The following is a 57,671-nucleotide window of genomic DNA, read 5'->3' on the forward strand; positions in this document are numbered from 1 at the left end:
GCAATATATTTCTGCAACGCCTCCTGGGTCGAAGGCAGCACCTTCGCCGCCTGAGCAAAGGCCAATTGATTGTCGCTATTGGTGACAAACAGGGCAAACTGCACCGCCGCTTCCGGGCGATCGCTATTCCGAGGGATCACCAAATTCATCACCGCCACATTCTTTTTCCCCGTTTCTCCCGTAATCTGCGGAGCCGCCGCCGACACCTGCGCCACCTCCGGCGCATTGGTTGCGATCGCCCCTAAAAACTGTGCCGATGTAGCCAATACAGCCGTCTCCCCCGCCTGATAGAGATCGATCGCATAGCGATGGCCCTGGGTCAGCACCTCCGGCGGCAACAAGTCCTGCGCATACAAATCCACCCAATATTGAAACGCCGCCCGCCCCGCTGGCGTATCAAACGCCGCCTGGCCCGACTCATCCACCAACGTCACCCCCATCTTCACAAAGGATTCCAGCACTTCCCCCGAATCCTCCGGCACAAAGGTGACAAAAAACGCATATTTTCCCGTCTTCTCCTTCACCGCTTGGGCGACCGTCGCCAACTCTTCATAGGTCGCCGGCGGCTCCTCAATCCCCGCCGCCGCCAAAAGCTCCTGGTTATACACCGTGATTTGCGTCGTCAAATACCACGGCACACCGAAACTTTCCCCCCCCAGCATTCCCGCCTCCCAAATCTTCGGCAAATACGCGCCGCGATCGTCGGGAGTCACCGCCCCATTCAAATCTAACCAAGCATTACGGGTCGCCAACTGCGAGGCAAACTTCGGGTTTAAATTCACCACATCCGGGGCCGTCTGAGCCGACACCGCCGTTAAAATTTTCGTTTCCATCGCGTTCCAGGGCACATCTTCCCAACGCACCGGATTTTCAGGATTGTCCGCCTCAAAGGTTTCGATCACCCCGGTTACATACTCGGTGAATTCAGGTTTGAGTTGCATTGTCCAAAACTCAAGGGCATCCTCTTGGGGGGCCTGAGCACCACAACTCGTCAACCAACTCAAACACAGCCCAATCAAGGCAAAGCAGAGAATCCGAACCGGCGAGGAACGCTGAAGCATAGGGAGTCAAAAGAAAACAGATTTTCGAGATTCCACTATACCCTACCCGCTTCTGGCTTCACCTTAATTCTCTTCGCTGCTGAAAATTCTTTCCAGTCTGAACATCCTGGGTTAAATTTGGGTAGCATCTAAACTAAGTATTAACCTCAGGACTCACCATCCTCTGCCAATCCCCCTGGATAAAAAACCCCCATGTTTGATTCCGTCAAGAACTTATTTGCCAAAAAAGGGCAAGGTATTGGTCTAGAAATTGCGGCTGAGCGGATTAATATCGTTCAACTCCGCAAGCAGGGACAAACCTACAAGTTAACCACCTTTATCACGGAAGAAGTGCCAGAGGGCATCATTGAAGAGGGGCGTATTCTCGACACTCCGGCTTTGGCGGAGTTGATTCGCGAGACCCTCGACAAAAACAATATTAAGGCGAAGAAAATTGCCACGGCTGTACCGATGCGGGAGGCGATTATTCGGTTGATTCCGATTCCCTCAGAACTCGATGACCAGGAACTGAAAGACATGGTGCTCAACCATGAAGCCGGGTTGTATCTGCCCTATCCCCGCGAAGAAGTGGATTTGGATTATCAAAAGCTGGGCTTTTTCGAGGATGAAGATGGGATCGAAAAGGTGCAGGTGTTGTTGGTGGCGACGCGGCGCGAGGTGACGGATATGTATCTGGAGACCTTTGAGCAGGCGGAACTGGAGATTGATGTGTTGGAAATTAACAGTTTTGCCCTGATCCGCACGATTCGGGAGCAGTTGCGGGCGTTTGGCCCCCAAGAGGCGGTGGTCTTGGTGGATATTGAGTTTGAGAGTACGGAGATCGCGATTATTGTGGACGGTGTGCCGCAGTTTTCGCGGACGGTTCCGATTGGGACGTTTCAGTTGCAAAATGCCCTGTCGCGGGCGATGAATTTGCCGACGAAGCGGGATACGGAGATGCTCCAGGGCATGACGATTCCGAATACGCCAGTGGATGGGTTGCGGACGGGGGCGACGGGGATTAATCCGGGGATGGCGGCGTTGTTGCGGGTGTTGGGGGAGTTGACCGATGAGTTGCGGCGATCGATTGATTTTTATTTGAATCAGAGTATGGATTATGAGGTGGCGCAGTTGTTGTTAGCGGGCCCGGGTGGGGGTATTGGTCAGTTGGATGAGTTTTTTACGAATCGGCTCAGTTTGCCGACGGAACAAATTGATCCGGTGGCTGCGTTATCGTTGGAGACGGATGAAGAGTTTTCCGATGCGATGCGGCCGGGGCTGGGCGTTGCGTTGGGCTTAGGGTTACGGGAGGTGTGAAATGTATAGTTTAGACGTTAATTTTCTCGACGATCGCGTCATCGTTTCCGGGGCAAGTGCCGCCGCCCAAGCGAAGAAACCGGCTCACAAATACTCGGCGCAGGAGTTGATGCCGATTTTCATTGGCGGCGGTGTGGCGGTGTTGTTGCTGGCGGTGGCGGGGGGCGGCTATGGCTTCCTCTATTGGCAAACCCAACAGGCCAATGATGAATTGAACTTGATCAACAGTCAGATCCAAGCCCTTCAACAACAAAACCAACGGATTCAAGAGCTTGAGTCTGATATTAATGTTGCCCAGCAGCAAACTAACGGCTTGGCGCAGGTGTTTGCGCGGATTCTGCCCTGGTCGGCGGTGATTGAGGATCTGCGGGCCCGTATTCCGGTGGGGCTGCAAATCCGGTCGTTTACTGTCCTTGATTCTGCGGAGGGGGGTGCTCCGCCGCCCACTCAATCGGCTACGCCGGTGGCGGATGCGGCCGCTGCCGATCTGGCTGATCCGGCGGCGGCGATCGCGCCTGCCTTACCGATGCCAATGGTGGCCCTTGAGGGCTATGCTGATTCCTACGAGGCGGTGAATGTGTTTAGCATTAGTTTGCAGCGATCGGCGTTCTTTGATGGGCCGACGGTGCAGATCATAAGTGCGCAGCTTGTGGCAGACCCGAACTCGGTGGATGTGGCGGCGGAAGGAGAGGGTGGGGGCGTAACGATTGAGTTGCCCCAGGTGGTGCAGTATCGGATTCAGGGCCAACTGCGCGACCTGACGACGCTATCGAGCACTGAATTAATCGCACAGCTCAAAAACAAGAAAAATCTAGGTTCAGTGGTGCGTTTAGAAGCATTGCAAGAGAAGGGAATTATTCAGCCATGACCTTTGTTGATGATTTGATGGACGAACAGGATCAGGGGGAACAGTCTCCCTATCCGTCGGCGTTTGGTGTTGAGTTTACCCCGACGGTGGGCGGGGGGCTGTTGGGGTTTGTGGGGCTGGCTGGGGCGGCGGCGATCGGGTATCTGCTGATTTTTCCAGCTTGGACGAGCTTGCAGGAGTTGCGGGCGAGTGTGGATACCAAGCGCACGGAAAAGTTGGCCCTCGAACAGGCCCAAGCCCGGATTACTGAATTAACGGCGGAACTCCAGGTGGCGCGATCGAATCAGCGGGAGGTGCTGAGTCTTTTTGCGGGGGAGGAGGCGACGGAAACGTTGCTGTACACCGTGAGTCAGCAGGTGGAGAAAAGCCGGGGGCGTTTGTTGGAATTTACGCCGCCGGAAGACGCACCCGCACCGGTCACGGATGGGTCTTGGGGCCCGGCGGTGAATAATCTGCTGAAGTCGCAGAATATTAGCATTAGTTTTGAGGCGGGTTTTAGTGAGACGATGACGATTTTGCGGGATCTTGAACGGCTGCAAACGTTGGTGGCGGTGGATAATATTTCGTCGGAGGTGACGACTCAGGAGGAGCGGTTATTGAGTGGGGGGAATATCACGACGACGGGGGAGGCGCTGTTAACGACGCGGATGGATTTGGAGGTGCTCTATCCCGTGAGTGAGGAGGAGTTGGCGGCATTATTAACACCACCGGTAGACCCGAACGCACCGGTAGACCCCAATGCGCCGGTAGACCCGAATGCGCCGCCGGTCGATCCGAATGCGCCGCCGCCCTAGGGGGAGAACTGGTATAGAGTTGGGTGAAGTGTGGGATGGTGTGGCTGTGGGATTGGATTTGATGTGGGTTACGTTGTTGTTTCTGTCTGTTGATCTTGAGGAGTTTTAAAGTTGTGAGAGCTTATCAAAAGTCACTGAATGTATTGGGGGCGATCGCACTAACGGCGATCGTGTCTCAACCTGCGATCGCAGCGGAGGTGCAGATTGTCGATGTGCGCTTACAGCGGGGTGAGTCGGAGTTTCAATTGGTGTTACGGACGACGACGGGGCGCGATCGCCCCCAGATCTTGACGGTCAACCAAGGCAATCAGTTAATCGCGGAACTCCTCAACACGGAAATCAACATCAACGGCAATCGGGCCGGTTTCCGCACGGAAAACCCGATCCCCGGTATTGCGTCGGTGGAGCTTGTGCCGAGCGGCACGGATGCGGTGCGGGTGATCGTGACGGGAACGACGGACACGCCGATCGGTCAAGTGCTTCAGCGCCAAGCGGATCAGGTGGTGCTGGGCTTCACGACGGCGAGTAATGCTACGTCCCGCGCTGCGGCCCAACGCCCAGCGACAACGCCAACCCTACCGCGCCCGACGACGACGCAACAACCGGACGATGAGGATGCGGTGGATATCCGGGTGCTCCCGCCCCCGACGGCGGCGGCCCCAAATCCGACGACGACGGCGGCTCCGGTGGCGGCTCCCCCCTCCAATGAGCAATCGCCGCTGTTTGAAATTAACCCGAATGTGTTCGCCCAAAGTACGCCGCGCTCGGATGTATTGGTTCCCAATCCTGAAATCACCATCGACGGCGGCCGCCCGGCTCTGCCTGCGTCTCCGGCCCAACCCGTGGCCCCGGCTCCGCCCTTCTTGCCGCGAGCGGTCGCGCCTCCGGTGGGGGATATTGCCGTAGCCAGCATGAGCGTTCAACCCAATTACATCGATCTCGGTACAACGCAACCAATTTCCCTACGGATGGAAGAGGCACAGGCGGATACGGTTTTAAGTTTGTTGGCGCGATCGGCGGGGTTAAACTTGATTTTCACCAACGCATCTGGTGATGGTGCAAATGCAGCTAGCAGTGTTGCAAGTAATACGGTTTCACTAGATCTTGAAGGTGAATCTATCCAAAATGCATTTAACTATGTTTTGCAGGTTGCAGGACTCGAAGCTCAACGACGTGGTCAAACCATCTTTGTTGGATCACGTTTACCTGAAGGTGCAAAAGACTATATCAGCCGAACTTATCGCCTAAACCAAGCAACTGCTGAAGCTGTCGCAAACTACCTTGCTACTCAAGGTGCTGAAGTACAGCTTGTGACACAAACACGGCGCGAAATCCGAGACCCTGAAACAGGACGTTTACTTGAAGTGGTTTTCGACTCTCCTGCTATTTCAAGCATCAGACCAACACTAGATAATACGGCTAGTCTTCCACTGCGAAGAGTAGCTGTATCATCGGATGAACGGATGAACACGATCACGGTTAGTGGATCAGCAGAGAAAGTTGCATTGGCAAGTCAAATCGTTCAGCAACTAGATGCGCGGCTACGGCAAGTTGTCGTTAATGTCAAAATCATTGATGTTAACCTACAGAATATTGGCCGCTTTGGGACAAGCTTTTCCTTTGGTATTGAAGATGCCGGTATTATTAATCAGAACGGAATCGGGATTATTAACTTTGGAACTGATGACTCCAATGTAATCCCTGGATTAGATGGATCGGGTGAAATCGCTCCTGTCGGGACAGATATCACCAGTGATACTGTTGGTTCAACCACGATCGGAACGATAGGATCGCGGAGCTTTAGGGTAGTCAATGAATTTTTGGCACAGTTACAAGCTTCAATTCAGAACAATAACGCCAAAATCCTGACTGATCCAACCCTCGTAATCCAAGAAGGGCAAACAGCAGAAGTGACACTAACACAAGAAGTTGTTACTGATGTTAATGTGGAACGAGATGTTAGTGATGGTTTGGTAACAGTTACAACAACGACAGAAAAGGGAGAAGTGGGTTTAAAACTTGCGGTCAATGTCAGTCGTATTGACGATAATGGCTTTATTTCATTATCCCTAGCTCCGGAAGTAACCTCTATTGGAAATACTCAGAATATTAATACTGCGGAGGGAACGAATCAAATTGCATTGCTAAACACTCGGCAATTAGGTTCGGGTCTAATTCGGATGCGAGATGGTCAAACATTGATTCTCTCCGGGATCATTCAGGATCAGGATCGGGTTAATGCTCAAAAAGTCCCGATTTTAGGGGATTTGCCGATCATTGGTTCTCTATTCCGCAGCACCAGCCGTACCAATGAACGGCGCGAGGTGATTGTATTGGTTACTCCTAATATCATGGATGACTCGATGCAGTCGGTTCCTGCTGGATATAACTACACGCCGAGCCGTGATGTGCGCCAAATGATGGAACCGGGCGTAGATGCGAATCGGAATCGTCTCGACGATCGCCCCCAAAGCAACTAAATCCAAAACGCCGCTAATCAAAAGCCCCCTAACCGTAGGGGGCTTTTTGGGGTTGGGGGTTAGCGATCGCTTAAGGAATCACCGTCACCGTCGTGCCGATTTCCACCTGCTCGAACATCGCCACCACATCATGATTAAACATCCGCACACAGCCATTAGAAGCCGCCTTACCGATAGAATTCACCGTCGGCGTACCGTGGAACCCAATGATGCCATTGGACATCTCTGCAAAGCCAATCCACCGTAACCCCAGCGCCGAATTTGGCCCCGGTGGCGTGACTTGACCCGTCCAGGGATTTTGCCAGACCGGATTTTCCACCCGCTGAAACACCTCAAACGTCCCCGTCGGCGTAGGAGTCGCAGACGTACCGATCGCCACCGGATAACTCGCGATCGTTTCATCGCCCCGCAACACATAAACCCGCCGCTCACCGAGACGCAACTCCAGGCGCGTCACCGCATTTTCCGGGAGATAGCGTTCTGCATTGCCCAGCGGGGGGATTTCCGCAAGGGTCGAAACCGTATCAAGGCGAAAATTTGGCTCCGCTTCGGCCGGAGGAGACGCGATCGCACCCAGCACCGCCACCATGATCACTAAACCCAACGATTGAATCCGCATCGAATCAAAATCCTCTACAACGCCACGCCTTCTATTTTAATGAGGATCAGGGGAGTCTGAAGTCAGTAATGTGACGGGTTGTGAGGTGGCTTGGTACTCCAACGCCGCCGCCTTCGGGTTGAGGTAAAGATTTTCTAACACCACCCCCGCCCCCGCGATCCAGGGCGGCACAATCAACGCCCCGACAATCCCTAACACCTGCGTCCCCCCCAACACCGCCAACAGTTGAAAAATCGGCAACACCCGCACCGAATTCCCCACCAACAGCGGATCGAGAACATAGGTTTCCACATTTTGCACGATCAAAAACAGCAGCAGGACCCAGAGAAAGAGCCAACCGCCTTGGGCGATCGCCACCAACAACGCCGGAATTGCCCCCAACACCGGGCCAAAAAACGGGATTAAATTCGTAAACCCCGCAATCACCCCCAACCCCAAGGACACCTCCGCCAAGCCCATCAACCGTAACGCCACACTAATCGCCACCCCCAAGATCGACGAAACCAGTATCCGCCCTTGGATATAGCTGCCCATCCGGTGACTGACCGGGGAGAATTGGGCGGCGATGCGTTGATCCCACGGAGCGGGGAAGAGGGAAACAAAGCCATCAATCAACTTTTGGGAGCCGGCCAGGAGATAGCCCGACAAGAGCAACGCCAAAATGAGGCTTAACGTGCCGCCGATGAAGCCCCGCGTCAGGCTGTAGGAGCGAATCAGCAATTCTTGGGAGGTGCGGAAACCCCAAGAGGTGACGGCTTGGATGTCAAACAGTTGATTGATTTGCTCCACCACCATCGGATCACTGAGGCCAAGGGTGAGGGCGCGATCGCGTACCAGTGCCTCCAACACATCGAGATAATTCGGCAACTTCCGCACCAAGCGTTCAATTTGTTCGGCCACCGTCGGGCCAATGATTAACCCCGCCAACACCAAGCCGCCAATTAACGCCAAGTAGGTTAAAATCACCGCCAACCAGCGGGGCATCTTCAGCCGTTCAGCGCGGGCAATGGCCGGGGCCAAGGTTGAAGCAATAACGATCGCAATCATCATCACCACCACCAACCAACGCAACTGCCACAACAGCACCAGCGATAAGCCCGCCGCAATGATCGTCAGCAGGGTTGAAACCGAAATCGTGATTTGACGTTCAGACATAGAGCAGTGAGATGGGAATGAGGGCATTTTCTCCCGTTCGATCCCCCTAAATCCCCCTTACCAAGGGGGACTTTTTGGAGTTTCCCCCCTTGGTAAGGGGGACTTTTTGAAGTTTCCCTTTTCAAGGGGGACTTTTTGAAATTTCCCTTTTCAAGGGGGACTTTTTGGAGTTTCCCCCCTTGGTAAGGGGGACTTTTTGAAATTTCCCTTTTCAAGGGGGACTTTTTGAACTTTCCCCCCTTGGTAAGGGGGACTTTTTGAAGTTTCCCTTTTCAAGGGGGACTTTTTGAAATTTCCCCCCTTAGTAAGGGGGGTTAGGGGGGATCGAACGGTTCATAGTTAAGGGGAATCAGAGAGCTAACTCTCGGTATTCAGGCTCGACAAACGCCGCAGATTCAGCACATCGCTCATCTGGCGGATGCGGCTGAAACTGTGATCCAGTTGGGGGCGATCGCAAATTTCTAAGCCCAAATTGATCAACGCCGGTTTAGACACTTGGGTCACGACTTCCGCCTGACAAACGTTGATATTGTGGTCACTCAACTTCGCCAAAATATCCCGCATAATCCCCACCCGATCCAAAACTTCCACTTGGATATTGACGCGGTAGGTGGGGCGACGACTCTGCACCGCAAAAGTATTCCAACTGACGGGAATGATGCGATCGCCCTCCACCCCCTCCACATTCGGGCAACCCTGCCGATGGATCGAAATCCCCCGCGTCCGCGTCACCACACCGATAATCGACTCCCCCGGAATCGGATGACAGCAGCCCGCGATGTGATGCAGTAACCCTTCAACCCCTGCGATCGGCTCTAGCCGTTTCCCTTCCCCAGGCGCGATCGGCGGCCGAGATGACGAAATTTCCACCGTGGTGATCGTCGCCGCTTCCGGTTCGATCGGTTGTTGCGCCTTCACCGCATCGCGAATCCGGTTCACCACCAGATTCAGCGTCACCTCGCCATAGCCCAACGCCGCCAAGAGATCCTCAACACCGTGATAGTTGCAGCGTTCCGCCACGGCCTGCATTGGTTCCGACTTCAGCAACGCATCCAGGCTACTTTTGCCCATTTCTTTTTCGAGTAAATCCCGACCGCGCAGAATATTTTCATCCCGGTGCGATCGCTTATACCATTGGCGAATTCGATTCCGCGCACTAGGGGTCACCACAAAATTTAGCCAATCCAAACTGGGCCGACTATTTTTCGACGTAATAATCTCGACAATATCGCCATTCTGCAACGGCGTATCCAGCACCGACCAGCGGCTATTCACCCGCGCCCCCTTCATGTGGTTGCCCACCTCCGTATGAATCCGATAGGCAAAATCCACCGCCGTCGCCCCCCGTGCCAAGGACACCACATCCCCCTGGGGCGTGAACACATAGACATCATCCTCGAACAAATTCGACTTCAGATTCTCCACATATTCTTGAGCATCATTGAGATCGTTCTGCCATTCGAGCAACTGCCGCAACCAAGTGAATTTTTCATCATCCGACGACAGTTGCGCCGTACTGCCGCCGGATTCCTTATATTTCCAATGGGCCGCGATCCCATATTCCGCAATATGGTGCATTTCGAGCGTCCGAATCTGCACCTCCAACGGTCGCCCCGTCGCCCCCACCACCGAAGTATGCAGCGATTGATAGCGGTTGGGTTTCGGTAAGCCAATGTAGTCTTTAAACCGGCCCGGAATCGGACGATACAGGTCATGCACCACCGAGAGCGCCCGATAACACCCGTCTTTCGTTTCAGTGATAATCCGGACAGCGGCAATGTCATAAATTTCGGTGAACGCTTTATGCTGCCGCTCCATCTTTTTATAGATGCCGTAGAGGTGTTTCGGTCTACCCTGAAGCTCCACGATCGCAATCCCTAACTCGGTTAAGCGTTGGCGCACCCGTTCCACAACATTTTCGATCCGTTCTTCACGATCGATCCGCCGTTCCGCCACCAGGTCTTGAATATTTCGATAGGCATCGGGTTCGAGATATTTAAAACAGAGATCTTCGAGTTCCCATTTCAGCCGCCCAATCCCCAAGCGGTTGGCGAGGGGGGCGAAGATGTCGCGGGTTTCTTGGGCGATGCGCTGCTGTTTTTCGGGTTTGAGATGTTCAAGGGTGCGCATATTATGGAGGCGATCCGCCAGCTTGACGATGATCACCCGAATGTCCTGGGCCATGGCCAGAAACATGCGCCGAAAGTTCTCGGCTTGGCGTTCGGTTTTGCTCGAAAAGTTGAAACTCGAAAGCTTCGTCACGCCTTCAACAAGTTGCCGTACTTCGGCCCCAAATTGCTCTTCAATGATGTCAGGGGTAACCTCGGTATCTTCAACCACATCATGTAAAAAGCCAGCGGCAATCATCGCACTGTCACCACCGAGATCCCGCAGCAAACCGGCGACCGCCACCGGGTGGGCAATGTACGGTTCGCCGGATTTGCGGTATTGTCCCTCGTGGAGGGCGTAGGCGAAATTAAAGGCATGACAGATTAGCGCGGTGTCATCACTGGCTTGATGGCCCTGGGACAGTAAACAAGTACTCAGCCAATCGGGTAGAGTAATATCGGTGGGTAGCTGTCCTGATGATGGCAGTGTGGCTGAATCTCTGGGATGGGCAAGGAGGGGTGGATTCATAACACGGTACACTCGGTAATGGTGAATAGTGCCGGTTGGTTCGATTGGGGTCGATCCAGTCGGTAGGGTTGACGAGGGTAGATGCGGCAAAACGATGCAGCCTATGCGGTGAAAAATAATAACGACGAGACAGGCAATCGGAATAAATGGATGGTTGCTGTCAGGATGAGGGGCGGTACGGGAGATGCCGCCTCATATTGCGTTACAAAATGTCATGGTGTTTAAGGTACTTCTATTATGCCGTCTCCTCTTAATTGTGAACAATATGCAGCGATCGCAAAACCCTTACTAGATTTAAGAAAGTTTTTAACTCTGCCTGAGCAAAGTGTCTCGATGGCACAAAAACGCTTCGTGGTGATCAAACAAGTATACCAGACTACAATTTTGCGCCTCGATCTGGAACGCCTCGACCCTCAATCGCGGTCGATTGTGACGGAACTGCACCGCCTGATCCGGTTATTAGAGACCCAATTGATGTTTTTAAAGTCGGCCCGCACGGAGGCAGCGATCGCCCTCCGTCAACAGCAAACACTAGAACATTTGAATCATTTTATTCAACTCCTGGAACAGTTTGACCCGGCTCGATCCTGAGGGTCAAATTCTCTCAAAATCGCCCCCAGATTAAGGTAAAGTGAAGAACGTATCGACAAATCATTACATTTACTTTTTATTTAGCAATGCCAGAAGCTGTTGGTGTCATTGAAACCCTGGGCTTTCCTGCCATTTTGGCCGCAGCCGATGCCATGGTCAAAGCAGCAAGAGTCACAGTGGTCTGGTGTGATAAAGCCGAAAGTGGTCGATTTGTCGTCGCCATTCGGGGCCCAGTTTCTGAAGTCAAAACCGCTCACCCTGCCGGCATTGAAGCAGCGGAGAATGTCTACGGCGGGGAGGTGCTGACCTATTACATCGTGCCAAACCCGCCGGAAAACGTCGTGTCGATTTTACCCATTGACTATTCTGAAGCAGTCGAACCATTCCGATGAGACAATGGGGCGGCGGTACAGCATTGTGGCCTTGCACTGTTCAGGGTTTTAACCATTTTTCAGTTATCTATAATCACAGGAGTAACGAATGCCAGAGGCAGTTGGATCATTAGAAACAAAGGGGTTTCCAGGGGTATTGGCCGCAGCGGATGCCATGGTGAAAGCCGGACGAGTAACCCTTGTGGGCTATATCCGGGTGGGGAGTGCTCGGTTTACCGTTAATATTCGGGGCGATGTTTCGGAAGTGAAGGCCGCCATGGATGCCGGAATCGCAGCGGTGGAAAATGCCTACGGTGGGGTGTTGGAATCCTGGGTGATTATTCCCCGTCCCCACGAGAATGTTGTGTCGGTGTTGCCGATTGATTTTAATGAGTCCGTCGAATCGTTCCGGGCGGCGGTGAATACACCCCGTGTGTTTAGTACGGGCAGCAACCGTTAAGGTTGGCACGATTTTTTCAACAGTAACCCCAAAGAGGAGCGATCGCCGGGCGATCGCTCCTCTTTGGCTCTGGAGTATCCGGGAAAAATCCCCCCTAAAATGAGTAGCATGCGCCCTCAACAGCCCGAATGAACCCACGGACATTCCGTCACAATCATGCCCTTCAACCGGTGGCACGACTCAACACCCGGATGCGGTGGCTGGGATCGGTGTTGAGTCTTATGCTCTTGGGGGGCTGCTACCATCGACCCCCAGCCGCAGAGCCGGAGTTTGTCGATGTCGCGATCGCCGTGGCAACCGAAAACGGCCGAGCAGCAAGGGAAGACGATCCGCCTCAGTTTGTGCGTTGGGTGGGGGAATTTGGTGAATGGGGCTGGGGGGAGGGCAATTTTCGTAGCCCCAGTGATGTCACCCTGGATAGCCGCGATCGCATTCTCGTCGCCGATACCGCCAATCACCGCGTCTCCATTTTCAATTCAGAGGGTAAATTCCTCAAACACCTCGGCACGAAAGGCGTTGAACCGGGTCAATTTCGCGCCCCTTCCAGCTTGGCAATTGACAGCAAAGGACGGGTGATCGTGGCGGATACGGACAATAATCGCATCCAAGTGTTTAGTCCACAGGATGAACTCTTGCTCGAAATCGGGGCAGCGGGTTTTGGCGATACAGAATTTCTCCATCCGGGCGGGGTGGCGGTGGATGCCGACGATCGCATCTGGGTGATGGATACCGACAACCGCCGCATTCAAGTGTTGAGCGCAAAGGGCAATTATCTCTACACCGTGGGCAGTGGTGGCGTGCGTCCGGGGCGGTTTCTCCAGCTAGACAGCGTTGATTTTGACCCCAAGGGCAATGTTCACGCCACGGACAGCCAAAAAAACACGATTCAAGTGTTTGGCGATCGCGGCACATTCATCGAAACCTGGGGCGAATTTGGTCAAGAGTTGGGGAAATTTTCCTTCCCAGCGGGCCTGTCCCTTGATGAAGACGGGCGGTTTTGGGTCGTGGATAGCCACAATGACCGTATTCAAGTGATGGGGTGCGATCGCCGTCCTCTTTTCAGTTTTGGCAAGGCCGGTTTAAGATCCGGTCGGTTCAATCGTCCCTTGAGTGTCAGCGTCAGTCCCGACGGCCAAGTCCTCGTCGCCGACACCAAAAACCACCGCATCCAACAATTCAAAATCCTTAAGTTACCCCCCTGCTCATCTCCTTCTGAACCAGAATGATCTCGTTTTATAGCGGATTGCGAAAAGATGAGAACGCGACTTCCCCCTTTAAAAGGGGGATTGAGGGGGATCTTTGCACCGCAATTTTATGAAAACCGCTATATCCAAAGTCTTGAAAGACTGTAAATCGGTCATTTTTGTAGCATTGATTGACTAGATTTTGTATACACATGCAGTTGTGAAGTAACAAGTTGTCGTGCATCACTCGGCGGCGACCAAACCTGATCAAATTCACCCCAGGGGGTGGCAATGGGCGGGGCTTGTGGGGGGCCAATTTGGGCGATCGCACAGATCGCCCCTTCTGATTGATTTCTCGACGAACCCAACTGATTTGATTCATTTTCAACAAAAACATGCTGCAAGTGGGGCATCGCTCCCGGTTGATCTCGCAACATCGTCCACAGGGGATATTCCCACACATCCGCCCCCATCCAAAGTCCAATGCGATCGCAGCCTGTTTGGTGTAAATAGGTCGCGGTTTCTTGATAACTCGCGGCATAGGGCAGCATCATAAAATATTGTTCTTGGCGGGGAATCGTGAAAATATTGGCACGCGACGCGATCGGTTTCGTTTCACTCCACAGCAGCCAAAAGCTAGAGGAGGCTAGTAATAAAAAGCAGAGATACAGCGCAATCCGACGTTTAAAATAATCATCCATCACAACACCGACAACGGGAGCAATGGCAATAAACAACGGCAAATGTAAACGACTATGCCACAGTTGCCATTTCAACACCCCGCAAAACAGTAGGAATCCTCCAGCCACTGCACCACCATATAACAGCACAATTTTGTCTTGCGTCCATCTTGGTTGGAGATGGATACATAGTATTAACAAAATAATGATCAGTAGATAAACATGCAAGGGATTCCCTGCCGTGTTTTCAGAGGTTGAAAATACAACATTAAATGATGAATTGTCCCAGGTGAGACGGGGATCATTCGCAGAAATACTGATTTTTTGATGAATGGAGATAATGAAATTTTGAATAGGAATAATGGTTTCGTAAGAAATAGGTAAATGGAGGGCAATATTTTTAATGACATTGGAGAGAATAGCGAGGGGGGTGAAGCTTTGATTAGTGGCAATGTCATCACCCGTAAAAAATACTGATCCAAATGCAGCAAGATTGCGTCCGTAATGCCCCAGATTAATGACAAAGGGAAGGACAAGAAACGCAATTTTTGGGGTGCGAAAAATTCGCCAGTGGCGGATGAAGAGGCTGAGAATGAAGGGGAATGCGAAGAGATAGCCGGTGCTTTTGGTGAAGAAAAGGAATCCGAGGCTGGTACTGAGGCGAAGGAGGAGGGGCAAGGTGAGGCGATCGCGCTCCATCGCCACAAGGGTGAAGTAAATAAAACACACCAACCAAAACCCGCAGAGATAGTCATTTTTGGTGCTGGTGGCTTGCAAGATGCCCATGGGCAGGGTGGCGACGAAAACGAGGCTGTAGACTTGGCCGCGCCGACTCGCGCCGAGGTGCTGGGCAATTAGGGACACGCCGACGAGACAACCGATCGCACTCCACCATTGCACGAGGTTTAAGGCGCGATCGCTCCCCCACAGGGCGTAGAGATGGAGCATGGCATATTCTGCCCCTGGGGGTTGGTAGAGTTGGCGCAGGTTGGCGGTGGGGTAGTGGGCGACGCTCCCCTGCTGGAGCCAATGCATGATCCGGGGCAGGTGATAGGTCATGGAGTCCCAGGTGTTGGGCGGGGCGATCGCCGCCATGATCCCCAACAGCAGCAGAATCAACCCAACCCCACCGAGGAGAACGCGCTCTTCGAGGTCAAAGGGTGCAACCGGTATCGGGCTGAGGGGCTGCCGAGGTCGTCTCGTTCCCCAGAGATAGGCTCCGAAGCCCAAGCTAAAGAGAACCCAACTGAGGGCGATCGCCAAGGGGGTTAACCTCCTAACCAGACTCAGCACCTCCGTGCTGAGGATGACCCACCCAGTCACCAGGAGGGCCAGATCCAGAAAACCCTGCCGCCCAGGGTGCGATCGCGTCCCCATCAACTTCAGCCAGAGTGTCGTGAACAGAGATAACCCCCTCACACAGGCTTAACTCTCGGTGTAGTCTAGGTGATCAAAGTATCTTTAGACTTGTCTTCACCCAAGGGGGGCAGGGGGCGTTTAGCACGTCGCCGTCCTTGTTCATCAAATTCGCCCTCTTCGATGCGGATTTGGATTTGAGGGCCAGAACTCGCAAGGCGAATAATAATGCCATCGGACACCGGAATTTTAGTGATTCGCTTGCCGTCAATATAGGTTCCGTTGGCCCCTAGATTGACAACTTCCCAGCCTGCATCGCTACTGGGGCGAATTTCCACATGATGTCGAGAAACAACAGCACTGTAGAGAATGACTTCATTATCCGTGGATCGACCAATGCGGATCACGGTTTCAGGATCAAATGTCCAACTCTGTACAGGGACAGCCTGAAGAGGATGGAGCAAGGTTAAAATAATGACGGCTGTGGAAAGGTTCACCTCGGCATTCGGGTTATCTTTTAACTCTTCGGGGGCATTGGAGTTCATAGAGCTGGTCCAAGTGCTTAACATCCTAAGTTCCAAGTTTACTCTGCTCACCCCATCTGTGGATAACTTGTGATGCTCATCGAATCATACGCTAATCCGGCTTCACAGACATTGTTCGGATTTCGGGACGAAATGGCTAACGCCAACGATGGCAAGAACAGATTGAGAAGAATAACGGGATTAAAGTTTACCGGTGAAGGATGACTCAGTGGTGAGAATCTAACGTTTAGCAACGGCATCAATGGGTTTAGGATGACACTAAAGTTTGATGGAGTCAAAGCATGGTGTTAGATTACTTCCCCATCTTACTGTGAATTTGTCCGATTCTGATGAGGTGCTACCTCCCCCCACCCACAAAAACCAGAGCACCCCATTCTGGAACGAATGGTGATGCTCTGAGGTGGGCGATCGCACCGCCGAAGGTCAGGCGTTAGAGCACGCCAGCATTGGCCAGGCCGAGGATTAAACCGGCTCCGAGAATATGCCCAAAACTAGCGGTGGCTAAGAGTTCAGGAAACCCAAAGTTATTCCAAAGACCGGGTTTGCTGGTGGGTAGGGAGGGGCCTTGACCCGGATTTTTGATCGCAAAGCGGCCAATCGCGATCGCTAAAACGTTACATAAAATCATCGTCAAGGCAACGTTGGTATTCCAAGTAATGGTGGTGGCCGTCAATAAAATAGGCATCATTTAAATCGTCCGTTTGTAATCGTTGAGACAGCTTGACACTCCCCGCGAAGACAGCGACGGAGATTCTTGGTTCATCGACCGGACTTAACCGAGCCGGATTGCTCCAACCCCGCCAGAGGTCTAATCTCCCCAAGCGTATAACTTCCCGTGTGCCCCACGGTAGTTAGTCCTAGGCGCAGCATACAAACCCGCTTCACTATCGACTCAGCCTGATGCCGATCGCAGACTAACCCTTTCACCTTCAAGTCTTCCTAGGCGACCAAATCGTTAGATTGGATGACGCAGTAGGCAATCCGCCCACTCATTACGCTGCCTGCTTACCCTTAAATGCTTCCAGGCCTGTCGGTTTTTAGCCTTGTGATAGTTCCTGGACGTTTGAAATCCAAGATAATCAGCCTAACACGACTGTCCCAAGGAGGGCGACTTAAGTCGCTCGTGTCGTCTTTCATCCCCGCAATCAATTGACGGGGCTTTCAGACTCCCGCACTATTTTTGTAAACTGTGGAAACTATACGCAGAATCGGTCGCGATCGCTGGATAGGTGCGATCTTTAGTAATAAAATGAAACCCTTGGATACAAATCTTTAACATCAGGGTTGGGGACAAAAATACACCATGGCGAAGCAAATCCGGATTAAAATCTGTGGCATTATGCAGCCTGAACAGGGGGAAGCGATCGCGCATCTAGGAGCCGATGCCCTGGGTTTTATCTGTGTTGCAGCCTCGCCCCGCTACGTCACCCCCGCCCAAATCCAAGCGATCGCCCAGACCATCCCCCCGGACATTGAGCGGATTGGAGTGTTTGTCAATGCTGCCCTAGGGGAGATTGGCCACGGGGTGACGGTGGGCAAGTTAACGGGGGTGCAACTCCACGGGGACGAATCACCGGAATTTTGTCGGCAACTGCGTCAGGTTTACCCCTCGGTGACGATTTGGAAGGCGGTGCGGGTGCGATCGCCGGAAACCTTAACCACCTTATCCGCCTATTTGCCCCGCGTAGATGCCCTGTTACTCGATGCCTATCACCCCCACCTCTACGGCGGCACAGGACACACCCTCGATTGGGGAAGTTTACAAACCTTCGCGCCTCCCTGTCCGTGGTGGTTGGCGGGGGGCTTAACGCCGGAGAATGTGACGACGGCGATCGCGCAACTCCGTCCCGATGGGGTGGATGTGTCGAGTGGGGTGGAGCGATCGCCCGGTGACAAAGACCTCGATCGCGTCCGGCAGTTAATCCAAGCAGTGCGCCACGGGAGCCGCCGGGATGATTCACCCTAGGGCGGTTTGGATTTGGGTTTGGATGGCGATCGCGTCCTCTTCGGATTGGGCGGCGATCGCATAGCCCCACCGTCCCTGATCAACCTGAGCCGTATGGGTCACAATCACCCCGCCACCTGCGTCAGAACGCGGATACAGCCACGGCGTTAACCGTTCCCATAACTGTGGGAGCGATCGCACCGCACCACTGTCCGCCCCCGCCACACTAAGCAGCACCCAAGTTGCCAAATAATTCTCCCCCCACAACCACCGCCCCAGATCATCTAAATGCGTCCCCCCCGTGCGCCGCGCATTCACCTCAAGCAAATACAATTCCCCACTATCGGCCACAATACTGTCGAGATCAAAATGGCCCTGATAGCCCTGGGCTTGGAGGTGGTGGGCAATCTCGAACCCGGCTGCCACCAAGGGGGCGTACCAGGGTTGAGTGTGAGACTGTCGGCTCAACAATTCCCCACAATAGCGACCTGCACCGCGAAACACCTGCTGCCCCACTTGGGTTAAGCGCGGTTGACCCCCGCCCAAGGGAGGAATGACAAATTCAGCAGAGGGGGAAAGGGATTGAGCCGAGGGAATGCAGGCTTCCACAATCCAGGGGAGAGGTGGGGTTTTGGGGCTGTCGGCAAGGTGGGAGAGGATGGCGGCTTGGCCCCGCAGATGGCCAAAGCCGAGGAAACCGGTATTGGGTTTAAGGATCACGTCATGACCTTGGGCGGTGAGGGTGTGGATCGCGGTTTGGGCTTGGGCGGGGGTGGTGCAGGGGATGCCGGGGGGCATTTGGTCGAGGAGATGCGGGCAGTGGGCGGCGAGCCAGGTACGGAGGCCAATTTTTTGTTCAATTTGGTCAGAAAGGGTGCGATCGCGGGGACTTTCAGGCAGAAAAACGGTGAGGGATTGGGCGCGGAGGGCGGCGGCGAACCGCAGCAGGGCGGGGGTGGTGCTGTAGGGGATGAGTTGAACGGGGCGATCGCCAATGTAGGCAAGAACACGCTGAAACAGGTCGGGGGAAGATGCGATCGCATCACAAATCCGCGTCGTTGGGTCGGGCGGGGCGAGGATTTCGGTGTGGTGATAGCCTAAGCGGGCCACCATGGGGGAGGGGGTGATCGGCCGTTCAAGCAGGACAAGTTTGCGATCGCCCCACCACCATAAACACCGTTCCCCCGCCGCCTGCACCCCCGCCACCAACAACGGATCACAGGTGGCCAAAAACTCACCATAGGCTTCACAGGCATTACTAATCACCACCGTCGCCAAAGCATCGGAATTTGGAGCAGGAGTCATCATGGAAGTGGAATCATTCGCAGCGCAATTCATTACAGCACCTTAATCCGAGGACAATTCAGAAGAGCCTGAGGGATCAGATTCCGTCGTTTTGGGGTCAGTATCTACGGGTTGAGCGGCACTATTGCGGCGACGGCTGCGAATTTCCTGCGCTTTCTTTTGGAGGTCTTGAAAAAAGTCAGAGTCAACAATTTCTTTTACCTGTTTATTGCGTTTAACTTCGTCAATTTCGATCTTCAGTTCGGCAACCTGTTCCTTGAGTTTTTCTTCCCGTTTCCGAACCTTACTCACCATCAATTCAAAGACCACCGCCAAGCGGCCAATTTCATCCGGAAAGCGAGCATTATGAAATTGTTTTAAATCGCGATCGTAGTCCCCTTCTCCGATCGCATTACTCACATCCGTTAACGCAATAATCGGCTTCGTGAGAATATCAGACACCCCATAGATCAAAATAAACAACGAGCCATAGGTCACCACAAAGGCAATGACAAAACTATTTTGGATTTGACGTTGCAAACTATACACATAATCCGCTTCAATATCCACCCCCAACACCCCAATAATCGTGCCGTCTTTATCTTTGAGGGGAGCGTAGGCCGAAATCCAACTGCCCCATTCATCGTTGTATAGATCGCGTTCGGTTAAGACTCCTTCTTCAAAGGTGCGCCGGGAAGCCTCCGAAGGGGTGTCAGAATCCAGGAAAAGAAGGGCGCGATCGGGGTTGTATTTCCATAATGAATCCACAAGATAGATGATTTCTAGATCAGTGGCTTCGTCTTTGATTTCACCAATGCGGCGATTGGTCTTAGGGTCACCGAGAATAAAGCTATAGGGATAGACGCGGGGTTCAAGGCGGTGGACGGTCTCAAACCAGTCCATTTGGTTTTGATAGGCGGGGGCATCGGAATAGCCTGTGGAGTTGCGTTTTCCGACTTGATAGAGTTGCAACAATTCCGGCACATCAACGCCCTCGACCGCTCCTTCTGTGGTGTTGCGTAAATCGGCTTTTAAGCGTTCGATGGCGCGGGTGGTGGTGAAGCGATAAAACCAATAATATGATCCTGAAAAAACGAGGGCAAATACGAGGGTAAACCCGACCATGATTTTCCAGCGCAGGCTTAAAAATCGGGGGGTTGCGGATGATGGGATGGCGGTCATGGCTTCACTGCGGCGGTCTACTAAAAGTCAAGTTTGTCGAGGACACTCCGGTTGCGCTGACGGCGTTTGAGTCGCCAATTGAGCATACTGGTGTCGTAGACGTTATTCATTTGTAAGACAGCCCAAAATGCAAGACCTGAGACGGCGATCGCTATTCCAGTATAAAGAAAAGGCAACCCTATTTTCCGTCCGATCAACACCATGCCGCCGGTGATCAAGGCCCCGACGATCGACCCGATCGCAATTAAATAATTGTCCATAAAGAGGCTGACGCGGCCGCGCCGTTCTTCGGGGACGAGGCCTTGGAAGGATTTGCGGGCGGTGTCGTCAATGCCGTATTGGGCGAGTTTTTGGAGGGTGAGGGCGATGGTGCTGGTGGTGAGGGTGGTGAGGGTGGTGAGGAGGGTGAGACCCGCAAGGTTACAGAGGGGCAGGATAAAAAAGATGCGTTTGAGGCTGAGGTGTTTGATGATTTGGGATGTGCCGAGGCCCTGGAGAAGCATGAGGGCAAACATCCGCAGGAAGGCAAACCCGCCGAGAAACATTTGATAGTTGCCGCTGTTTGCGAAAAAGCTTTTGGATTGATCGTAGAAGTTAAATTCCATGACGATTTCACAGAAGCTCATGGCCAAGATGGCGAGGGTGAGATAGCGAAAGGCGGGGACTTCGCGGACAAATTCCCAGCCTTCGTTGAGGGTTTCTTGGAGGGTTTCGGGGTTTTGTCGGGTGCGGCGGATGGTGAAGTGGGAAAATTTGATGATCAGGAGGATGCCGATGTAGAGCAGGACGTTGAGGAGGAGGAGGTCTTCGCTGCGGGCCTGGGTGAGGCGGCTGAGGGTGGGTTGAGCGATCGCCACGCCAATGCCGAGAAAATTCCCGAAAAATCCCCAACTGGCCAGGGTGGAAAAAATGCGTTTGCTCTGGGAAATGTTGAGCACATCGTTGGCGAGGAGCCAAAAGACGGTGGGGAAAAAGAGATATTGCTGTTCTGAGATTAGATAAAACAGGGAGTAGTTTAACCAGGACGGCATCCCGACCCAAAAGGAAATCCGGAGCACGAGAAAGGCCCCGCCCAGGCCAGCGGCGACCCAGGCAATGAGGCGATCGCGATCAAAATTGTCAATGAAAAGTACCTGAAGGGCCGTCAGGGCGATGGAAATGGTGTTACTGAGCACGATTAAGATCAGAAACTGGGGAGCACCCGTCACACTGAGAAAATTACTCAAGGACGTAATTTCTGACATTTTTTGCGCAAAGGCATTGCCCGACAGGATAAACCCTAGGGTGAGCACGAGGCCCAACTCGCCAGCCCGCAAATTCCAAACTCGGTTTAAAAATTGATTCACCATACGTGACTAGACAAGATCATCAAAAAGCCCTGATTGTGATCGTTTACGAGTGTGACGGCCCGATTTCATGACAAAACAGGGATGGTAATGAATTTCTTGGGCGTGGGGTTTGGGGGTGATCAGGCCCTGCTGTACCAAACTGTTGATGAATTGGGTGGTGTCATTGGGGGTCATTTGCATGTGATCCATAACGGCATGGAAGGGGGCCGATCGCTGCCGAATCAACCAACTGAGGAAGGTTCGATGTTGATCCGGCAGTTGAAGGAGATCAAAAAAACTGAGGCGTAGGGGGGTAACGGTGGAGGTGATTGAAAGGGTGCTGATCGCTTGGCTGAGGGTGGTGAGATTTTGATAAATGGGGTGATGGGTGAGGTGGGTGCAGAGGGTTTCATGGGGGCCGAGAGTGGCGATTTCGGCAGTCCAGGGCAGAATGGCGATCGCATCTGGACGATAGATTTGTTGCACTTGGGCGCTGAGGGCGTGAAAGGAAATCGCATGGGGGGCTTGGTTAATCACCAGGAGGATTTGGGGGACTTCCAATTGACGAGCGACATCAACAGCGATCGCCGTTTGTTGAAAATCATGCTCATCAATCCCCGACACAAACAGCACCATATCGCACAGAGCCAAAATCGGCAGGGTCTCTTGATCCAACGGGCTATTCAACTCCACCCACAGATAATCTAGGGGGGACGGCGTTGAATAGCCATTGAGATGTTGACTGAGACGTTCGAGATTCGGCAGCGGGTGCGGTAGCGGATCTAGCAGATGCAAGGTGTCTAGAATTGTCGCATCGGCGGGGAAACGCGCCTGGATCGACTGCTCCGCCGGTTGGTCAATGATCCCCGTATGATAACCATTCTGGGCCATCATCATCGCTAAATTCACCAAGCAGGTCGTTTTGCCGATGCCATGTCGAAACGAGTGAACCGCGATCAGGATAGACATAGGCCGACAGAGCAGAAACGTGGGATCATCGCAATCATAACAAACGAGCCTCCCGGTTTTCGTGAGATATGCCCCGGACAATCTCCCGTAATGCAATGGAGCCGATGCCCGAAGTGGCCGCTACGGCGTAGACACAAACCCATCTCAAGAATGGACATCCTCGCTCGATCCCCCTGCCCCTCTTAAAAAGGAGAAAAACCTGTCTACTTCTTCCCTAACAAGGAGAAAAACCTGTCTACTTCCCCTTTTTTAAGGGGGATTGAGGGGGATCAAACACAGACGAGGTGAACACTGGCACGTTATGTATAAGCCGTAGCTAGGCGGCAGAGAGAGACGCTCCGGAGACAACGCCATGATAATACTGTTGCAACTGTCGGGTTGCCGCTGCCCAGCCCCAACGCTCTGCTTCAGCGCGAGCTTGTGCCCGTAGATGTTCCCGCTCAGTGCTGGCTGCGAGGAGGCGCTGGGTGGCGGTGATTGCTCCGTGGGGATCAGCCGGGTCGAAGAGATAGCCGTTTTCGCCATCGGTGACAATGTCGGGAATGCCGCCGGAATTGGCCGCGACGACGGGGCAGCCTGCCGCCATTGCTTCGAGGAGGACGAGGCCGAGGGTTTCGGTGCGGGAGGGGAAAATAAAGGCATCGGCGGAGGCAAAGGCGGAGGCGAGTTCCATGCCTTGGAGGTAGCCGACGAAGTGGGTGGCGGTTCCGGCGAAATGGGTTTCGAGGGTGGCGCGATGGGGGCCATCGCCGACGATCGCTAAACGCGCAGCGGGAATTGCTTCGAGGACGGGCTTGATGGTTTCGATCTCTTTTTCCGGGGAGACGCGACCGACGTAGAGCAGGAGGGGGCTGTCGGGGTGGCCGCCGGAGAGGCGATCGCGCATTTTCACCGTCGCTAAACTCGGCTGAAACATCTCCGTATCTACGCCCCGCTGCCACAGTTGCACCCGTTCAATGCCGTGGCTGGTGAGTTCGTTCACCATCGCGCTAGAGGTGCAGAGGTTGAGTTGGGCTTGGTTGTGGCCCGCTTTCAGCAGTTCCCAAAAGAGGCCTTCTAAGGCACCAAAGCCGTAGTGATGGAGGTATTGGGGCAGGTGGGTGTGGTAGGAGGCAACGAGGGGAAGATTTAAAAGTTTGGCGTAGTAAATCCCCGCCAAGCCCAGCACAGCGGGATTGACCACATGGATTAGATCCGGTTGAAAGTCTTCGAGGGACTGGCGGATGGTGGGGCGAGGCAGCGCGATTTTCAACTCTGGATACATCGGCAGCGGAAACGCCGAAAGTCCCTCAATTTTTGCCCCTTTATGCTCTTTTAAGCCGCCATCGGGGCAGAAAATCAACACCTCATCACCGGATCGCTGGAGGTGGTCGATCGTGTGGCGCAGACGAGTGACGATCCCATCAATTTTGGGTAAAAAGGTTTCGGTAAAGAGGGCAATGCGCATACAGGGTTCAGAGTCATGGTTTGGATGGCTAGCTGCTATTATTTCATCTTGTTTCGCCCCTGGAACATTTTTTTAGCGGTGCGATCGCACCGTCCCGGCGGCCCTCAGGAAGGGCCGCCGGACTCAACCCCAGACTGTTTAGCAACCGCCCCAGGGTGACAGGACTCTGAGTCATTGCTGACAGGCTTAGGTGGGAGAGGAGGTCAATGATAGAGTGAGGGATGTTCAATGACCCCCACCTGGCATCCGCCGAGGTGGGGGAGTGACCGGAGATAACCCGGTCGTAGCTGCGAATAGGCCACCAAGGTTAGTACGGCAACACTTCCGGTTGCTTCTCTAAATCGGATTATTTGTAAGGCCCTGGAATCTCAGGGAGTGGGTTCAGCCCAGAAACACCGTACTCACTGGCTGAAGAGACCTGTAGTTTTGGAATTATCTTCCATGCAACGCATCCCAGTCCAAAACCCTGATGGTACTCCTGCCATGCCCACTAAGAGTAGTCGCGCTCAACGGTGGGTAGCGCAGGGCAGAGCTACATGGGTGAAAACCAATCTACGGATCAAGGCAGTGCGCCTAAAAGCGGAGCCATCGGGTCGTAATACCCAGCCCATCGTGGTCGGGCTCGATCCCGGCAAACTCTATTCAGGGATTGCCGTTCAATCCGCTCAAGCGACATTATTCCAGTCCCACCTAGAACTCCCCTACCCCAGGGTGCGTGAACGGATGGATCATCGCAGAATGCTACGGCGTTCTCGCCGCAGTCGGCGGATTAATCGAGAGTTACCCTTCCAGCTACGAAATCATCGCCAAAAGCGATTTAACAACCGTAAACAGCAGAAAGTGCCCCCCAGTATCCGAGCCAACCGAGACCTAGAGTTTCGAGTTGTTCAGGAGTTGTCCCAACTATTCCCCATTGCCACCATTGGCTACGAGAAAGTTCGCGCCGACGTGGACTTAACCTCAGGTCGAAAGGGAGCAAAATCTGGGCAAAGTTTCTCTCCGGTCATGGTGGGGCAAGCCTACGCCATTGAGAAAATGGAGCAGATTGCCCCCGTCTACACTCGCTACGGGTGGCAGCAGGATGGCAATGGCACCGCTCAACTTCGCTCTACCCTGGGATTGAAGAAGTCTCAGGACAAAGCAGAACAAATTCCCCAAACCCATGCGGTAGATGGTATCGCTTTAGCCTGTGGATATTTCATCGAGTATCGTCCCTTCCACCGGAAACGCAGTCACGGTTATCTTTGGTTTGGAGAGGTTAAGATTACATCTGCCCCATTTGTGGTGATTAAACGGCCACCCATCAGTCGCAGGCAACTGCACCTCATGGTTCCCCGTAAAAAGGGTCTACGCCGCAAATATGGGGGCACAGTAACCCGCCATGGATTCCGGAAGGGGGATCTAGTGCGGGCTGAGATGGCAGGTCGCGTCTCGGTGGGCTATGTGAGTGGGGATACGACTCGGCAAGTTTCTGTTTCTGAGTTCACTTGGAAGCGTATTGGGCAGTTTAGTGCTGCCAAGGTTGAGCTACTCTATCGCGCCACGGGTATTTTGGTCAGTTGCCCGCAGAGATTGTCAGTCAGTGGGGCATTTAACCCCGCTGCCTGACGCTTGTTTCCTCCCCCACCTGCGGTGCGAGGTGGGGGTTTCCACAAGGAGTTTTTGATGAAGTCAGAAACACTGGGCAAACAAATAAACCATTGTGCAGAAGGTAGAACCAGCGAATGGATGATGTGATTACACAAGCGCAGCAGGGCAGCATTGCCGCGATCATTCAGATTTTGAATGAAGCACTGATCGAACGCGGGGTTAGAACGCGAGCAGTTTTGGCAGATGGCGTTTTGCAAATGCTGTGCGAAGCCGGGACAGATCTTCAGCTTGAACAAGCAACCCTTGTGCCCAAAATTCGCGAAATTCTCGAAGGCATTGAACCGCGCCATATTCGGCGGGTGAATATTTGTAGTCGCATTGCCCAGGAACAGCAATTGATGTGGCTCGAAGACATGGCAAAAAATCCCGACAGCCATCTGCTCTGGTCAGAAGAAATTGTATTGCAGCGTCCGAATTTGTGGCGGCGATTGCAGCGCGGACTCACGCCGTCCTCGCTGCCCCCATCCCCAAAACCCCCAGTGGCGTTGAATGTGCCGGTGATGCGCTCCGGTCTGCCGCCGATGCTGCGCAATAGTATCGGGTTGGTGATTCTTTGTGGGGTGAGTTTTGCGGCGGGGTTGGGCTATCAGTATTGGCGATCGCAACCCATCTCCACCACCGCAACGCCCCCCTCAACCCCCGTCGCCGCCCCACCCAGCCCCACCCCCACCACCATCCTCGTCTCCCCCAGCCCCACCCCAGCGAATGACAATGATCCCTTTGCGGCGGCGGTGCGTCTGGCTGAGCAAATGTCGCGGGCGGGTCAAACGGCCGAAACGGCGAGCCAGTGGGCAACCTTAGCGGAACAGTGGCAAGTGGCAGCGAACCTGATGAAGGCCGTCCCCCCCGATCATCCCCGCTATCCCCTGGCCCAAGAACGCGCCGTCACCTACGAACGCTACAGCCAAGTTGCCCAAGACGAAGCCACCACCCGTCAACCGAACAACTAACCCCCACAGATTCCCCAACCTGTGCCGAAATGCCATGGGCTTGTTAGGGAGATACAGTATAACAGTAGGACTTGGATTCCAGTAAATTCACTGAGGTGGCGGAATGCGCCCTAGGGAATCTAAAGATCGATCCATTGGGCATACTTTACAGGGGAACATGGGATAAACGTAATGACAAGATTTGATGTGCAACAACTGGGTCAGGTCATTCTCCAGCAATTGAGCACGACCCAAGAGCCGGAGCAACAACTTGACCAAATTGCTCAGGTTTTGGGTCAACAGTTAACCGCCCAAGCCTGTTTATTACTGCCGCCCCACGATCGCCAAGCCGGTCTTGAGGGCTATTGGTGCGATCCGGCGATCGCGATCTCCGATGCTGCCTATCAACAATTGCGCCAACGGAATCCCAGCGTGCAGCGTCCCTATGCAACGATTCAAGAACTGCCCCTCAATGCCGGGGGGGTGGTGCGATTTGCCCATCAAGCCCCCGATTGGCAGTTGCCGTTACCGGCGGATCAACAGGTGACGCTCTTCAACATGGTGGCGATCGCCCTCTCGCACCTGCAACTCCAAACGCAACTTCACTGGCAACACAACATCCACGAACTTTTTGAGCAACTCTGTGAAGCCATTCGCAAAACTGACGATGTAGATGATCTCTTTCAGGTCACCCTGTCGGAATTGGGGCAATTTTTGAAGATCGATCGCAGCTTTGTGATGCTCTTGAAATATAAAAACCCCCTGGCCCGCGAACCCTTTCGCCAAGCCACCGGCAGCATTGTCAGTCGGTGGCAACTCAATCAGACAATTCCGGCGATCGCCGCCGTGAAAGCATGGAATTTGCCCGATGACCCAATCTGTCTCGAAGCCTGGCACAACGCCCCCCATGCTTCGGTCTTTTTCCATCGCGATCGCACCCCAATGCCCTCCTCCACCGACACCTTCCTCAACTGGTCTGCCTTCCCCACCCTCCTTCTCCTCCCCCTCCTCGGCTCCTCCCAAGGCAACGAAAGCAAACGCCTCGTCCTTGGCTTCATTGGCTTCCAGCAAACCCAACGCCACCATTGGACCAGTGCCGACCTCGCCATGTTGCGCTGGGTCAGCACCCAAGTCAGCACCTCGATCATCCATCACAACACCCTCAAACAAGTCAAACTCCTCGTTGATAAACGCACCGCCCAACTCAAAGGCAGCCTCGAAGTCCAAGCCCGCCTCTACGAAAAAACCCGCCAACAAGTTGAACAACTCCGCCAACTGATCGAACTCAAAGATGAATTTCTCGACTCCGTTAGCCACGAACTCCGCACCCCCTTAACCAGTATGAAAGTGGCGATCAAAATTCTCCGCCAACCCCAACTCACCCCCGAACGCAAAAGCCGCTATCTCGACCTCCTCGAACAGGAATGGCAACGAGAATATGACCTCATTCAAAATCTCTTAAAACTCCAGCAATCCGAATCTCAATCCCTCCTCATTTCCCTGCAAGACCTCGATTTAGTCGAATTTCTCAAGCCCTTAATTGAAGCCTTTGAACAACGGTGGCGGAGCAAAAAACTGCGGGTTAATGTTTTCCCCTCCACCACTCCGTTTATCGTCTGCTCCCATCCTGAAGGGTTAGAACGAGTGATCAATGAATTGCTCACCAATGCGGGGAAATATTCCGCCGCCAACACCACCGTTGATATTGAAATGGGCTTTGAACAGGATCAAATTGTGATTGATGTATCTAACTATGGTGCAGGCATTTCTGAAGCGGATCAAGCACGTATTTTTGATAAATTTATGCGGGGCCAAGGGGTGACCCAGCAGGGCATCGCCGGGACGGGGTTGGGTTTGGCGTTGGTGAAAAGTTTGGTGAAACATCTCGGCGGCGAAATTGCCGTCCAAAGCCAATTGGCAACGGATGAGGCGCTTGGCAAAACCTGTTTTACCCTCTCGCTACCGATTACGCCCACCCCGAATTCCTTTACCTCCGACCCGCCGGTATCCAGCTAACCTGGTTGACTGACTTGATCGCCCTCACCTCCAACCCCTCGCCCAGAGGGCGAGGGGAGCCGATCCATTTTTCCAGTTCCCTCTTCCCTAGGGAGAGGGCGTTCCGGGATCTGGCTAATTTTGTCAGTCAACCAGCTTCCTCGCTGGCTCAGGGGATGTGGTGCAGAATCTGTTTAACGTTGTTGCGAATGGCAACGGCGGAGGCTTGGAGGGCGAGGAGTTCGGCCTCGGTGAGGTCAAGTTCCAGGATTTGGGTGATGCCGGTGTGGTTGAGCCAGCAGGGGACACCGACGAACAGGTCGCGGATGCCGTATTCACCGTCGAGATAGGCCGACGCTGGCATCAGGTGGGGGGTGGGTTGGGCGATCGCCTTCACCATGAGCGCCGCAGCCGAGGCCGGGGCATAGAAGGCGCTGCCGGTTTGATAGAGCTTCACGAGTTCCGCGCCACCGTGGCGGGTGCGTTCAATTAGGGTCTGGATGCGATCGCTGGGCAGCAATTCCGTCAGGGGAACGCCGCGCACGGTGCAGTACCGCGCCAGGGGCAGCATTAAATCGCCATGGCCACCGAGTACCAGCGTTTGCACATCACAACTGGCCACGTTTAAAGCCTGGGCAATGAACTGTTGCAGCCGTGCTGAATCCAGCATCCCCGCCATCCCTATTACCCGCTGGGGGGGGAGTTGGGTGGCGTGCCAAGCGGCGTAGGTCATCACATCGAGGGGATTGGTGATCACCAGCAGGAGCGCGTTGGGGGATTGGGCGATCGCTGCCTTGGCCGCCGTGGTGACAATCTGGGTATTGCTGCTGAGGAGGTCATCCCGATCCATGCCGGGCCGACGGGGAAACCCTGCCGTAATCACCACCACATCAGCATTTTGGGTGTCGCCGTAGTCATTGGTGCCGATTAGGGTGCAGCCATGGCCTTCGAGGCCTTGGGCTTGCATCAGATCGAGGGCGATGCCTTGGGGCAACCCTTCCACCACATCGAGCAAAACCACATCCGCGATCTGATTTTCCACCAGACGCTGGGCGAGGGTGCTCCCGACGCGACCCGCGCCAATCACGGCCACACGTGGCCAGGGGAGATGCGATCGCAACGACTCCGACCCTAGACTCTCCATGGTGTTCATTCCTCAAGGAAATACGATTGGGGGCAATTCCCCCCGCGCCGCTATTCGGCCAATTCCAACTGTTCCACCTTTAACCACATGCCAGGGGTGGGCACGTAAAATTTCACAAAAGCGTAGTCGCCTTCGAGTTCCACCACTTCCCCTTTACTCTCAAAAAGATAGGACGGGAAGCGAGCATCACTCGCAGTCGCTTCGAGACTGCCGACCAATGCGTCACGCACAGCGCGGACGAGAGAACCCCGTTTAATTTTGCCTGCCATAGATTTTCCTTGTGTGTACGGTTCAGGGTGGATTCAGGATCAGATCGGATTCTGACCGTTGGGCCGCCATCAGCCCTTGGAGCGTCAGTGCCTGCCCTTGTTCATTGTGGCACAGGCCGGGGTGTGGCGGAATTACCACGGCGTGCCGATCATCGTGAAGGTGCTCCAGTAGTACGGATGGGTGAAACTTGCGCCTTCACTCTCCACGAGGGCAGCGGGGAGGGGGACGGTGCGATCGCCCACCTGTAACTGTCCGTCCTGGGATTGCACCCGGTCGCGCAGTAGGGTTAACTGGGCCTGACGGAGGGCTTCGGCTTTAATCGAGGCGGTTTGCAACTGGCTATAAAAGCTCGTCATAAAGCCCAACGTCCCCAGGTCGCTAATCTGCCACAGGCTACCCACCGCCGTCTTCACCCCCGCCAGCACCGCCAACCCCGCAAACCCCAATTCCGCCTCCGTATCCCCTAGGGCCGTCTGGCAGGCACTCAACACCATCAATTCCACCGGTGGATCGTTTAACCCCAGTTGGCGCAGTTCATCCAACCCCAGCCGTTCATTACCCAGTTGAATGTAGGAGTCTTGGGGCGTGCCGGGGCTGAAATTACCGTGGGTGGCGAGGTGAATCATGCCGTAGGGGGTGCGTTGACGGGTGGATTTGAGGGCATCGCTGGTGAAGTCTTCATTTTTTAGGGATGTGCCCTGCCAGAGTTCACTCGTCAAGAGTTCCACCTCTGTGCCTGCTGCCGGGAGGGCCTCGTGATCGTCGAACGTTTCGGCCCCCATCGCCAACAACCCTAAACCATTGATTCTGACGTAACTTAAATCGCTTAACGCCATGCTGGGCATGAGGCTGAGGCTATAGTCTTCAATTAAAAAGCGATCGCCATTGTGAAACGCGGCCACGGGGAGCGATCGCAGCCCATCATCCAATAAAAACGTTAGGTGATGAATCTCCGCCGCCTCAATATCCGCCACCACCGGTTCAATCAGCCAGCGATGGAGTTGTTGCGCCGGACGCAGATACGCCTGATGTTCCAGCGACTGCACCGATCGCCGAAACTGCCCCGCCACCCGCAACACCATTTGTCGTGTCGCCGGGATGGCCCGCACAATCGGATCACCCGTGGGCAACACCAACATCACATAAAGCTGATCCGTATCTTGGGGTTCAACCCGCGTCCCAATCGGCGGCACAAACAACCCATAGAGCAAGGCCGGTTTCACCCCCGTCGCCGCTTCCACATTGCGCAAACTGGCCTGAGCTTCCGCCAGGGTCATCACCGTTTCAGCGGCTGATTCGTCCCCATCATTGCCATCCCCATTGCCATCCCTGTTACTCGTGTTTAACCCACTAAAGGCACTGGTATCGCCGCCTGCCTGGGTTGCACTGTCTCCGTCTGCGTTACTCCGTCCCCCGATGCCCGCCTCGCTCCCGTTGGTGGCATTAAAGCTCGCCGCCGCCACGGGGGAGGAACCGGAGGAAGACCCACCGGATGCGATCGCACCGGCCGCATCCCCTGACCCCGACGCAAAGTAGGCATTAAACGAGGCTGTAAAGGATTGCTCTGCGGTGGCAAACGAAACCGCGCTCATTTGAGACGAACCGCCCCCACCGCCAGCGGCCACCATCACATCACTGCTGCTGGGGGTGTTGGCGGCGGGGGTGAGATCGTTGGGGCTGATGGCGGTCAGGTTGGGGGCTGTGGGGGGCGTTGCTGCCGGGGCCGGTGCGGTGGGAGCCGTCGGGACGGGGTCCGGGTTGGTGGTGGGTGGGGGTTCGAGAAGGACGGGAGTATCGGCGTAGATGTTGATCGAGCCGATGTTACGACCCGCAAAGGTTTGATTGGGGAGGAGGGTGCGATCGCCCGTCGTAATCGCGCCCGCCGTGCCACTTTTTGTCACCCCAGATCCTAGGGTGAATGTTGGATTCGCCTGCCCGGTTTCGTAAGCGATCGTCACCGAACCGGGACTACTGCCGATCGCGCTAATGCTTGCCGTCAAACCATCCTGAGCCGTAAACGTACCCGTCACTTCCAACTGCTTACGGGAGGTGATCAGCACCGCGCCCCCGGCCCCCGTACCACCTTGGGCATTAATCGCCGCTACGGTAATATCACCCTCTCCCGTCAGCGTCACATTTCCCCCCGTCGCCCCGCTCGAACTATCGAGAATACCCGCCGCAATGTTTTGCACCCTGGGCAAGGTCATGGTAATCGCGCCGCCGTTGGTGGTGACGTTGCCCAAGGTAATGCGGTTATTGTTATCAATGGTGAGGTTGCCGCCGTTGGTGGTGATGTCTTGGGTATTGATATCGCCCCGCGTACCGTTATCTGTGTTCGATCGCAACACGAGATTTAACGGATTGCCCCCGGCAGTGATGGGATTCCCGTTCAACGTGATGTCATTATCCGCCCGGAGGGTTAAGGTACGATTCGCCCCAAATCCCGTTGTATCTAAGCTGGCTCCCGCCTCCCAAATAATTTCATCGGAGACTTCCAGGGTGAGATCGTTGGCGAGTAAGAGGGTGCGCAGATTATCCACACCAATCTGTTGAGCGCCGCTGTCTTCTTGGGGGTCTAGCCGTCCCCCACCCCAAATCAAGGGGTTATTGTTCCCTAATTCTGCTGGGGCGGTGGTGCTGCCTGCAACGATGGTGATAATCGACGGGTCGAGGAGGAGTGTGCCGACAGTTCCGAGGGGGGCGATCGCGCTCACCTGCCCATCAAACACCAAGGTTTGATAGCCGCTCACCTCCACAAACCCCCCATCGCCGCCGAAAGTTCCCCCCTCGGCCTCAATCTGCCCGAAAAACTGGGTTGTGTCATCCGCCCAAACGATCGCGCTGCCCCCGTCGCCCTGGTGATGGGCAGTGACGTTTAACATACTCGCCGCATCCACCGCCGTAAATTGTGCCGTTGGCAGCGGCCCCAAGCCGCGATCGTCACCCCCAACGCGAATCCTGCCGCCGCCAAAGTCTCCCGACGCATCCAGATCCGCCCCGAAGAGACCGACGCGATCGCCCCAAACTTGGATCGCCCCCCCAATGCGATCGCGCACATCCAAACGACCGGACACAATCGCCAGCGCCGGATCGAGGCTGAAGGGTTGGCCCGTGGCCCTGAGGGTGACGGTGTTGGGGGTGGCCGTCATGCCGAGATCGAGATCCGAGGCCCCGGTGAGGAGGGTGGGGAGATCTAGGGGAGCGATCGCGAGAATGTCGCCGCTGGGGGTGCGGGGTGGGGTGAGTTCGAGGCTGAGGAGGTGGCCCGGTTGGGACAGGCGGATCAGGCTGCTGTGGGGAACGGATGCGATCGTAATCTCCCCCCCTGATGCCGTCAGCGTCCCGGTATTGATCACCGTCGTGCCGATTAACCCCAACTGCTGACCCGGATTAACCTGTAAATCCCCCGCGTTAATGATCGCACCCCCCTGGGTCAAGTCAAACGCGAATTGATTCGGATCGCCCCCCAACTGCCCATAGTCCGCCGCCCCGATCGCATCGAACCATTGGCCATTGCCAAACCCGATCCCCGTCGCCGTCGTCGCGATAAAATCCCCCGGCACATTGAGCCGCGCCCCCGCGCCGAACAATAACCCCGCCGGATTCATCAGGTACAGATGCGGACGACCGCCCAAGACCTGGATCAGCCCATCAATCTGGGACGGACTCCCCCCCACTACCCGCGCCAAAATATTCCGTAGTTCCGCCGTCCCCACAAACGTAGCGATTTCTCCGGAGTCCAGCCCGAAACGCTGTAGACTGTGGAACAAATTTATCCCGTCTGCGGAAGTCTGACCACCGGTAATTGTATAGGTTTGGTCGTGAAACTGAACCTGAGTGCCGGTGCCATCGGTGGCGGGAATGATGGATTGCGCGATCGCCCTCGGTAAAGGCACACCCCACAATATCAGCGCGATCGCACTGGAGTAAAAACGCGCTAATTGCATTTTTATCGTTAAAAATTATCTAATTAATCTTGTCTTGTTAATTCGATTGCGAATGCGAAAGATGGACACTGATTGCCTCAGTATCTCGCACCCTGATTGTCTTTAACTTTAATCACAAAAAAACATTACAATCCGCCCAGCCTAAGCCTGATATTGGCTGCCATCGGGCATCGTCGCCCCCGTCCATTCCACCCAGGTTAGCGTCGCCGTACTCAGTTCCGCCCGCACCAAATTCGCCCGCGTTAAATTCACCCCCGTCATATTGGTGCGCGCACAGTAGGTTTCAATTAGTTCCGCTTCCGTCAGGTTCGCATTTTTTAAATTCGCCCGACTGAGATCCGAGCGATTGAGGCGCACCCCCGTTAAATTCGCCCCCGACAGATCCGTCTTGGCCATCCGCGCATCGATCAACAACGCCCCTTCTAAATTGGCTTGGCTTAACTGCGCCTCCGGCATCAAGACCCGCTCCATCCGCGTCTGTTTCAAGATCGCCCCAGTGAAATCCACACCGCTGAGATTCGCCTCAGACAAAAACGCCCCGCTCAAGTCTGCCCCGCTCAAATCCGCCCCGCTTAAGTCTGCATTGCGAAAATTCACCTCCCGCAAATTCGCCCCGCTCATATTCGCCTTGGGTAAATCGGCCCCTTTCAAATTGGCCCCTTGCAAGTCCACATTACAGAGAATCGCCCCGGTCAAACTGGAACTATAGATGCGCCGCTCTTCGCGGAGGTTGGCCCCCCGTAGACAAGCCCCCGTCAGGTTTGCGCCGCTCAGGTTTGTGCCCCGTAAGTCCGCTTCGATCAAGTTGGCATCAAGGAGGGTGGCGAGGGTGATGTCCGCATTGCGCAGGTCGGCCCCTTGGAGGCTGGCCCCGTGGAGGTCGGCATTGTGGAGGCTGGCACTGGTGAGGCTGGCTTGGTTGAGGTTGGCCCCGCTCAGTTTAGTGCCGGTGAGGTTGGCTTTGCGCAGTTGGGCACGGCTGAGGTAGGCGAAGAGCAAGGTCGCGCCGTGGAGGTCGGCTTGGGTGAGGTTAATCCCGATTAGGTCGGCGTTGGTGAGGTTGAAGCCGCTGAGGTTGGCGCGGGCAAATTCGGTTTCACCGGCGGCGTAGCGATCGCACAATAGGGTTCTGAGGTCTTAAAAGGTGGGGGAATAGAAGGGCTTGAGGGCTTTGGCGATCGCTTCGGCGGCCTGCATACTTTCATCGGGCGCGTCTAGTTGTTCCGCTGTCTGACAGAGTAATTTCACCAGTCGATCCCAGATCGGATAGGCATCGTAGAGCGCCCAAAGCAGATCATCAAAGGGTTCCGTGCGCAGGTTTGACCATTCATGGCCCCCATGCTCAAACTTATGATGCACCGTCGAATATGCCAAAATCTTCGCCCGCAACGGATTCGCGTATTTCATCACCTCTAAGCGCACCATGTAGCGATCGTACTGGGGTTGCTTGAGGGCGGGGGATTGCAATGCGCGGGGCGGGGTGGCGGGGGTGAAGTTGGTGCTGGACTGTAACTCGTAGGCAGTGGTGATGCCGGGAGTGTCGGCCAAAAAGTCCAGGTTCGGCAGTTCGGAAAGATCGTCCCAATCCGGGGGAGACAGCGTCGTTTGGATCATGACCTGAGTGGCATTATCGGCCTGGTTAACGGTGGGGTCGGAGGCCGGGGCGGGGGTGGCTTGGTACAGCGGACTCATGTGCTGGACAATGATGGCGGCGATCGCTTGATATTCTGAGGGACGGCTGACATGATTCGCGACATGGTGTAACGCGCTGTGGATGTCTTCGAGGGTGGGATAGTCGTGGTGCAGTTGCCCTAACAGTTGGGGGAGATCGAGGTTAAACAAAACCTGAGGCTCGCTTTGCCATTCGTTGTAGTTTAAGCACCACAGCATTTTCCGAATCCGCAGGTTTTGATCGGTATGGCTGAGGTTATGGGCGATCGCTTTCATTAACGTTTCGTCCCCCTCAACCGGTCGGGCCAGGGATGGCAGGGGTGAAAACTGGGTCGTGTCGGGGGTGAAATTTGTGCTCGCTTCGGAGCCGAAGGCCGTATCGCCCTCGTCGGCTAAGGTTTGATAGAGGGGGTGGAGGGTGTCGAGAATGGTTTCCGCGAGGCGGGAATATTCGCTTTTGCGATTGAGTTGCTTCACCACCGCAAACAGGGCTTGGGTCAAGGCATCAAAGTTGGGGTATTGATTGTAGAGATCTTTGATCAAACCGGCGATCGCAATGTTTTCGATCAAGGCGCGATCGTGTTCCCAGCGTTGAGTACAGGCGCAAAACATCAATTTGCGGATGCGCAACGCATTCCCATGATGTGTTAGGGATTGCGCGATCGTCTCTAGCGAAGATTGTACCGATACCATTCGACCCACCTCATTCACATAACACCCAACTTATCCTAGATCAACTCCCACGAGATTAGGGGTGATGCAACCCACACAGCCCCCGGAATTCCCCCTAGTCTTCTGAAGCCAAACCAGCCGTCGAGGGTTCGAGTTGAGGCATGGCAATTAAATTATCATCGACGATCACAATCTGCCCATGCTCCCGCAACCGCCCCATCAACCGCGTCACCGTCACCCGCGTCGAACCGATCGCACTCCCTAAATGGGCATGGGTCAAGACAAAGGGCAACCGATAGCCACTTTCCCACGGCTCACCACATTCCTCCATCAACAGAGTCAATACCCCGATCAGGCGATCGATCGTGCGACGTTGGCCCAGGGTGCTCAACCATAGAAGTTTGCGCTGATGTTGGTAGCGAAACGCCGTCAACACCTCGCGCTGAATATCGGGCCACCGTTCTAGATCTTGCCAATAGAGCCAAATCACTTTGGTGTTGTCCACATGGGCATAGGCCTGAAAATTAAACGGCGCATGGGCAACAAATTCAAAGGGCAATCCTGCCCGCACAAACCCTAAAAACGTCTCTTCCGGTTCGCTATCCGCAATCACTCGGTTGCCTGTGGTTGGCTGGGCACTACCCATCAAGCGAATGGCCCCCTGCTGGACAAGATAGAGCAGCCCCGGACGGGCGGGAATCATTTCGTCGCGGGTAAAAATGCGATCGCGGTAATGTGTTGTGGCCCAGTTACAGAGCAACTCCCATGGAATAGAAGGACACTCAATTTCGGTTAGGGTAACAGGTACTGACATGAATTTTCGGAACGGTGATAGTGAGAAAAGCGAACGAATTGATCACAGATGTATGAGGTGCAACCAACCCCGAAGAGTAGTGTACAGGGACAACACAATGACAACTGAAGCATAGTTAAGATTCTGCCTTGGTTCGCCCTTGGGCAATCCGGACAACAGAATTTAATTAAGATATACACCTGAACCTCAAGAAGGAGGATGCTTTGGGAGTTCCGCTGCATGTTTCGCTTAAACAGCAACTCCAAAACGACTTAGTCGATACTCTGGCTCAAGTTGTTCATTCAACTCCGATCCCAGTCGCAGATACATTACCAGTGTATCGGGTTAGACAACCGAATCCGATTCGATATCGAAGCTCATTGGTTCGTCAATGGGCCAAACGATGGAATCATCAACCCCAAACTCTCGTTTTGAATATTTGTGAAGTGAGTGGCTGGCAACCGGGAGAAGCCCCCCTCAGCCTCGATTGGGTCTGGAGTTCGGCGGCGATCGCAGACTGGTTAAGCCAACGCTATGCTGAAGCCTGGCCAGAGTTGCAGCCTGGCCAGAGGGCGGAGTATTTAGGATTAGAAATTTCAGTACAATATACGTTGCAACGCTGGTCAGACCTCTTCATCCTCGCCCGGCGAGAGTATGACCTCACGCCGCCGTTGCCCTGGTCGGCCCTCACCGCAGCGGATGCCGAGTGGATCGCGGCGTTGTTGGATTTTGGCGATCGCCTCGCCTCCCCTCCTCTCCCCCCAACGGCTCGTTTAACCCTCTGCCAAGCCAGCCTCGACTACTACCAAGATCACCGCATCTGGGGGGAGGCGCGTCTCCTCGCCCAAGCCCGTTGGGGACTGATGGCGATCGCTCATCATTTCATCCAGAGAAGTTATAGATATAAAGATGCACCATCGTTGATCCGCTAACCGTAAAATTACGGAATGCCAGGGAACCTTTCACCATCACGCAGCTTCGTTAACCCACACATCCTGATCCAAGCCCTGATCCAAGCATCGCGCTGTCCTAAACGTGCCGATGGTGATTCGGTATCCATCACACCTGAACTGCCTTGAAACCTTACCCACCGTTGCGATCCTCATGATGAACAATCATTTAAAGCCCTTGAAACGCTTCTTACTCCTCAGCCTCAGCCTCTTGACGGTGGTGGTGATTCTCGTCGGTGGGGGCGCGATCGCTCAATACCCCTCCCCCCTCAATATCCCCACCATGGCCGACCCCGAACCCCCAGCAGTGAGCGAACCGGAGCACCTTGAACCGCCACCCCCCGCCCTCGGTTGGGAATTCCTCGGTATTCGTACCCCCAACCAAGTCACCCTCAACGAAGTGGAATATTTTGGCGACTGTCCAGGGGAACAAACCGCCACCATCGAAGCCCGCTTCTTTTCCGACGCAATCCCCACCGCCCGCCGCCGTCGCGTCATGGTTCGCAACATTACCCGCGGCCTCGACGATGACCCCTATCCCTACACCGATCGTGAATACGAGGAAGGGCGACTTTCAGAAGAAACCAACATGCGCTTTGGCACCGACCACAGCGGCCGTTTTTTCCACGTTCTGCCCGGCGAAAACATCTTTGAATATGAAATCAAAGACCGCCGCGAGGTGATTGATGCAGGCCAGTTCACCGCCACCATTGACCGGAATCTGCGCACAGTGGATCGACCGGCAACCTGGCGAGAAGATCGCGCCTGTGCCAATGACAGTGTGGCCACCAATGTCTGTGCCGATTTGCGCGATCGCCGTCAACTCCGCTGTCCCGATGGGCGCGTTCTCGAAACGGAACTTTTCCCGTCTAACGCCACCATCATCACCGCCATCCACAACCTCACCGGCCAGCCCATCAACTTCTCCGTCAACAACCGCATGACCCAACTTTTCCCCAACGCCTACACCCAACTCACCGACGACTGGATCACCATCCAATACCAAAAAACCGACGGCAGCTTCACCACCGAACGCCTCACCCGTGGCACACGCTACCGCTTCTACTTCTCCGGCAATGACCTCCGCCTCGACACCTACTCCCAATCTGTCCGCTAGCCTCTAGGGGTTACAAACCGCCCGGTAAATTGCCATCAACTGCTCGTAATTTTGGGCCGCTGTGTAGCGTTGCTCAAAACTCTGCCGCGCTGCCCGGCGCAGGGCTGAGGGATCAGGATGTCTGAGGAATTCTTTCACCGCTGCGGCTAAGGACTCTGGGTTATTGGGTTCAAACAAATAGCCCGTTTTGCCCGTGGTGATTAATTCCGGTGATGCGCCGAGGCGGGAGGCGATGACGGGAGTGCCAACGGCAAGAGCTTCGATGATCACCCGACCAAAGGTTTCATGCCACTTCGAGGGAAAAATCACCACCGCCGCTCGTTTCATCAATTCATAAACTTGTTCTAACGGGACAGATCCAAGGAGTTGAATGGACTGGGATTGCTGGGCGGCGGCGGTTAATGCGGGTTCGAGGGGGCCACTGCCGACAATTTTTAAGGGTAAAGAATGGTCAAAGGTTTGCCAAGCCTGGATTAAGAGATCAAGCCCTTTTTCCACCGATAAGCGACCGACAAACAACGCATAGTTTCCATCTCCTAATCCGATGCCAGGATCGGGGTCTACAAAATGGGGTTTAACGTGAATTTTATCGGCGGGGAAACCACTTTGGGTAAAGAGGGTGCGCCCCTTTTCACTCATGACAATATAGCGATCAATGTGATGTTTCCAAGTGCCTAAAGCATGGTGCGTCATCACCATCGCAACGGTGACGGCGGTGGCGGCCCGACTCCGATAACAACTGTGGATCAGGCCGGGGTAGGGAATGGGTTTATTTAAACAGTCATGACACACCTGGCCATTACGGAAAAAGAGGCCATTGGCGCAGAGGAGGCGATAGTTATGGAGGGTTTGCACGACGGCGACCCCGGCATCTTTAGCGGCATAGTAGACCGATGGCGAAATTAAGGGAAAAAAGTTGTGGACATGAACAACATCGTAGTGATCCTGTTGCAGAATCTGGGTGATGTTGTGATAGGTTTTTTTTGACCAAATGGTGTCGCGGGCGAGTTTGGTGAGATTGTTTTGGGTGATGGTTTTGTTGGTTTCGGAATAGGTGGTGACGGTATGACCGTGCTGTTGCAACAGTTGACATTCAGCGATCGCAGACTCATCTTCTCCCCCCCGGATCATGTACTGATTGTGGACACTCAATATGTTCATGCTCTATCCATCATCACCAACAAAATACACCTCAAGATCACGAATCATAGTGTGAGGCTATGCCACACCGCTGAACCCTTATCCTCTCTGCTGATTTCCTCAAGGAATGGGGGTGAAAAATTCACTTCCGTTATACCTTAACAGGTCTTTATTTGAGGAACTTGAAGGATCATCAGGAGACAGATCCTATCGTGGAGATCGGGTTTGGAGGATTTGCCAACCGCGCGATCGCAATTTCTGCCGGGCCCGCTCAGGATCAAGGGTGGCCAGGTAGTTGGGGGGTTCCCAGGGGTGAACGTTGCTAAAGTCGGGGGGGTAGAGGAGGGGTTTCCAGAAGCCTTTCCAAATCCGAAAAATGGTGTAACCCCGGTCGATGAGATATTGGGTGGCGGGGCTGGGATAGCCTTCGTGTTGTTCGTAGATGATATCCCGAATGCAGCGATGGCGCAGGAGGCGATCGCACCCCTGAAACGCCGCTAATTCATAGCCTTCGATGTCGATTTTCAACACCCCAATGGCGGGATCATCGGGTAACAACGCATCGCCGGTGGTGAGGGGGACGGTTTCAATCCGCAGGGTGTCGTCGGGGTTGTCGTTGGTTGTGGTGAAAATGGCCGCTTCGCAGCGGTTGCGTTTGGGGATGCGGAGGGTGGCGGTTCCGGCTTGGTTGGCGAGGGCGATCGCATGTAATTCCACCGTTGCCCCACTGCCCAACTCCCGCCACGCTGACCGATGCCGTTCCAATTCGCCATACACCTCCGGATTCGGCTCAACGGCGATCACCCGACCCCGCGCCCCCACCCGTGCCGCCAACAAACTCGTCACATAGCCAATATTCGCCCCCACATCCAGCACCGTTTCCCCCGGTTCCGTCAGTCGCCAGAGGGTTTCACTCAGGGCCAAGTCATACAGCCCCATCACCCAGAGCGACCATTCCACCGTATGATCCGGGCGCGGCTCCACCCAGAGCGGGAAGCCCCAGGGCGGTGTAATTTTTTGCATGCCGACGGTGTCAGCTTTCGGGCGACCCAAGCGCCGCCAGAGTTGCCGGGGTTGCAAGACATATTCCGGGCGGGTTAGGTAGGGGGGCAGCATGGTGTTAGTTGCTGGGGGTGGGGGAGTTGAGTTGGAGGGCGGGCGCGTCGGGACTTTGGAGATCGATGTAGTCGATGTCGCTGGGTTGGATATGGGTGGGCAGGGTGCGCATTTGGGCGAGGACATCAAGCTGCTGGGTGAAGCGGTTGCTGCTGTAGCCGCCGAGGTGAACTTCACCGAGTTCGGTATGGAGAATCAGATTTGTGGGGGATTGCAGGTCAATTTCAAAGATTTCGATCGTGGCTTGGCTGAGGAGGGTGTAGATGTCGGGCCAATGGGGACGGGTGCGATCGGAAAGGCCGATGACGGTGAGGGTGGGGAGGTGGGTGGTGGTTTCAAGGTTGTTGTAGCTGTCGTGGGGCATCCAAGTGCCTTGGGCATCGACGAAGCCCACGCCATCGGGGCGGGCTTCACTGGTGGCGATGATGGCGTTGCCGGGGAGGGCGATCGCCACGGGTTGGCGTTCTTGGATTTCTAGGGTCAAGCTGGGGGGGAGGAGTTTACGGGTGACGACGGCGGCGGCGATGGGGGCCTGGGCTTCGAGGGCTTGGCTGAGGCGTTTGGGCTTCACCTCTAGGAGGGGTTGGGGATAGTCGAGGGGCATCAAGTCGCGGATCGTGGCTTCGCTGAGATGTTCCACGCCTTGGATGTTCACCTGGTCAGGGGATGTGATCACCCAGTCGGGACGGGTGACGAGCCAGACCATGCCGCCCGCCATGCTACAGACGAGGAGCGATCGCCATAGTTTTTGTAAGATCAACAATTGCCGCCGCCGTTTTAAGCGCAGACGACGACTTTTTAACTCATCGGACGTGGTGGAGGTAAGCGTAGCCATATCAGCATTGCCCCAAAACTGTCGTGCCAACGGAACCGGCTGCGATCGCAATCAACAGCCTATTGGCTTATCGGCTATGATACCCCACCCCTCTGCGTCCGTGAGGTCTTGCCTGCGGCTCAACTCCGTACAATTGCGGTTAGGGGAGACACCAAGGGCCTCAAGATCGCCACAACTGAGTACACTCAAGACTGTCATCACAGCTTTAATCAATCTGCATCTTTCACCAAGACTGATCACCATGACTGTGCTCCCATGGGATCGCCACCTGTCAGCTTAGATTCCGAGCTTTAGCTCCAGACCTAGGCTGACAGGTTCAAGACTAAGAGCGATGTGGATGTCCGGGGTTCACCCCCCAACCCAGCCGGTTGTCAATACCGTTGAGGTTGTTTGAAGGGTATCGCTTCATCACCGGGGTTAAATCTGGACATCCCCTCGCCACCACTGAATTTAGGGATCATCCCTCAGTGACTGCATCTACATCAGGGAATGAATTTTCATGCAATTGCATCTTTTTTTCAAAGCGTGTAACCCCAGTAAAACCTTAAATCTCGGCAATCCGAACGATCGCCGCTACTACATTGACTTTGCCGCCGTGCGGGGGGGCAAAATTGTGGAGGCGCTCGAACGGACGATCGCCCGCCTGTCCCCCGACGAACCCACCTGCCAACTGTTTAGCGGTCACATTGGCTGTGGTAAGTCCACCGAACTGCTGCGCCTCAAAGCGGGGTTAGAGGCCCAGGATTTTCATGTGGTCTATTTTGAATCAAGTCGGGATTTAGATATGGCCGATGTGAGTGTGAGCGATATTTTATTAGCGATCGCCCGCTCCGTCAGCGAAAGCCTCGAAGCCGAAAACATTCATTTCAAACCCGGCTATTTCGTCACCCTCTTGCAGGATGTCAAGTCACTGCTGCAAACCCCCTTAGATCTTGAAACCGAGGCGGAACTCTCCGTCGGCATCGCCAAAATCACCGCCAAAGCCAAAGACAACCCCAAACTGCGCGAACAACTCAAGCAATCCCTCGAACCGCGCACCGAAGGCCTGTTACGGGCGATCAACACCGAAATTCTCGCCCGTGCTAATCAAGAATTAAAATATCGCGGCAAGCAAGGCCTCGTGGTGATTGTGGACAACCTCGATCGCATTTCCCCCAGTCAACTGACCCCGACGCGATCGCTCCCCGAACACCTCTTTATCGATCGCGGCTCCCAACTGCGCCGCCTCAATTGCCACATGGTCTACACCATCCCCCTTGACCTGATTTTTTCCAACGACTACCAAACCCTGAAAAACCGTCTCGGCGGCGGCGTTGCCCCCACCATCCTACCGATGATCCCAATCCAACACCGCGACGGTCGCGAACACCGCCAAGGTATGGATCTGCTCAAACAGATGATCCTCGCCCGTGCCTTCCCCGACCTCGACCCCGCCCAACGGTGCGATCGGATCACCGAACTCTTTGACCACAGCAGCACCCTCGATCGCCTCTGTCAGATCAGCGGCGGCCATGTGCGCAACCTCCTCGGCCTGCTCTACACCTGTTTGCGGCACCAAGATCCCCCCATCCCCCGCGACTGCGCCGAAGCCGTGATCCGCAGCTACCAAGACGATCTGCTCCTCGCCCTCGAACAGCATGAATGGGAGCTAATTTTTCAAGTGCTACGAGAACAGAGCCTCAGCGGCGAAAAAGAATATCAACTGCTGCTGCGGAGTATGTTCGTTTTTGAATATCGCGACGACCAAGGCCGCTGGTTTGGGATCAATCCCGCCCTGATGGAAACCGAACCCTTTAAAGCCATGGCCCGGCAACTCATCCCAATCTCCACCGCTAAGGATGATGCCCACCGTGTACGCTAGAACTGTAGCGTTTTTCCCCGATTATGACGGTCCTTGTGCTTGGTAGTATCAATATGGATTTGGTGGTGAAAACTCCGCGCTTACCGAAGGCGGGCGAAACCTTGATTGGCCATGAATTTTTCTCGGCCTTTGGGGGGAAAGGGGCGAATCAGGCGGTGGCGATCGCACGTCTTGGTGTACCCGTGGACTTCATCGGCCAAGTGGGCGGCGATGATTTTGGTCAAACCCTCTCGATCGCCCTCACAGCGGCCGGGGTGGGAACCCAGGGCCTAGGGGTCAATCCGGATGTGAATTCCGGGGTTGCCTCGATCGTCGTCAGTGCCACGGGGGAAAACACGATCGCCTGTGCCGCTGGGGCCAATGCCACCGTTGGCGCGGCTGAGTTGGCTTATCTCGCCGCGCAATTACCAACAGCACAATGGCTGTTGATGGATTTGGGGATTCCCTTAGGGGTGATCCAGGCTGCGATCGCCCAAGCCAACGCCGCCCAAGTCCCCGTCCTCCTCGACCCCGCCCCCGTCATTGAATCGATTCCGGCGGATCTCTGGCCCGGCGTAACTGTCCTCACCCCCAACGAAGTGGAAGCCGGACAACTGGTGGGCTTCCCCGTCACCGATGCCACCACCGCTGCCGAAGCCGCGACGATCATTCAAGGCTGGGGCGTGAAGACGGTATTGATCACCTTGGGCGCACAGGGGGTTTGGTGCGCCACACCGGACGAGGCGATTCTCGTGCCACCCTATCCGGCGACGGTGGTGGATACGGTGGCGGCGGGGGATGCCTTTAATGGGGCATTCATTGCGGCGCAGGTGGCAGGGAAATCCATCCCGGAAGCGGTGCGGTGGGGCACGGTGGCGGGGGCGTTGGCGGTGGGTAAGGCCGGGGCGCAGCCGTCGTTACCCAGTCAAGCGGCGATGATAGCGCAGTTGGCCAATGGTTAACGCGACTCGCCTCTCGTAACCGCTCGTACCATGGCAGAGCCAGGTCACGAGAATACGAGAGCAAGAGAAGTTTGTTAGTCCATTCAGTCCAGCGCACCCTGAGGGTCGTCGAAGGGTAAGCGGCCGGGCTTCGACTCCGCTCAGCCCTCAATAGTCTCGTTCAATTAAAGTGTCCCCACTTTTCTGGTTACTGCTATATTCTAAAGATTAATGTTTTTTGAAATTGAGAGGTTACAATACTCAGACTAGAAATTCATCGAAATAATCTTTTTTTGTACTTGTCTCATCAAAAGTAAAATGTTAGAGAGCCTTAAACAACTAAGACCATGGCAAAAAGCAGTCTTTGTTTTTATCGTGCTAGTTACAGGCTATGCAGGATGGGAACAAATAAAAACTGGTAATGTTTTGCCAGCTAGTCAACAAGAATCCCAACAAAATCTACAAAGTATAAATATTACAGTACAGGATCGACAAACTTTGCAGCCAGTCGAAAATGTTAGTGCCCGTATTGTCTTTGATGGGCCACCTGTTCAAAAAATGTCTGATCGGAATGGTTATTTTGAAATCCAAATTCCTCCCCGAAAAAGTGCTACTGTCACGCTAACAAAAGATGGTTTTATTACGGCACAAGAAACAATCAATTTAGAAACAGATCCAAGCACCACTAGAGTTTTATACATGGATGCTCAGAATTAAATAAATCAATTTCAAGATTTTAATATTCTTTATGTCTCAAGAAGTAAGCGTTACTCAAGAAATTCAAGATAGGCTTGAATTTTGTCTAATACTTGCATTTCTATGTGGATGCGGATTTTTGGCGTGGCAACAATTATTTTTTCTGTTGCTTATGCTTTTCTTTGGAGGTACTTCTGCTGCATTAGTGGGATTAGATAACATTACTCAAGATAAATTTAATGAATTAGATTCTCTTCAAGAAGAAGAATTAGCAGAAAAAATCGAGATTTTACGACAAGCTCAAGAAATATTGTCTAAATACAAAGGCTCAATTTCTGAAAACAAAAAAGTTGCTAATAGTATTCAAAACAAAATCGATAATGGTGTATATGAAGCCAGCTACAAACTAAAAAGAAAACAGAATGTCAGAAAATCAAATAATCATAGTTATGGCGCACCCCCTGACCCATTGACCAATCAGTGTCCTGTTGGTTATCCAATTCGAGTGACAGAAAATTTATCTAAAGATGATTCATATCGGGGAATATATTATTGCCCAGGGGATAGACACTACCAAGCTACAGCAGCCTGGTGCTTTAAAACTGAAAATGAAGCTCTACACGAAGGATATAGACGACCAAAACGTTCTTGATCCTGAGTCGGGCTAAATTTAATAAAACAGAATCAAATCAATTTTGGGTGCATGGCTTCGACAGAACAGACGACGGTGGCGAATCAGCGATCGCTCGCGGCCCTAGGGCGGGCGATTCGGCTGTCGCTGGGGGAATTTAACCTGATCCTCGTGCGGTGTAATTACCAAGAGTTACAACGCCAAGTGCTGACGGATTTAGAAGACTGGTTTGCCGCAGCGGGGGAAGCCGTGCCGTGGCGATCGCACACCCTCGCGCCCGACACCCTCAACCTCTTCGACACCCTCCAGGGCATTTATCATGAGTCCCACTGTCAAGCCTTGATGGTGTGGGGGTTTGAAGCAATTTATGACCTGAATACAGTGGTGGCGGGGGCGAACCAAGTGCGGGACGAATTTCGCCGCGCCTTGCCCCTGCCGATCGTGCTGTGGATGACGGACACCAGTTTGCAAGCCCTGACCCGCTTATCCCCGGACTTTAAAAGTTGGGCGGCGATGTCGATTCAGTTTGAACTGTCGCTGCGGGAGTCGATTTCCTTTTGGTGGCAGGTGACGGAGGATCTGTTTCGGCAGGTGCTAGAGGCGGGGACGCTGACCTTTTTACCCAATGGGGCGTTGGATCTCGCGCCAGGTTGTCGGCTCCGTCACGAACTCGAAGCGGCCCAGCGATCGGTACATCTCACCCCCGTCAGTCAGGCCACCTGGCAGTTTATTTTGGGACGCGATGCCTATGCAGCGGGGGAGATTGAGGCGGCGATCGCCCATTATCAACAAAGTCTGACGGTGTGGAGTCAGGGTCAAGGCTTTTGGGAACGGCGGCGGCAGGATTTACGCATTGTCTCGTCCGCCTCGTTACGCAATCCGTTTTTAGAACATAAGGGCCTGCTGCTGTTTCACCTCGCCCTCTGCACCCATCAACAGGGATTGCAAACCCCCCAACAGGCTGCGGCAGCCTGGCAACAGACCCGGCATTATCTCGAAGCCAGTTGGGAAATTTTTGCGGTGCGGCAGCGGGATGAGTTGGCGGTGCAAATCTTGCTCCATTGGGGCTTTGTTTTGGTTCAACAGCAAGATTGGCCTGCCCTGGATTGCCTCTGTGCCGAGGCCCAAGACTTACCTTTGGTGCAAGCGGTGGATTTGTATCGCGGTCAGATCAACGGGTTTTTAGCCCAAGTGGCTCAAGCCAAAGGAACACCAGAAGACGCGATCGCTCAGGCCAACACCGCGCTGGCGGCCCTCTTACCCCAGGACAATTCGCTGCATTGGGCCTGGGTGATGGCGGTGCGGGCCCAAGCCGAAGCCAGTTTGGGCGAGATTTCCACGGCGATCCAGACTCTCGAAGCGGCCCGCCGGGTGCTGATTCAAGCCTGGTCTACCTGTGTGTCGAGTATTGGCCTGCGGCGGGAGGATCTATATCTGCAAGTGGTGGCACAGTTGCGATCGCACCATACCCAACAACACCATTACAAACGCGCCTTCAACCTCAAACAAGAACAATATTTGGTCGAACAAATGATCGGCCAACGGGCATTTTATGGGGTGATGCCCACGCCCTTAACCCCGGAAATGCAGCTTTATCCCGCCTCGCGCCGTTCCCTGTCGGTGGCCGGTCGGGAAGTGGCGATCGCCCAATTCATCGAACGGATCAGCCGCCATGACCACCGCCTCACCGTCCTCCATGGCGCGTCGGGCGTGGGCAAAAGTAGCCTCCTCCATCACCTCATCCCCCACCTCGAAACCCAAATCATCGGAGCGCGGGAAGTCGTCCCCGTCCTCCAAACCCAATACCGCCACTGGGAATCTCTCCTCTGCACCGTCTTCCAGGCCGCCATGCCTACGGCCCTCCAGCATCCCGTCACCAACATCGCCAGCCTCCTCGATCATCTGCGCTGGAATGGTCAGAATCGGTTGTTAACGGTGTTGATTTTTGACCAGTTTGAAGATTTTTTCTTTTTCTGTCCCGATGTGGAGGAACAGCACCGCTTTTACGAGTTTTTTCGGGATTTATTGCGTTTGCCGTTTGTGAAGGTGATTCTATCGCTGCGGGATGATTATTTACATTATTTGCTCGCCATTGAACGCCAGATTGAACTTGATGGCATTGATAGTAATCTCCTCGGTCGTCAAGTCCGCTATGCCCTGCGGGATCTCACGCCGGCTGAAGCGGAACAGGTGATCACCCATTTGATCGCGCAATCTCAGTTTCAACTGACTCCGGATTTAATTGCGGCGTGGATTGCGGATTTAGCTGAGGGCCGGGGGACGGTGCGCCCTTTGGAGTTGCATCTGTTGGGGGCGCAACTCCAGGCGGATCAGATTACCACCTTGGCGGCCTATCGGGCCTTGGGGCCAAATCCAAAAACGACGCTGGTGACGCGATCGCTGACCACGATCATCGCCGACTGCGGCCTGGAACATCAAACCACCACCTGGCACGTCCTCTTTGCCCTCACCCTCGACAACAACACCCGCCCCCTCAAGACCGTGAGCGATCTCAGTCATATTCTCTATGAAACCAACCCCGATCACACCATTGACCAATATCGGGAGCAATTGACGCTGATTTTAGAAATTTTGGTGGGATCGCGTTTGGTGTTTCGGTTTCCTGAAGATCCGGAAGATCGGTTTCAGTTGGTGCATGATTACCTCGTACCGACGATTCGCCGCCAATACCGCGATCGCCTCAAGCGTCAAATGGCCGCCGAACGGGCCGCCAACTCCCGCCAATTGCTCCACCTCACTCGCCAACGCTGGACAGCGATCGCCCTGGGGGGGTTAATGACCGTCCTCGCGGGCTTAACGGGTCTCTGGGCCTGGCAAATTAACGGCCAACGCCAACGGGCCGAGCAGGCCCTCAGTAACGCCGAACTCCTCACCCTCAGCACCACCGCCGAAGCCGCCCTCACCACCGGTCAAAACCTGACCGCCCTGGTCACCGCCCTCCAGGCCGCCCGCCGCTTAGAGCAGCACCGCCAAGCCACCCCCCTGGCCTTTCCCCTCAACACCCAACCCCAGATCACCCCAGCCGTCCAACTCAAGGTCCTCGCCAGCCTTGAGCAGGCCCTGCATCAGGTGCGCGAACGGAACCAATTCAACGGCCATAGTGATGTGGTGTGGGATGTGGCCTATAGTCCCGATCAGCGATTTTTAGCCACCGCTAGCCGCGATCGCACCATCCAAATTTGGTCACCCCAGGGGAAACGACTTCGCACCCTGACGGGGCCAGAGGACAGTATTACCAGCGTCGTGATCCAACAACAGGGGCGCGATCGCTATGCGATCGCCGCTAGCAGTTGGGACGGAACCGTTCACCGCTGGGAACTGCGGGGGAAAACCCTCCAGGAGACCGAACACCACCATTGGCAAGCCCACCCCGACCGGGTTTATGCCGTCACCTTTCACCCAGAAAACCACACCCTCGCCACCGCCGCCGCCGATGGCACCGTCAAACTATGGGACAGCACCGGCCAACTCCAGCGCACCTTGAGCGGCCATCGTGATGCGGTGCGCTGGGTTGCCTTTGCCCCCGATGGTGCAGAACTTGTCGCCGTGGATCGTAAGGGCGAGATTTCGATCTGGACAACGGAGGGAACCCTCCGGCGACGCTGGATGGGCCACGATGCCGGGGTGTCCTATGGTGTCTATAGTCCCGATGGGCGCTGGATCGCCACCGCCAGCGATGACCACAGCGCGAAAGTCTGGGATCGGGCGGGGAATTTAATCACCACGTTGCAGGGACATCAAGATTGGGTGTTTGCGGTGCAGTTCAGCCCCGACGGTCAAACCCTGGCCACCACGAGCAACGACAATCAGATCAAACTCTGGCGGTTTAACCCGGAAGCGACCGCCGCCGATCCGGAAGCGCGGGCCCTGTTGCAACAAACCTTAATTGGCCATCGGGATGGGGTGACGGGATTGCAGTTTAGCCCCGATGGGACGCAGTTGGCAACGGCCAGTTATGACACGACGGTGCGGCTGTGGCAATTGGCGGGCCAGCCCCGGCCGCGCTTGGTGTTGGGGACGGGGGCAGTGCAGGATGTGGCGTTTTCTCCTAATGGGCAACGGGTGGCGGCAGCGGGGGAAGATCAAGTGGTGCGGGTGTGGCGGGTGGCGGATCAGCGCGTCGAACAGACCTTAACCGGCCACGAGAGCGGCATTGAACGGATCGCATTTTCCCCTGATGGACAACAGATTGCGGCGGCGAGTCGCGATCGCACCCTGCGGATTTGGGATCACCGGGGTCAACTCGTGGCCCAGTTGCAAGGGCATCAGGATTGGGTGACGGATGTGGCGTGGCATCCTCAGGGGAATATCCTCGCCTCGGCCAGCCGCGATCGCACCGTCCGCCTCTGGAATAGTCAGGGGGAATTACTTTCCACCCTGCGTCAACCCCGCGATCGCGTCAACACCCTCAGCTTTAGCCCTGATGGCCAATGGCTCGCCGCCGCTGGCGATGATCATCAGATCTACCTCTGGCCCGTGGATCAAACCCAGCCCCAAAACCCCATCCCCACCGCTCAACGCCCCCTCACCACAGCCCAACTGGCATCCCATCATCAAAACTGGATCTTAGTGCTGAAATTTTGGCCCCAGCCCCTCACCGCCGCCCCAACCGACTCGCTCCCCTGGCTTTTTTCCGCCGACTACGACAAAAAATTCACCCTCTGGAACAACACCGGGGAGACGATCCAGAGCACCCTCAGTCCCACCGACAGCATGACCGATCTCGCCTTCAGTCCTCAGGGCACACTCTTCGCCGCCACCACCTGGGATCAACGGCTCCAACTCTGGACAGCCGCCCAAACCCTCTGGCAAGAATGGGACAGCGAACAAACCCAACTCACCAGCGTTAGTTGGCGCACCGATGGCGGCGGCCTGGCCACCGGGGGGATTGATGGCTCGGTGGTGCTCTGGTCGCTGGATTTGGAGCAGCTTCTGGCGCAGGGGTGCGCCTGGCTGACGGACTACCGCGCCCACCCGGCGATCGCCCTCGATTCAGCCGCGATCGCAGTGAACGGCAAATCGCTGCCCATTTGTCCGGGGTCGGTTCCACCCTAGGGAACTGTGGGAAAATTGGACTATTGGGTTCAGCACGGTATTTTTCTCTATGACGCACGCGATTACCATTCTCGGCTGTGGCTATGTGGGCACAGCGATCGCCCACCATTGGCAACAGGCCGGTTTCACCATCACCGCCACCACCACCCGCCCCGAACGCCTCCCGGAGTTAAAGTCTGTCAGCGATCGCGCCGTCGTCCTGCGGGGTGACAATGCCGCCACCCTCCGAGACCTGCTCCAGGATCAGCACACCCTCCTCGTCGCCGTTGGTGCCAAGGGCATGGACTACAAAACCACCTATCTCCAAACCGCCCAAACCCTCGCCTACGTGCTCCCCAAAACCCCCGTCCAGCAGGTGATCTACACCAGCACCTACTCCGTCTATGGGAATCAACAGGGCCAATGGGTAGATGAAACCATGACGCTACAACCGACCGCAGAGCGGACGCAAATTCTGCACCAAACCGAGCAAACCATTCTCCAGTTGCCGACGGTGCGGGCCTGTGTATTTCGGTTGGGGGGAATTTATGGACCGGGGCGAGAGTTGGCGAAAATTTACGGCCGGATGGCGGGGCAGACCCGGGCCGGAGCCGGGCAAGAATGGGCTAACTGGATTCACTTGGATGATATTGTCGGCGCGATCGCCTTCGCCCAAACCCAGGGCCTCAGCGGCATTTACAACCTCGTGCAGGATGAAATTATCCCAGTGCGGGACTTGGTGCAGCAAGTGTGCGATCGCCACAACCTCGCCCCCGTCCAGTGGGACACCAGCCAACCCAGCACCCGCCCCACCAATGTCCGCTGCAAAACCCAAAAACTCAAAGCCGCCGGTTACACCTTCACTCATCCCACCTTTTGGGACAGTCTCCCCTCCGATCGCAAGGATCAAGATACTGAGGGATAGTGGTGGCATGACATACGTTAATCGGTGGGTTACGGCGGATTGTCAGATGCCGTTATAGCCTCAATTTTAGCCGCCCAACCCACCTACGAAAAATCATGATTTTGGCTGTGTCCTGATCCTACCGGGAAGTCTTGCCGACCCGGTGACCTCAATGCTCGACCTGCCGGAGTTGCTCTAACTGCTGTCGCAGTTGGGCAGAGGTAAAGGATTGGGCGAGGGTGTTGCGCATTTGGTCAAAGCTGCAGCTCAACTCGTACACATTGCCAATGCCTCCCACCGGAACGGCTGCCGTTAAATTCCCCGCCGTGATCGCATCGGCAGCAGTCTGCAATCGCGCCAAGGGGCGACTAATCCACTGCACAATCAGCACCCCCATCACCCCTGCCCCCAAGAGAGCCAGCCCTTTCAACTAGTACATAAAGCCTGTGCCAAAACAACGAAACAATAAGGGTTTCAGACATTTGCAATCCCAAAAATCTTGTAATACATCCGAAATCAAATGTAATCCTTTGGCTTGATCATGGACTATTCAAGACAGCAGATGCTGAAAGCCCCATTCTATCGTTCCATTTTGCTATAGTTTGTTTTTACTAGTTGAAAGGGCTGCCCCAAGAGAGCCAAGCCACAGGCCCACAGGGTACGGCGAACATTGGCGGTAATCGCGCCCATAAATTCCGCTTGGGGGATGATCACCGCAATCGTCCAGTCTGGAAGTTTACGGGCCAGACCGGAAAACTTCACGAGGCTGAACATTGAGGGTTAAGGGCAGAGTGCTGTGATTGTGGCATGGTCTTGATTACCCAATCCGCTAAGAACAGGTCAAGGTCGGGAGCATCGAGGCTAGAGCTTGGGGGCTGTGGGGCTGGTGTTGGCAGGGTAACTCCACCGTTAAGGTTGTGCCTTCCCCCGGTACTGATGCACAGGTGAGGTGGCCCCGGTGGGCTTGGGTGATAATCGTGTGGGTCATTGATAGGCCCATCCCGGAAGCACTGCCGATCGCTTTGGTGGAAAAGAAGGGATCAAAGATTTTCGCCTGTACCGCTGGGGTCATGCCTTTGCCGTTATCGGCGATCGCAATACGCACCCGATCCGTCTCCTGAGTCGTCGTAATCCGCAGGGTGCGATCGTCCCGCTCCACCCCATCAAACGCATCGATCGCATTCACGATAATATGCATCAACGCTTGATTAAATTCCCCCGGATTCACCTCCACTGTGGGCAAGGGACTATACTCCCGCTCCACGGTAATCTGTTGTACTTGGAGTGATTGCGCCACCATCGTCAGCACACTCTCAAGATTGTCTTGAATATCGACGGGTTTCACGCCCACGTTATCCGTCCGGGAAAAGGTTTGCAAGGCTTTGACAATGTTTTTAATCCGGTTCACCCCATTGCGCATCGAGACAAACAGATCCGGCAGATCTGCTTTGAGATAGTCAAGATCAATGGTGTCGTAGAGGGTGGCGATCGCCGCTGAAGGCTCCGGATAATCTGCCTGATACTGCGCCACCAATGTCAGTAGATCATCACAATACGCCTGCACATGGTTAATATTGCCCTGAATAAACGTCGTCGGATTGTTAATTTCATGGGCCACTCCCCCCACCAACTGCCCCAAACTCGACAGTTTTTCCTGTTGAATCATCTGGGCCTGGGTTGTGCGTAACTGTTGCTCAATTTGCTTGCGCTCTTGCACTTCTGCCCTTAATTCCTTCACCCTCAAACGCAATTCCAATTGATTCACCACCTGCCGACTCAGCACTTTAAGCGCCTCCCGTTGGGCTGGGGTCAAGTGACGCGGTTCGCGATCGATCACGCACAACGTCCCCACCGCATAGCCATCGGACGAAATCAACGGCGCACCCGCATAAAACCGAATCTCCGGCTCATGTTGCACCAATGGATTATCCGCAAAGCGTTGATCCTCCTGCGCGTTGGGCACTTCAAAAACATCGTCTTGCAAAATGGCATGGGCACAAAAGGCGTGATCTCGGTGGGTTTCTGTCGCATCAATGCCCACCTTTGATTTAAACCATTGCCGCTCTTCATCCACTAAGCTCACCAACGAAATCGGCGTGCCACAAATATGGGCCGCGAGTTCGGTTAAATCATCGTAGCCATGTTCCGTATCAGTGTCGAGAATGTCATAGCTGAGGAGTTTAGCCAGACGCTGTTTTTCGTTGGAGGGAAAAGGAGCTTTCATAGGTGAAGGGGAAGGGGAAGGAAGCCAGGTCAAAACATTGAACACCCCTTCACTATATTAAAGAAATAGTCACGAATCTTGATCAGTCAATTTAAATCGGTAAGCTGATCAGCATCTAAACTGTATGTCAACGAGCCTGAAGCTCTTGCCGTCAGGGAATTGCCCTGGAAATTTAAATGGCGCTTAGCTGATAAGCACAGAGTTTAGGACGGAAAGTGAGTCATGGCGGCGATCGCCTTCAGCGTCACCTGTTGATTGGCAAAGGACAGGGACTGAATCGCGAGGGAAATGCCATGGAGTTCAAAGGTGCGAAGATTGAAAACGGCTTGGGCTTGGTCGCGGAGGAGGGTAACGAGGGGTTGCAGGATGCGGTAGGGTTCTGGGAGTGGGGCGAGGGAGAGGAGCACGCCACAGTTTGGATCAATGGCGATCGCAACGGGGAGGGTCAGGGTGGGTAAATCGCGTAGGGTGCAGGCGATGGTGAAACTGTGGCGATCGCTGAATGTTGCCTGTAAATTAGCCAGATCTAAGCCGAGGGCGGTGATGCGATCGCTTAATTCCGGCGTGTGAAATGCGCGGTTAAAATCACTCTCCGTCAACACAATGCAGCCCGTCCCTTCAATGGGTTGGGTCAGTTCAATATTGCCCAACAGCGCCTTAAACGGACTGACTTTAATTTTGTTCATCTGCAACTGCATCTGCTCCATGCGCAGATCCTGCCGCATCACGAGTCCAACCCCATCAATGAAGAGCGATTCTAATTCTCCTTGGGCCAAAAGGGTGGGGTCAGTTTTGACTTTGACGCTCAAGGTTTGTGCTGTGCTGATTTGGCGAGAGAAGGCTAACGCTGCAATTTTATTGATTGCCTGTTCGCCGAGATTTTGAGGGTTGAGCAGGAGCACAGTATGTTTACGGAGAATGTAAGGATTACTCAACAGTATATATATATTTCTTAAGAGATGGAGCTGGGGTTACTCATAATTCTTAAGGATTGTTCACCGAACCGCAGCCGTTCTGCGCTCCCTTGCACCCTGAACCCTAATCCTCCGCATCCATTAGCCCGCCGCCCGTTGGGTCAAAGACTTGCTGCAAGAGTTGGCTGGCGCGATCGCTGTCGTTGTAAATTAACTCGATCAACTCCTCGGCTTCCATCCCCAACTGCCGCGCATAAAACCGCACCTCCTGCATGATGCGCCCTTCCCCTTGGCGTAAATACATGCTCAAACAATGGCGAGCTTGGCTGGCTCCATTGCGCTGAAACCGAAAAAACGCTAAGGCCGCCAAGAGTCGGTCTTCGTAGGGGGCGAGGGGATCGAGGTGGAGGGGTTCGGGTCGGGTCATGGGGGTGAACAGTAGAGGGATGAAGCGATCGCGCCTAATCTTGGCCCAACATTTGTAAGCGGTAGAGGCTGGCATAGAGGCCATTTTTATCGAGAAGATCGTCATGGCTGCCGGTTTCCACCAGATGGCCATGGTTGAGGACGAGGATGCGATCGACATTGCGAATCGTGGAAAGGCGATGGGCGATGATGATCGCGGTGCGATCGACTAAGAGTTCTTCGAGGGCATCCTGAACCAGGCGTTCTGTGCCCACGTCTAGATTAGCGGTGGCCTCATCCAACACCAAGACGCGAGGATTGCGGATCGCCACCCGTGCAAAAGCGAGGAGTTGCTTTTGACCGCCGGAGAGGTTGGTTCCCCGTGCCCGGAGGGGTGTGTCGTAGCCCAGGGGCAGGGCTTCGATGAAAGAGGCGACATTGGTGCGCTCGGCGGCGGCTTTGATTTCTGCTAGGGAATAGTCTTCACCGAGGGTGATATTGCGTTTCACATCGCCGGCAAAGAGGAAACTTTCTTGCAAAATCACGCCCACGTATTGGCGTAACTCGGTTTGGGGCACATCGCGGATATTCACCCCATCGATGATGATTTGTCCGGCAACGGGATCATAGAGCCGACAGAGGAGGCGGATGATCGAACTTTTTCCGGCTCCGGTGGGGCCGACGAGGGCGACTTTTTCACCGGGTTTGATCGTGAAGTCGAGATCATTGAGGACATATTCATCGGGTTTGTACCCGAAGGAAACGTGGTCGAAGCGGATTTCGCCGAGTTGGGTGTCGGGGCTGGTGGTGGCGGAGGTGAGCGATCGCGTCTCCTGGGCGTCGCGCACCTCAATCGGTTCATCGAGTAATTCCGTGATCCGTTCCACGGCAGTGAATCCCGATTGAATCATCGTGAATTTTTCCGCAAAGCGGCGAATCGGGTCAAAAAACCGCTGGGCATAGAGGATGAACGCCGACAGCACCCCAAAGGACAGATGATCCCCCGACACCATCACCCCACCGAGCCATAACACCCCTGCGATCGACACCAAGGCGATCCATTCTAAAGTTGCCGACACCGCCGAATCATGAAAAATCGTCTTATCAACGGCCTGGAGATAGGTTTGATTCGTGGCGCGGAAGAGTTCGGAGTTAAACCGTTCCCGCCGAAAGGCTTGGACGATATTAATCCCGGAAATATTCTCGTTGAGCATTGAGTTGAGTTTAGACAACTCTTCGCGGGCGCGGTAGTTGGCTTTGCGGTATTGCTGCTGAAAGTAGAGGATCAGCGCACTGACGGGAATCAGCATCAACACCAACACCATCGCCAATTTCCATTCCAGGGTGAACACTGTCACCACCACGACGAGAATGTAGACCACATCGCTGAGGATGCCGATCGCCCCCGTGGCAAACACATCCCCCAAGGCTTCCACATCGTTGGTAATCCGCGTCACCAATTTACCCACAGGGGTTTGATCAAAAAAGCGCGAGGACAGCGACAGCACATGATCAAACAGGTCACTGCGTACCCCAGCGGTGATTTCTTGACCGACGCGCTGCACCAAATAGCCCTGCAA

General features: G+C 54.7%; 48 protein-coding genes (2 of these 48 running past the window's edge). 21 read left to right on the top strand and 27 right to left on the bottom strand.

Features of this window, described 5'->3' with window-relative positions; genetic code table 11:
* Positions 1-1,061, bottom strand: partial view of an ABC transporter substrate-binding protein gene (locus tag SPI6313_RS04505; RefSeq protein WP_072619923.1) — the 5' portion only. 214 nt of this gene lie to the left of the window's left edge; the window shows 1,061 of its 1,275 coding nt (coding positions 1-1,061); its start codon is at positions 1,059-1,061; the stop codon falls past the left edge of the window.
* Between the two features lie 192 nt (positions 1,062-1,253).
* Between SPI6313_RS04505 and pilM the strand changes: the two genes are divergently transcribed.
* From pilM to SPI6313_RS04525, 4 genes are all read left to right on the top strand, one after another.
* Positions 1,254-2,357 carry a type IV pilus assembly protein PilM gene (gene pilM / locus SPI6313_RS04510; RefSeq protein ID WP_072619924.1) on the top strand — a complete coding sequence of 368 codons (1,104 nt, stop codon included), beginning with the start codon at positions 1,254-1,256 and terminating at the stop codon, positions 2,355-2,357.
* A gap of 1 nt (position 2,358) precedes the next feature.
* Positions 2,359-3,225, top strand: a complete 867-nt coding sequence (locus SPI6313_RS04515; RefSeq protein WP_072619925.1) for a PilN domain-containing protein — start codon at positions 2,359-2,361, stop codon at positions 3,223-3,225.
* Complete coding sequence (locus tag SPI6313_RS04520) at positions 3,222-4,019, top strand: hypothetical protein (protein WP_072619926.1); 798 nt, start codon at positions 3,222-3,224, stop codon at positions 4,017-4,019. Before SPI6313_RS04515 ends, SPI6313_RS04520 begins: the two co-directional genes overlap by 4 nt.
* A gap of 113 nt (positions 4,020-4,132) precedes the next feature.
* Positions 4,133-6,499, top strand: coding sequence for a type IV pilus secretin family protein (locus SPI6313_RS04525; protein WP_139276516.1), 2,367 nt, complete (start codon positions 4,133-4,135; stop codon positions 6,497-6,499).
* A 70-nt stretch (positions 6,500-6,569) separates the two neighbouring features.
* Here the strand turns inward: SPI6313_RS04525 and SPI6313_RS04530 are convergent, their stop codons facing one another.
* The 3 genes from SPI6313_RS04530 to SPI6313_RS04540 all read right to left on the bottom strand — a co-directional run bounded on the left by SPI6313_RS04530 (position 6,570) and on the right by SPI6313_RS04540 (position 10,910).
* Positions 6,570-7,118, bottom strand: coding sequence for a L,D-transpeptidase (locus tag SPI6313_RS04530; RefSeq protein ID WP_072619927.1), 549 nt, complete (start codon positions 7,116-7,118; stop codon positions 6,570-6,572).
* A gap of 36 nt (positions 7,119-7,154) precedes the next feature.
* Positions 7,155-8,273, bottom strand: coding sequence for an AI-2E family transporter (locus SPI6313_RS04535; protein WP_072619928.1), 1,119 nt, complete (start codon positions 8,271-8,273; stop codon positions 7,155-7,157).
* A gap of 357 nt (positions 8,274-8,630) precedes the next feature.
* A complete protein-coding gene (locus tag SPI6313_RS04540; protein ID WP_072619929.1) occupies positions 8,631-10,910 on the bottom strand; it encodes a RelA/SpoT family protein in 2,280 nt (759 codons plus the stop codon).
* Between the two features lie 237 nt (positions 10,911-11,147).
* Here SPI6313_RS04540 and patD point away from each other — a divergent pair, with 237 nt between their 5' ends.
* The 4 genes from patD (at position 11,148) to SPI6313_RS04560 (ending at position 13,558) form a co-directional block, all read left to right on the top strand.
* Positions 11,148-11,501, top strand: a complete 354-nt coding sequence (gene patD / locus SPI6313_RS04545) for a heterocyst frequency control protein PatD (RefSeq protein WP_139276518.1) — start codon at positions 11,148-11,150, stop codon at positions 11,499-11,501.
* 86 nt (positions 11,502-11,587) lie between these two features.
* On the top strand, positions 11,588-11,893 hold the full coding sequence (locus SPI6313_RS04550) for a BMC domain-containing protein (RefSeq protein WP_072619931.1): 306 nt from the start codon (positions 11,588-11,590) through the stop codon (positions 11,891-11,893).
* An 88-nt stretch (positions 11,894-11,981) separates the two neighbouring features.
* Complete coding sequence (locus tag SPI6313_RS04555; protein ID WP_072619932.1) at positions 11,982-12,332, top strand: carbon dioxide-concentrating mechanism protein CcmK; 351 nt, start codon at positions 11,982-11,984, stop codon at positions 12,330-12,332.
* 170 nt (positions 12,333-12,502) lie between these two features.
* The gene (locus SPI6313_RS04560) at positions 12,503-13,558 is read left to right on the top strand and encodes an NHL repeat-containing protein (protein WP_175551068.1); all 1,056 of its coding nucleotides are present in this window, start codon (positions 12,503-12,505) and stop codon (positions 13,556-13,558) included.
* A 131-nt stretch (positions 13,559-13,689) separates the two neighbouring features.
* On the opposite strand, the gene SPI6313_RS04565 is transcribed toward SPI6313_RS04560, so the two are convergent.
* The 3 genes from SPI6313_RS04565 to psaK all read right to left on the bottom strand — a co-directional run bounded on the left by SPI6313_RS04565 (position 13,690) and on the right by psaK (position 16,785).
* Positions 13,690-15,615, bottom strand: coding sequence for a hypothetical protein (locus tag SPI6313_RS04565; protein ID WP_139276520.1), 1,926 nt, complete (start codon positions 15,613-15,615; stop codon positions 13,690-13,692).
* A 23-nt stretch (positions 15,616-15,638) separates the two neighbouring features.
* Positions 15,639-16,097 carry an FHA domain-containing protein gene (locus tag SPI6313_RS04570; protein ID WP_084668894.1) on the bottom strand — a complete coding sequence of 153 codons (459 nt, stop codon included), beginning with the start codon at positions 16,095-16,097 and terminating at the stop codon, positions 15,639-15,641.
* A 430-nt stretch (positions 16,098-16,527) separates the two neighbouring features.
* Positions 16,528-16,785: a photosystem I reaction center subunit PsaK gene (gene psaK, locus SPI6313_RS04575; protein ID WP_072619935.1), complete on the bottom strand. Its 258-nt coding sequence runs from the start codon at positions 16,783-16,785 to the stop codon at positions 16,528-16,530.
* Positions 16,786-17,412: 627 nt separating this feature from the next.
* Here psaK and SPI6313_RS04580 point away from each other — a divergent pair.
* Positions 17,413-18,063 (top strand): phosphoribosylanthranilate isomerase, encoded by a 651-nt coding sequence (locus SPI6313_RS04580; RefSeq protein ID WP_072622999.1) that lies wholly within the window; start codon positions 17,413-17,415, stop codon positions 18,061-18,063.
* On the opposite strand, the gene SPI6313_RS04585 is transcribed toward SPI6313_RS04580, so the two are convergent.
* The 5 genes from SPI6313_RS04585 to SPI6313_RS04605 all read right to left on the bottom strand — a co-directional run bounded on the left by SPI6313_RS04585 (position 18,055) and on the right by SPI6313_RS04605 (position 24,252).
* Positions 18,055-19,350 (bottom strand): ATP-grasp domain-containing protein, encoded by a 1,296-nt coding sequence (locus SPI6313_RS04585; RefSeq protein WP_139276522.1) that lies wholly within the window; start codon positions 19,348-19,350, stop codon positions 18,055-18,057. The two genes, SPI6313_RS04580 and SPI6313_RS04585, sit on opposite strands and share 9 nt — an antisense overlap.
* A gap of 39 nt (positions 19,351-19,389) precedes the next feature.
* Entirely contained in the window at positions 19,390-20,508 is a 1,119-nt protein-coding gene (locus SPI6313_RS04590) for a HAMP domain-containing protein (protein WP_072619937.1), read from the bottom strand.
* A 20-nt stretch (positions 20,509-20,528) separates the two neighbouring features.
* The gene (locus SPI6313_RS04595) at positions 20,529-21,857 is read right to left on the bottom strand and encodes an Npt1/Npt2 family nucleotide transporter (RefSeq protein WP_072619938.1); all 1,329 of its coding nucleotides are present in this window, start codon (positions 21,855-21,857) and stop codon (positions 20,529-20,531) included.
* A gap of 6 nt (positions 21,858-21,863) precedes the next feature.
* Entirely contained in the window at positions 21,864-22,805 is a 942-nt protein-coding gene (locus SPI6313_RS04600; protein ID WP_072619939.1) for a CpaE/TadZ family protein, read from the bottom strand.
* A gap of 316 nt (positions 22,806-23,121) precedes the next feature.
* Entirely contained in the window at positions 23,122-24,252 is a 1,131-nt protein-coding gene (locus tag SPI6313_RS04605) for a glycosyltransferase (protein WP_072619940.1), read from the bottom strand.
* Positions 24,253-24,276: 24 nt separating this feature from the next.
* On the opposite strand from SPI6313_RS04605, the gene SPI6313_RS24685 reads away from it, so the two are divergent.
* The 4 genes from SPI6313_RS24685 to SPI6313_RS04620 all read left to right on the top strand — a co-directional run bounded on the left by SPI6313_RS24685 (position 24,277) and on the right by SPI6313_RS04620 (position 28,847).
* Positions 24,277-24,411, top strand: a complete 135-nt coding sequence (locus tag SPI6313_RS24685) for a hypothetical protein (protein ID WP_281248356.1) — start codon at positions 24,277-24,279, stop codon at positions 24,409-24,411.
* Between the two features lie 282 nt (positions 24,412-24,693).
* On the top strand, positions 24,694-25,860 hold the full coding sequence (locus tag SPI6313_RS04610; protein ID WP_072619941.1) for an RRXRR domain-containing protein: 1,167 nt from the start codon (positions 24,694-24,696) through the stop codon (positions 25,858-25,860).
* Positions 25,861-25,976: 116 nt separating this feature from the next.
* On the top strand, positions 25,977-26,852 hold the full coding sequence (locus SPI6313_RS23345) for a hypothetical protein (RefSeq protein WP_072619942.1): 876 nt from the start codon (positions 25,977-25,979) through the stop codon (positions 26,850-26,852).
* 171 nt (positions 26,853-27,023) lie between these two features.
* Positions 27,024-28,847 (top strand): GAF domain-containing sensor histidine kinase, encoded by a 1,824-nt coding sequence (locus SPI6313_RS04620; protein WP_072619943.1) that lies wholly within the window; start codon positions 27,024-27,026, stop codon positions 28,845-28,847.
* 148 nt (positions 28,848-28,995) lie between these two features.
* Here SPI6313_RS04620 and mdh read toward each other — a convergent pair whose 3' ends face one another.
* From mdh to SPI6313_RS04650, 6 genes are all read right to left on the bottom strand, one after another.
* Complete coding sequence (mdh, locus tag SPI6313_RS04625) at positions 28,996-29,979, bottom strand: malate dehydrogenase (protein ID WP_072619944.1); 984 nt, start codon at positions 29,977-29,979, stop codon at positions 28,996-28,998.
* Positions 29,980-30,020: 41 nt separating this feature from the next.
* A complete protein-coding gene (gene ndhO, locus SPI6313_RS04630) occupies positions 30,021-30,239 on the bottom strand; it encodes an NAD(P)H-quinone oxidoreductase subunit O (RefSeq protein WP_072619945.1) in 219 nt (72 codons plus the stop codon).
* Positions 30,240-30,371: 132 nt separating this feature from the next.
* Positions 30,372-34,187 carry a CHAT domain-containing protein gene (locus SPI6313_RS04635; RefSeq protein ID WP_072619946.1) on the bottom strand — a complete coding sequence of 1,272 codons (3,816 nt, stop codon included), beginning with the start codon at positions 34,185-34,187 and terminating at the stop codon, positions 30,372-30,374.
* A gap of 141 nt (positions 34,188-34,328) precedes the next feature.
* A complete protein-coding gene (locus tag SPI6313_RS04640) occupies positions 34,329-35,309 on the bottom strand; it encodes a pentapeptide repeat-containing protein (protein ID WP_072619947.1) in 981 nt (326 codons plus the stop codon).
* A 15-nt stretch (positions 35,310-35,324) separates the two neighbouring features.
* Positions 35,325-36,551, bottom strand: coding sequence for a hypothetical protein (locus tag SPI6313_RS04645; protein WP_139276528.1), 1,227 nt, complete (start codon positions 36,549-36,551; stop codon positions 35,325-35,327).
* Between the two features lie 94 nt (positions 36,552-36,645).
* Positions 36,646-37,344, bottom strand: coding sequence for a Crp/Fnr family transcriptional regulator (locus SPI6313_RS04650; RefSeq protein ID WP_072619949.1), 699 nt, complete (start codon positions 37,342-37,344; stop codon positions 36,646-36,648).
* 410 nt (positions 37,345-37,754) lie between these two features.
* On the opposite strand from SPI6313_RS04650, the gene SPI6313_RS04655 reads away from it, so the two are divergent.
* Together SPI6313_RS04655 and SPI6313_RS04660 are read left to right on the top strand one after the other, a co-directional pair.
* A complete protein-coding gene (locus tag SPI6313_RS04655; RefSeq protein WP_139276530.1) occupies positions 37,755-38,255 on the top strand; it encodes a hypothetical protein in 501 nt (166 codons plus the stop codon).
* Between the two features lie 109 nt (positions 38,256-38,364).
* Positions 38,365-39,390: a hypothetical protein gene (locus SPI6313_RS04660; RefSeq protein ID WP_072619951.1), complete on the top strand. Its 1,026-nt coding sequence runs from the start codon at positions 38,365-38,367 to the stop codon at positions 39,388-39,390.
* Positions 39,391-39,393: 3 nt separating this feature from the next.
* Here the strand turns inward: SPI6313_RS04660 and SPI6313_RS04665 are convergent, their stop codons facing one another.
* The 3 genes from SPI6313_RS04665 to SPI6313_RS04675 form a co-directional block, all read right to left on the bottom strand.
* Complete coding sequence (locus SPI6313_RS04665; RefSeq protein ID WP_072619952.1) at positions 39,394-40,551, bottom strand: glycosyltransferase; 1,158 nt, start codon at positions 40,549-40,551, stop codon at positions 39,394-39,396.
* 186 nt (positions 40,552-40,737) lie between these two features.
* Entirely contained in the window at positions 40,738-41,646 is a 909-nt protein-coding gene (locus SPI6313_RS04670) for an FkbM family methyltransferase (protein ID WP_072619953.1), read from the bottom strand.
* Positions 41,647-41,650: 4 nt separating this feature from the next.
* Positions 41,651-42,481 carry a cell division protein FtsQ/DivIB gene (locus tag SPI6313_RS04675; RefSeq protein WP_072619954.1) on the bottom strand — a complete coding sequence of 277 codons (831 nt, stop codon included), beginning with the start codon at positions 42,479-42,481 and terminating at the stop codon, positions 41,651-41,653.
* A 499-nt stretch (positions 42,482-42,980) separates the two neighbouring features.
* Between SPI6313_RS04675 and SPI6313_RS04680 the strand changes: the two genes are divergently transcribed.
* The 6 genes from SPI6313_RS04680 (at position 42,981) to SPI6313_RS04700 (ending at position 52,569) form a co-directional block, all read left to right on the top strand.
* Entirely contained in the window at positions 42,981-44,342 is a 1,362-nt protein-coding gene (locus SPI6313_RS04680; RefSeq protein ID WP_072619955.1) for an ATP-binding protein, read from the top strand.
* Positions 44,343-44,365: 23 nt separating this feature from the next.
* Complete coding sequence (locus SPI6313_RS04685; RefSeq protein ID WP_072619956.1) at positions 44,366-45,283, top strand: ribokinase; 918 nt, start codon at positions 44,366-44,368, stop codon at positions 45,281-45,283.
* 297 nt (positions 45,284-45,580) lie between these two features.
* Positions 45,581-45,979, top strand: a complete 399-nt coding sequence (locus SPI6313_RS04690) for a peptidase associated/transthyretin-like domain-containing protein (RefSeq protein ID WP_072619957.1) — start codon at positions 45,581-45,583, stop codon at positions 45,977-45,979.
* Positions 45,980-46,010: 31 nt separating this feature from the next.
* The gene (locus SPI6313_RS22735; protein ID WP_139276532.1) at positions 46,011-46,610 is read left to right on the top strand and encodes a hypothetical protein; all 600 of its coding nucleotides are present in this window, start codon (positions 46,011-46,013) and stop codon (positions 46,608-46,610) included.
* Positions 46,611-46,661: 51 nt separating this feature from the next.
* Positions 46,662-51,665: an NACHT and WD repeat domain-containing protein gene (locus SPI6313_RS04695; protein ID WP_072619958.1), complete on the top strand. Its 5,004-nt coding sequence runs from the start codon at positions 46,662-46,664 to the stop codon at positions 51,663-51,665.
* 49 nt (positions 51,666-51,714) lie between these two features.
* Positions 51,715-52,569 (top strand): SDR family oxidoreductase, encoded by an 855-nt coding sequence (locus tag SPI6313_RS04700; protein WP_072619959.1) that lies wholly within the window; start codon positions 51,715-51,717, stop codon positions 52,567-52,569.
* Positions 52,570-52,717: 148 nt separating this feature from the next.
* On the opposite strand, the gene SPI6313_RS04705 is transcribed toward SPI6313_RS04700, so the two are convergent.
* The 6 genes from SPI6313_RS04705 to SPI6313_RS04730 all read right to left on the bottom strand — a co-directional run.
* Entirely contained in the window at positions 52,718-52,978 is a 261-nt protein-coding gene (locus tag SPI6313_RS04705; RefSeq protein ID WP_139276534.1) for a HAMP domain-containing protein, read from the bottom strand.
* A 149-nt stretch (positions 52,979-53,127) separates the two neighbouring features.
* The gene (locus SPI6313_RS04710) at positions 53,128-53,322 is read right to left on the bottom strand and encodes a hypothetical protein (protein WP_072619961.1); all 195 of its coding nucleotides are present in this window, start codon (positions 53,320-53,322) and stop codon (positions 53,128-53,130) included.
* A gap of 55 nt (positions 53,323-53,377) precedes the next feature.
* Positions 53,378-54,772 carry a sensor histidine kinase gene (locus SPI6313_RS04715; protein WP_072619962.1) on the bottom strand — a complete coding sequence of 465 codons (1,395 nt, stop codon included), beginning with the start codon at positions 54,770-54,772 and terminating at the stop codon, positions 53,378-53,380.
* A 203-nt stretch (positions 54,773-54,975) separates the two neighbouring features.
* Complete coding sequence (locus SPI6313_RS04720; protein ID WP_175551069.1) at positions 54,976-55,707, bottom strand: LmeA family phospholipid-binding protein; 732 nt, start codon at positions 55,705-55,707, stop codon at positions 54,976-54,978.
* A 103-nt stretch (positions 55,708-55,810) separates the two neighbouring features.
* Complete coding sequence (locus tag SPI6313_RS04725; RefSeq protein ID WP_072619964.1) at positions 55,811-56,113, bottom strand: hypothetical protein; 303 nt, start codon at positions 56,111-56,113, stop codon at positions 55,811-55,813.
* 34 nt (positions 56,114-56,147) lie between these two features.
* Positions 56,148-57,671, bottom strand: the 3' portion of a protein-coding gene (locus SPI6313_RS04730) for an ABC transporter ATP-binding protein (RefSeq protein ID WP_072619965.1). 279 nt of this gene lie beyond the right edge of the window; the window shows 1,524 of its 1,803 coding nt (coding positions 280-1,803); its start codon lies beyond the right edge, outside the window; the stop codon is at positions 56,148-56,150.

Origin of the sequence: Spirulina major PCC 6313 (assembly GCF_001890765.1) — a bacterium.
Classification (GTDB): domain Bacteria; phylum Cyanobacteriota; class Cyanobacteriia; order Cyanobacteriales; family Spirulinaceae; genus Spirulina; species Spirulina major.

What these genes read in the sequence shown, in the direction of transcription:
- pilM (WP_072619924.1), top strand. Translation starts at nt 1,254, where the DNA reads ATGTTTGATTCCGTCAAGAACTTATTTGCCAAAAAAGGGCAAGGTATT.
- SPI6313_RS04515 (WP_072619925.1), top strand. Translation starts at nt 2,359, where the DNA reads ATGTATAGTTTAGACGTTAATTTTCTCGACGATCGCGTCATCGTTTCC.
- SPI6313_RS04520 (WP_072619926.1), top strand. Translation starts at nt 3,222, where the DNA reads ATGACCTTTGTTGATGATTTGATGGACGAACAGGATCAGGGGGAACAG.
- SPI6313_RS04530 (WP_072619927.1), bottom strand. Translation starts at nt 7,118, where the DNA reads ATGCGGATTCAATCGTTGGGTTTAGTGATCATGGTGGCGGTGCTGGGT.
- SPI6313_RS04535 (WP_072619928.1), bottom strand. Translation starts at nt 8,273, where the DNA reads ATGTCTGAACGTCAAATCACGATTTCGGTTTCAACCCTGCTGACGATC.
- SPI6313_RS04540 (WP_072619929.1), bottom strand. Translation starts at nt 10,910, where the DNA reads ATGAATCCACCCCTCCTTGCCCATCCCAGAGATTCAGCCACACTGCCA.
- patD (WP_139276518.1), top strand. Translation starts at nt 11,148, where the DNA reads ATGCCGTCTCCTCTTAATTGTGAACAATATGCAGCGATCGCAAAACCC.
- SPI6313_RS04550 (WP_072619931.1), top strand. Translation starts at nt 11,588, where the DNA reads ATGCCAGAAGCTGTTGGTGTCATTGAAACCCTGGGCTTTCCTGCCATT.
- SPI6313_RS04555 (WP_072619932.1), top strand. Translation starts at nt 11,982, where the DNA reads ATGCCAGAGGCAGTTGGATCATTAGAAACAAAGGGGTTTCCAGGGGTA.
- SPI6313_RS04570 (WP_084668894.1), bottom strand. Translation starts at nt 16,097, where the DNA reads ATGAACTCCAATGCCCCCGAAGAGTTAAAAGATAACCCGAATGCCGAG.
- psaK (WP_072619935.1), bottom strand. Translation starts at nt 16,785, where the DNA reads ATGATGCCTATTTTATTGACGGCCACCACCATTACTTGGAATACCAAC.
- SPI6313_RS04585 (WP_139276522.1), bottom strand. Translation starts at nt 19,350, where the DNA reads ATGATGACTCCTGCTCCAAATTCCGATGCTTTGGCGACGGTGGTGATT.
- SPI6313_RS04590 (WP_072619937.1), bottom strand. Translation starts at nt 20,508, where the DNA reads ATGACCGCCATCCCATCATCCGCAACCCCCCGATTTTTAAGCCTGCGC.
- SPI6313_RS04595 (WP_072619938.1), bottom strand. Translation starts at nt 21,857, where the DNA reads ATGGTGAATCAATTTTTAAACCGAGTTTGGAATTTGCGGGCTGGCGAG.
- SPI6313_RS04600 (WP_072619939.1), bottom strand. Translation starts at nt 22,805, where the DNA reads ATGTCTATCCTGATCGCGGTTCACTCGTTTCGACATGGCATCGGCAAA.
- SPI6313_RS04605 (WP_072619940.1), bottom strand. Translation starts at nt 24,252, where the DNA reads ATGCGCATTGCCCTCTTTACCGAAACCTTTTTACCCAAAATTGATGGG.
- SPI6313_RS24685 (WP_281248356.1), top strand. Translation starts at nt 24,277, where the DNA reads ATGGCTAGCTGCTATTATTTCATCTTGTTTCGCCCCTGGAACATTTTT.
- SPI6313_RS04610 (WP_072619941.1), top strand. Translation starts at nt 24,694, where the DNA reads ATGCAACGCATCCCAGTCCAAAACCCTGATGGTACTCCTGCCATGCCC.
- SPI6313_RS23345 (WP_072619942.1), top strand. Translation starts at nt 25,977, where the DNA reads ATGGATGATGTGATTACACAAGCGCAGCAGGGCAGCATTGCCGCGATC.
- SPI6313_RS04620 (WP_072619943.1), top strand. Translation starts at nt 27,024, where the DNA reads ATGACAAGATTTGATGTGCAACAACTGGGTCAGGTCATTCTCCAGCAA.
- mdh (WP_072619944.1), bottom strand. Translation starts at nt 29,979, where the DNA reads ATGAACACCATGGAGAGTCTAGGGTCGGAGTCGTTGCGATCGCATCTC.
- ndhO (WP_072619945.1), bottom strand. Translation starts at nt 30,239, where the DNA reads ATGGCAGGCAAAATTAAACGGGGTTCTCTCGTCCGCGCTGTGCGTGAC.
- SPI6313_RS04635 (WP_072619946.1), bottom strand. Translation starts at nt 34,187, where the DNA reads ATGCAATTAGCGCGTTTTTACTCCAGTGCGATCGCGCTGATATTGTGG.
- SPI6313_RS04645 (WP_139276528.1), bottom strand. Translation starts at nt 36,551, where the DNA reads ATGGTATCGGTACAATCTTCGCTAGAGACGATCGCGCAATCCCTAACA.
- SPI6313_RS04650 (WP_072619949.1), bottom strand. Translation starts at nt 37,344, where the DNA reads ATGTCAGTACCTGTTACCCTAACCGAAATTGAGTGTCCTTCTATTCCA.
- SPI6313_RS04660 (WP_072619951.1), top strand. Translation starts at nt 38,365, where the DNA reads ATGGTGATTCGGTATCCATCACACCTGAACTGCCTTGAAACCTTACCC.
- SPI6313_RS04665 (WP_072619952.1), bottom strand. Translation starts at nt 40,551, where the DNA reads ATGAACATATTGAGTGTCCACAATCAGTACATGATCCGGGGGGGAGAA.
- SPI6313_RS04670 (WP_072619953.1), bottom strand. Translation starts at nt 41,646, where the DNA reads ATGCTGCCCCCCTACCTAACCCGCCCGGAATATGTCTTGCAACCCCGG.
- SPI6313_RS04675 (WP_072619954.1), bottom strand. Translation starts at nt 42,481, where the DNA reads ATGGCTACGCTTACCTCCACCACGTCCGATGAGTTAAAAAGTCGTCGT.
- SPI6313_RS04680 (WP_072619955.1), top strand. Translation starts at nt 42,981, where the DNA reads ATGCAATTGCATCTTTTTTTCAAAGCGTGTAACCCCAGTAAAACCTTA.
- SPI6313_RS04685 (WP_072619956.1), top strand. Translation starts at nt 44,366, where the DNA reads ATGACGGTCCTTGTGCTTGGTAGTATCAATATGGATTTGGTGGTGAAA.
- SPI6313_RS04690 (WP_072619957.1), top strand. Translation starts at nt 45,581, where the DNA reads ATGTTAGAGAGCCTTAAACAACTAAGACCATGGCAAAAAGCAGTCTTT.
- SPI6313_RS22735 (WP_139276532.1), top strand. Translation starts at nt 46,011, where the DNA reads ATGTCTCAAGAAGTAAGCGTTACTCAAGAAATTCAAGATAGGCTTGAA.
- SPI6313_RS04695 (WP_072619958.1), top strand. Translation starts at nt 46,662, where the DNA reads ATGGCTTCGACAGAACAGACGACGGTGGCGAATCAGCGATCGCTCGCG.
- SPI6313_RS04700 (WP_072619959.1), top strand. Translation starts at nt 51,715, where the DNA reads ATGACGCACGCGATTACCATTCTCGGCTGTGGCTATGTGGGCACAGCG.
- SPI6313_RS04710 (WP_072619961.1), bottom strand. Translation starts at nt 53,322, where the DNA reads ATGTTCAGCCTCGTGAAGTTTTCCGGTCTGGCCCGTAAACTTCCAGAC.
- SPI6313_RS04715 (WP_072619962.1), bottom strand. Translation starts at nt 54,772, where the DNA reads ATGAAAGCTCCTTTTCCCTCCAACGAAAAACAGCGTCTGGCTAAACTC.
- SPI6313_RS04725 (WP_072619964.1), bottom strand. Translation starts at nt 56,113, where the DNA reads ATGACCCGACCCGAACCCCTCCACCTCGATCCCCTCGCCCCCTACGAA.